A 42,996-nucleotide genomic window follows, 5' to 3' on the forward strand; every position below is an offset into this window, starting at 1 on the left:
GATACAGATGATGTGCTCTTTGTGCTCTCTGTTGAGATAGGAGCTGTGCTCTCTGTACTCTTTGTTGAAACAGGCTCTGTGCCTGCCTTGGTTGTGCTTGTTGTTGTTGATGTTGACTGGTTAGGAGCAAGTGTAGTTGTTATGTGATCAACAACCTCAATGTAACCCTTGCGTCCTTCTACGAGCTTAGAAAGATCAAAGCCGTCTTCATCAAATACCTTCAGTGTACCGTCTGCGAAGTTGACATAATATTTGCCAAGAGCGCAGTCAGTAGGAACCTTGAATGTAAGAGTTGCTACAACATTACCGTTGCTTGCTGCTATACCCTTACCGTTTTCGCTCTTGAATAACGACTTCTTTATAGCATCGTTAGTTGAAAGCTCAGACTTATAAGCATCTGATCCCTTTATTGTGCTATAATTTACGCCATTGTCATTCTCGATAACGAACTGAGCACCGCCGATAGCGAGCTTAGAATTTTCTGTATCTACAACAGTGATATCGAGTGTTACTGTCTGACCTCTCTCAGCCTGTGTTGAGCCGATCTGCCAAGCAATACCGCCCTTTGGTGCAGGAACAACTGTAGTTGTAGTAGTTGTTACTGTTGGATTTGTTGTAGTTGTAGTTGTTGTTGTTGTCTCAACAGGGATTGGTGTATTGATGTAAATAGCACCGTCCTTGAATTCGACATTCTTTGTGATATCGAAGCCGTCCTTATCGCTGACAAACTGCTTAGCCCACTTTACAGGGTATACGCCGTCAGCTATATCCTCAGGAACAGTGAATGTAAGAGCAAAGAGGTTGTCGCCAGCCTTAGCTGTCTTACCGTTACCGCTGCCTGTGAAGAACTCGAACTTCTGCTTGTCGTTTGATCTGAGGGTCTCGCCGTATGGCTTACCGTCAGCAGACTTGAAAGGTGTAGCTGCTTCGTTAGTGATCTCGAACTGAGCACCTGCTACAGGGAGATCGCCCTTGCCGTCAACCTTTACCTGAAGAGTAACTTCCTTACCCTTCTCGCCGACAACGTTAGGAATAACCCACTTTACTGAGCCATCTGTGTTAACGTCGCCAACTGTGATAGAACCGTCCTTGAAGATTACGTTCTTTGTGAGATCGTAACCGTCTGTATCACTTACAAAGCCGTCAGCCCATGATACAGGATATACGCCTGCAGGGCAGTTTGCCGGGATATCATATGTGATAGTAAGGATAGTTGAACCGTTTGCAGCTGATACAGCCTTACCGCTGTTTGTTCTGAACATGAAGCTGCTCTTTGTTTCATTAGCAGACATATCAGAAGGATATGCAGTACCTGCTGTAAAGCTGTTGTACTTAATGTTATCGCTGTCAGTCTTTACCTTGAACTGAGCACCTGCAACTGCCAGTGCGCTGCTCTTGGTATCGCTTACTACAGCCTTGACCTTTACCTGCTCGCCGGGGTTAGCCTTTACATTATCAAGTATCCATGCTACCTGACCGTCTTCAGGTTCACCGTTCTTAACAGTGATCATACCGTCAACGAAGTTTACTCTTGAAGTAAGATCAAAACCGTCTGTATCACTTACGAACTTCTTAGACCAAGTTACAGGATATTCGCCTGGTTTGCAGTCCTCAGGAATTGTGTAAGTGAGAGTCATAATTGTTGCATTGTTAGCTGCAACAACGCCTAAACCGGCTGTCTGATGGAATAAGAACGATGTCTTAGACTCATTGTTGCCGATATCTGTTACATATGCTCCGCCGCTCTTGAACGACTTGTACTTGATCGGTGACTCAGCGTCGATCTTGTACTGTGCGCCTGCTACAGCGACAGCTACATTGTCCTTATTATTTACGTATGCCTTTACAGTTACTGTCTCTCCCGGGTAACCTGTTACCTTGTCGAGAACCCAGTCTATCTTTCCTTCGCCGTTATCCTTAACGACCTTGATAGCACCGTCTGTAAATTTAACCTTGCTTGTAATGTCATATCCGTCAGTGTCACTAACGCTTGCGTTAGCCCACTTAACGTCATATGTACCTTCTTTACAATCTGCAGGGATTGTGTATGCAATAGTGAATACTGTTGCACCCTCAGCAGCTACCTTCTCAATTCCTTTATTGTCATCGAAAAGGAACTTGGTTCCCTTGCCATTGTCGCCGATAGATGATGTATAAGCATCGCCGCCTGTTACGGACTTATATTTAATAGGTGATGCAGCATCAACATTGAACTGTGCGCCTGCAACCGCAAGTGAGGAATTCTTTGCCACAACGGGTAATGTTACCGTCTGACCTGGTGCTGCAGTTACTGTCGGAATCAGCCATTCAACTGATCCGTCAGAAGCGGTTTTATTAGCAGAAACATCCAATACTTCGCCCATACTAAAGTTAGGCTGCGAGACAGATAAACTGCCCGCAGCACTAACTGGTAACGAAGCAAATGCACTTGTAATGGCTGAACCAGCCATTACAGCGGATGTAACTGCTGAAAGCAGTTTTTTCATCAGTGCATTTCCTTTCCGAGCATTATTGCTCTATTAACTTAGTGGGTTTAAAGGGATCAGTCTGTAGGAATTGAACCCTTTTCGAGGATGTACATTGCGATTGCTTCTGAATCAGCAGCTGTAAGCTTAACTGTTGCAGGATCAATGCCCTTGCCGTCCTTGCTCTGTGGAGCAACTACGTCTGCATTAACCTTACCCTGAGCTGTTACGTCAGCCTTTGTTACAGGGTGCTTAACAATGTATGTAGGATCGTTAAGGAGTCTGTTGAGAACTACTACGTCAGCTACGTTAACTTCGCCGTTGCAGTTTGTATCGCCCCAGAGAGTTACATCAAGCTTTGTGCCAGGTGTAACAACTGTTGTAGTTGTAGGCTCAGTTACAACAGTTGTTATAGTTGTAACCTTTGTAGTTGTTGTTGTTGTTTCCTTAGTTGTAACATCTGGTGTAGTTACAGGCTTACCAACAACGATTGTAAGAGGAGTTACGCCAACTGCGTAGTTGAACTTTGTATTGTCCTTGAAGATCTTGCACTGTGCGAAGTCTACTGTGTATGTACCATCAGGTGTACCAGCAGGAACGTCAACAGTGATCATGAATGCTGACTTACCGTTATCAGCTGTAAGAGGTGTATCACCCTTAAGTGTAGCGTAGTTAGCACGGAGTTCTGTCATGTTTGTAGAAACTGTCTTGCCAGGGAATGCGTTTGCGCTGTCAAGGATCTCAGAGATCTTGATGCCGTTTGAAGTCTTGAACTGAACGTCGAGAGCTGAGATCGGATTTGTGCCAGCTTCGATGTTTACGTCAACTTCGATTGAAGCAGCCTTGCCGGACTCTACCTCTACTGTGCTGTTGCCGTTTGCATCAGCGAACTTGAAGTTTACATCGCCAACTGTAGGAGCAGATGTAACAACAGGAGTTGTTGTAGGCTGAGTTACAGGAGGCTTTGTTGTTGTTGTTGTACTGATAGGAGCATCACCAACAACGATTGTGTAAGGTGTAACGCCTACTTCGTAATTGAACTTTGTATTGTCCTTGAAGATCTTGCACTGTGCAAAATCAACTGTGTATGTACCCTGTGCTAATGTAGCAGGAACATCGATTGTGAGCATGAATGCTGACTTACCGTTATCAGCTGTAAGAGGTGTATCACCCTTAAGTGTAGCGTAGTTAGCACGGAGCTCAGCCATGTTTGTAGAAACTGTCTTGCCAGGGAATGCGTTTGCGCTGTCAAGGATCTCAGAGATCTTGATGCCGTTTGAAGCCTTGAACTGAACGTCGAGAGCTGAGATCGGATTTGTGCCAGCTTCGATGTTTACGTCAACTTCGATTGTAGCAGCCTTGCCGGACTCTACATTTACTGTGCTGTTGCCGCTTGCATCAGCGAACTTGAAGTTTACATCACCGCTTGTAATCGGAACGTCAGTAACAACAGGCTGTGTCTGAACAGGCTGTGTTGTTGTAACTACAGGAGCTGTAGTAGTAGTTGGTGTAGTAACTACATCGCCATCCTTAACTACGATTGTGAATTCTTCAAGCTTGAGCTGCTTGTCGCCGTTCTTAGCAGCCTTTGTGTATCTTGAACCGCCGCCTTCAACCATCGGGCATGGGTTGTCGTTTACGCCTGAAGCATCTGTGTTATAATCACAGTATGTTACCTTGTATGTACCAGCCTCGATGTTCTGTGGAACGATCGTATCAAATACATAGAATGGATAAGAATCTGAAGCTTCTCCAGCCCAAGCATAATCAACACCCTTGTTCATCCATGAGCAGCCGAGGAAGTAGTTGTTTGTACCAGCAGCTGTCTGTGAAGAGTCAAGACCGAACTGATACTCACCAGCAGGCTTGTAACCAGCTCTTGCGCTCTTGCAGAAACCAGCCCATGAAATGTAACGGTCTGTCTTGAAGTCTACGCCTGTGAGGTTGTAAGACTGAGCTTCATCGAAGTAAGCATCGCTGCCTGGATCGTAATACTTAAAGGAGATGTCCTTTGAGTCTGTTGTAAGAGAAACGAGGAGTGAATCTGTTGTATTAACAGTACCCTCTGAATAGTATACAGCAGAAGGAATTACGTATCCGCCTGCAGGAATGTCCTTCTTGTCGATTGTGATTGTATTCTTTGCTGAAGCAGCAGAAGGATTCTTAGGATCATATGTTTTAATCGAAAATCCCTTGGTAGTGTCTGCAGCGTTTACAGCTACTGGAACTGCTGCAGCTACCATTGTTGCAGCCATAACTAACGATGTGACTGCAGAAAGTAACTTTTTCATTTGTAATAATTCCTTTCTCGTAGGCTTTTATGCCTATTAATAAAACATAAATTGGGTTTTTATTCCTTTGTAAGGGGGACAAATCAGATAATCTCGGATCAGAGTTCAGAAATGCTCTTGAGGAGCCACTTCTGGATCTTAGCAGCATCACCGTTAGTAATGCCCTTTGAGCTAGAATCTACATCGCCATTAGCTTCGCCCTGTGCTGTGATGTGGTGTGCATCACTACCATTTACGCCATACTTATTTGGATTAGCAAGGCTCTGCATAATGAGAACGATATCCGACATATCAACTTCGCCATCACAGTTTGCGTCGCCGCGAACTGTAGCGGTAGGACCCTGTGTTGTAACAGGAGTTGTTGTAGTTGTTACTGGTGCACCAACTGAAACAGCACCGTTTGATGTCTTAACTTCAAGCTTTACAGGCTTGCCGTTTGACTCATATCCGCAGCCGATTGTAGCATTGGACTTCTTTGAACCGTAAAATGTTTCACGTTCAATTGGGGTGATCTTGAGGTCGTATGTAGTGCCGTTCTTAGCACCGCTTGCAACGGTACCGTTGATCGTGCAATATACGCCGTTACCCTTGAGCCAATAAGAAGCATCATCAGTAGCAGTTGACCAGATCAGGCTTACATAGCCCTCTGACTTATTGATCGCACTTTCAAAGCATGGTGAAAGAGAAGCTGAGAGATCAGCCTTGTCTACGCCCTTATTGATAAGAGCTCCTGCTTCTACGGAATCAATTGTGAGAGCACTGCTATCATAAGAAATAGCAAAATCGAGTGCCTGAATGCCGGACGATGGGATATCAGCTAATGATACGTCCACTGAGAATTTGCTACCCACCTCTGCGCTTGTTTTGCCAACGGATATCTGCACTGTTTCGCCGGCAGCTGCAACAGGTGCAAGTGAGCAGACTGAAAGTGAAAGCATCGTAGCAGCGATAGCTCCGACGACTACCTTTTTTGTCTTCATTATTTTTTCCTCCTTCTTCGAAAATGTTATATAACAAAGGAACGGGGTGCCCCTTTAATTATATCTTGTCTTGATAATGCAGCGGATACATCGTTCCGCCTCTCTGCAAAACCGTATCACCGATATACGAATGAGACCTGAGTGCAAAGCGGTCGGCTCACTGCCGCTGCTCAGTCATACAGACGAGGCTCAAGCTGTCCGAGCTGCGGTTTTCGGCGGACCTCTGTCCGGCGTATGTACACGCCTCTCAAAAGCTCCCCTATGCCGTCAGCCTGCGACTGAAATCCTTGCTCTGCAAGCAGTGGTTTTGTCGTAAGACGCATCACACTGCCGTGATGAGATAGTTAATCCCAAATCTATATTTATTCATGATTTCATTATATATCAGGTCTAAAAAAAAGTAAATAGGTTCATACTGTTTTTGGTATTTTACCTAATCAGTAAGACTGATTTTTGCACGGTTTGCACAATGATATTTTTCTCAAAAATCGACTGTTAAAGCCTGTTTTTGAACAAGAAATGAATTTTTCAAATTATTTGTCAAGTTTGCGAAATTCAACTGGAATTTGCTCTTCGATTATGCGGTTAATAACGTCCCAGCCAAACTCTGTATAAGTACCCTGAGGCACTGCATACGGAAGACCATGTCTCTCCGCAAGCTCTTCAGAATATTTGCTGTATGGGTAAATTTTCATATTTGAAAATTCACTTTCATAGTGGATTATCGTCGGTATGCATCCGACATTTTCAAGCGAGACCTCATTTGTCTCACCGTCTACAACGATATCAAAATCAGGGAGCTCTCCGACCACATTGAAGTTATCGGTCTGAGCGCAGATGAAATTACCCATTGAGTAATAAACAAAGCCCTTTGTACCGTCGTCGCGCTCTATCCATTCCATAGTCTCTGCGGTATGTGTGTGACATCCAAGTATCACATCAGCTCCCCAGTTGACCATTTTGTTTGCGAGCTCGATCCTGTCTTCAGTAACGACTGTGGTATCGTCCTCGCCCCAGTGAGCGGAAACGATGACAACATCTGCCAACTGTTTTGCTTCCTTGATCTGACGCTCGATAACGTCCTCCTCATCGTTCTTTACAACTCTGAGCGGGACCTCATTGAGCAGCTCGTCAAAGCCGTTGATATGGTGCGCATAGGCAAGGAAAGCGATCTTTACACCGTTTACCTCGCGGACTCTTATATTGTTTGCGTCCTCCTCGTTAAGGTAAGCACCGAGAACGGTAAGGTTATTTTCCTTAGCCTTTCTGTTCCAGAAGTTTATAGACTCTTCAAGTCCGTCGGTACCCATATCGAGCAGGTGATTGTTTGCCATAGTTATAACGTCAAAGCCCAGATCTATAACAGCATCTGCGACCTCGGGAGGAGAATTGAACAGAAGCAGTCCGCCCTCCGCACCTCTTACGTCATTACTTTCCGATATAACAGTTTCCTGATTGAGCACAGCCACATCTGCATCTTCGATAAGATATTTCACCTCAGAATACATAGGCTTGAAATCGTATCCGTTACCGCCTGCAAGCTTCTCTGCATTCTTGAATACAGAGTAATGTATGAGATTATCGCCTGCTGCGATAACGTGGACCACCTTATCAGGCGGAAGAGTAGTCGGCTCTTCTGTTGTTTCAGCAGGAAGAGCAGTCGTGCTCTCCTCAGAAGAAGTTATTGCTCCGGGATCTGATTTCCCGACAACGTGACTTCCGGCACAGCTCACTCCGCAGCCTATTATCGCTGCAAATAAAGCCACCGCACCAAAGGCACGTCCTTTTCTTAATTTCATAAAGCTCTCCTTTATAGCAGTACGAACCATAGCGGCATAATACTGCTGTCTCACATATTATATCACATAATTTTTTATTTGGCAATTACAAATTGTATCAAACTTAAATGAATTTACCACGGGTTTTATTGCCGGCGAGATTAAATCGCAGCTTAGAACAACGTATTTTCGGCAAATTCAAGAGCACAACTTTATTCTTAGCCGAAATTTGTTCATTCATACGAAGTTTTTAGTGTAAAATTGTGCATTTTGTCAATAAATCTATTTTTTGTCCACTATGTATACAAAAAATTACTTTAAGTTAATTTCACGGGATCTCTGCAATTCTATAAATTCCTCTGCCAGCGCTTCGGCTTCCGCATAGGACGAAAGCTGATAACAGCGCCCGCGGAATTTTGCAGATCCATAATATCCATTCATATACCATGCCGCGTGTTTGCGGGCTTCATGCATGGCAAGCTCCTCGCATTTTTCGCTGAGTTCAAGTATCAGCCGTATATGTTCGAGCATTACCTGCATTTTTTCTTCAAGTGCAGGCGGTACATACGCTGTCCCCTTTGATCCCGCTTCGATCTCACGGAACAAAAACGGGTTTCCGTAGCTTCCTCGTCCTATCATAACGAGATCGCAGCCCGTCTGCTCATACATCTCCCTGCACGTTTTAAGATCAGTGACATCTCCGTTGCCTATTACGGGTATGCTCACCGCATTTTTGACAGCCTTGATAACGCTGTTGTCAGACCGTCCGCTGTAATACATATCTCTTGTACGCCCGTGTACAGCTACAGCCGCAGTTCCCACTGCCTCCAGCGCCATTGCCAGATACGGAGCATTGATGCTGTCATTGCTCCAGCCGCTGCGTATCTTCACAGTTACAGGAGTATTCCCTGCTGCCTTTACAGCAGCCTCTGCCACCGACGCAGCAAGCTTTATATCCTTCATAAGCGCAGAGCCTGCTCCAGTACCCACTACCTTAGGGACAGGACAGCCCATATTGATATCAATGATATCGGGGTGATAATCAAGAACTATCTTTACAGCCTCAGCCATGAACTCAGGCTCGCTGCCGAAAAGCTGTATCGCCATAGGACGCTCCTCGTCCGTGACAGTACACAGCTCTGCTGTTTTGCGGTCGCTGTAGCATATGCCCTTTGCGGACACCATTTCGCTGACCACATAGGCTGCTCCGTATTTCTTGCACATAAGTCTGTAGGCGCGGTCGGCAACTCCTGCCATAGGGGCAAGGGCAGCAGTTCGCGCTATCTCCACATTACCTATTTTTAATGTATCATTCATGCGCACTCTCCGAAGCAGTCTTGTCCTTTTCCTTGAAAACAAAGACCTTGCTAAGTATATAATTTGCAATAAATATCAGTATCTGACTGAGGAATGTGATAAGTGTCTTGCCCATGCCGAGCCAGTCACAGCATACAAGGAATATTACCTCCTCCATTCCAAGCGTGGCAAGTCTCGCGCCGTAAAACGAAGCGAATACCTTCCAGAATTCCTTCGATGTTTTAGTCTCGTTCTTGAAAACATACTTCTTGTTGGTGAAGAACGCAAAAGTCACCGCACATATCCATGAGAATACAACGCCTGCTGTGCTCTCCCATTTCGGCTCGCCCGGGACGAGATAAAAAAGCAGCAGCTTTGTAACTATGGATACTACCGTAGTAAGTCCACCGAAAACAAGATAAAGCCATTTCTCTTCATATTTATAATAAATATTCTGGAGCGGCTTCGGCAATATTGAAACGCACCACTTTATGAATTTCTCCATATCGATTATCCTTTCAAAAAAACAATGCTTATATATAATAGCAGTTTATGAAGGTAATTGCAAGTCATTTCATGTGATTTTTTGCAGAATTCTGACATTTTCGTGCAAACTGTATCACCTCCTCCACATTATACAAACGAACAAGCAGCCAAAATTGTGACAAAAATTTTTTCCCGTTCACTCCTGGCTTCATAATAAAAAATGCCCGAAAGCCGTCTGTATAAACCGCCTTCGGACATTTTCGATTCAAGTATGTCTATATTTTATTTGCCCCAACACTTATTTTACTTTACCGCAGTTTCCTTCTTCTTTCTGCAAGCCAGCACCATGCATATGCTTCCGCAAACGATTATCATCGGGAATACGGATATTATCATCATCCAGAACTGGTTTGTTTTCAGCTCGAACGGTGTCTCATCTGCTTTTACCAAGAAGCTGCTTAATACGCTTGTAAGCACGGTATCAATGAGAATGTGGCACAATGCCGCAGGATACACCGAGTTTGTGCGCTTTGTCAGCCATGTGAGTATAGCAGACCAGAATATGCACATAACTATCATAGCGATAAATCCGCCGTATGGGAAGAAGTCGTAGTCTCTGCCGAAATCGTATCCGTAAGCCAGCAGAGGTCCGTGCCACAGCGCCCATATGCTTCCTGTAACGACTACAGCCAAAGGCGTTGGCATAAATTCCTCAAGCTTTGGCGTAAGATAGGCTCTCCAGCCTAATTCCTCGCCTACTCCGTTTACGAATATGGCAATACCTGTGGTTATGGAGATAAACACATTCGCCGCAGCCATAGTGCTGTCGTTTGCAAAATAGCTTTCGGAAATACTTCCGTTCTTCACGATGAACAGATGAAGTATTACCGCACTCACAAAAGGCAGAGCTATGGGATAAAGTGCAGCAAGAATGTAGTATTTGCCGCTGCCTCTTTTTCCGAAACCGAGATATGCGTCACGAAAGCCCTCTTTAGTGACCAATCTTGTGATAATAACGGCTATCATAGGAAACAGCATAAGGCTGAAGCCTGCTATGCGGCTCGTAAGACTGCCCTTTCCGTCAGAGAATACAAAGCCTAAAATATACACGGGTACATACGTCAGCACCAGATAAATAAATATGCGGAGCAGAGTTTTCTTCTTATTTTGCATAATTCTCAACTCCCTTCAGATACCACCTTACGGAAAGCCTGTATGACAGGTAGTAAAGCGGCAGAACTGCCATTGCTCCCACGCCCAGCCAGAAAGCTTCCTTTTTAATAAATTCGGGGTCATTAAGCTTTTTGAACACGTTATCCCAGAATGTCTCCATATTTGCAAACATGGACGTATCGCCAAACAGAAAATACACAAATAGCACTATACATAAAAATACAACGATACATGACTTTACCATATATCCTACCTTAGAGCTGAAACGGAATATCAGCGGAAATTCTATGGCTCGCATGAAAATCTGCATATAGAATGCGCCAACGATAATAGTAGTTGCGTCAACTTTCAGAGCGTCCATATCAGCAGCAAGGCTCTGTATGAAAATAAGTATTGTAACTGTGACCATTCCTATAAATAATGAGCAAAGATACTTTACGCCAACAAAGCCTTTTATGCCTGTAGGCGTAGATGTGACATAATACGCCCATTTCTTGCGCTCGTCCTGTGGGATAAGTCCGTTCTGTATTACGGCTGTGAAAAAATATGCAATACAGCAGGCTGATAGCCATATTATGCTCATAACATTTGTCAGCATCTGCTGATTAATTTCATCATCGAACCCCTTCTTTGCATCTGCATCGCAAACCTTGATAACAAATATAATAAGCAGCGGATATATCATTGCGCCCAACAGGTTTAATATGAGCTTCCTTGAGTTGAGCTTCAGTTCCTTATAAAGCAGACCTGTCATCAGTAACGCCTCCTTTCCAGTTCCTTCACGGTACGGAAATAGCACAGCACAAGACTGCCAACTATAATAAACGGCGCAGCTATGGCAGCTATCTCCACAAGCTTCTCCTGATAAGGCTCAGATACCTTTCTTATTGCTTCCTCACCCTTTAAGTAGGGATAGCGTACCTCTGCTTCCTTGATGCAATATATGATAAACTTTACAATTCCGAATACCAAAGCTGCAAAAGGGATAATTCCGTATGCGATATATGTTGTTATTGTCTTTGAAACTTCTTTGTGTCGCAATGCTGAGGGCAGAGTAATAAATGTGACCGATACGATCGCCGCCATAACAGCTAAATTCTTTATATGCTCCAGGCTTACGCCCTTTTTGGCAGCAAAGCCCAGTACCACTTCTCCCACAACAGCAAATAAAAAGCCGACAACAAGCAGTATGATGCGTGATACAAGCATAGAAGAAGCCATTTTCTTTTCGTCAACGGGAAGTGTATATGTGTATAGTCTCCAGCGTGACTTGTAATCGTCATACACAACGCCGTTCTGAGCTGCTGAAAAGCCTAATAAAGCCATTGCGCCTGTATAGAGGTAAGCCTGCGGATAAAATGAAGCTATCATCTGATTATTTTCTTCGTCCTTTGCAAGATTGCCTGCATAGGTGCTTATGAATACAAGAGATATCATAAACAGAAATCCCAAAAACACCGCCAAAGTCAGAGCAAAATTCTTTCTCATAAGATAAAATTCACGGTAAACAAGCCCTTTCATTCATCTCCACTCCTTTTTGCTGCGGTTGACATAGTAAAGCATTATGTCCTCAAGGGACGCATTATCTATGACCGCACCAGAGTATTTGCGGCTGCAAGCCGCCTTGTCGGACACCATTACCTCTGCACCGAAATCGGATAATCTCGCACTTACGATGTCCTCGGGAGCTATGTCCTTATAGTCGTCCTTAGTGCATTTGAGTATGCCGTGACTGTCGAGGATATCGTCCTTGTAGCCGCTTATAAGCACCTTTCCCTTGTCGATGAAGGTAACGCTGTCGGCTATTTTGTCAAGGTCTGAGGTAATGTGTGAGGACATGAGTATGGAATGTTCCTCGTTCTGTAAATATTCAAGGAAAATATCCAGTATCTCGTTTCTTACAACAGGGTCAAGTCCAGTTGTAGCTTCGTCCATAATGAGAAGCTTAGCATTGTGTGAAAGTGCGGAGGCTATCTGCAATTTCATCTTCATGCCCTTCGAGAACTTGCCGAATTTCTTCTTTTTCGGCAGCGCAAAGCGGTCAAGATAGCCGAAAAACGTGTCTGTGCTCCACTCCTCGAATATCTCGCGGAGTATCTTGTCTAAAGCTATGGCATTGAGTCTGTCGTCAAAGGGCAGCTCGTCAAATACCGCAGCTATCTGCTTTTTCGCCTCGTATTCGTCATTTACACTGTCATAGCCGAGAAGCTTTATCTCGCCCCCGTCCTTTTTAACGATGTTGAGCAGCGCATTTATAGTAGTAGTCTTGCCTGCGCCGTTCTGTCCGATAAATCCCATGATACTGCCCTTTGGTACGTTGAAGCTCACTTTGTCGAGGGTGAAGCCGTCGTATTTTTTGGTCAGGTCTTTAATTTCAATAGCATTTTCATATTCATTCATTTTCTGCCCCTCCGTATATCAGTTCGAGCATTTCTTTAAGTTCGTCAAGTCCTATCTCGCACTGTCTTGCCTTATCGCAGACCTGTGTGAGGAGAGCCTCTGTCTGACGAAGATATTCCTCGCGGAGAAGCTCTGTATTCTGTCCCTTGACGAAGCTGCCCTTACCCGTGTACGACTCGATAAAGCCGTCACGCTCCAAGTCCTCATAAGCGCGTTTCGTAGTTATAACGCTTATGCGGAGCTGCTGTGCAAGTGTACGCATAGAAGGCAGAGCGTCCCCTGCTTTCAGTGTACCGTTGAGGATAAGCCCCTTTATCTGGTCTGAGATCTGCTGATATATGGGCTCACCCGATGAATTGCTGATAATAATATCCATAGTCCACCTCAATATTGTATATATACGTTATACACATTATATCATTTATATACACACTTGTCAAGTGGCTTTTGAAAAAAGTTGAGAATTGAGAGTTGAGAGTTATTTTTTCAGCGGGCGAGTTTGAGGCTGGCGGGCGGCGGAACGCCGTCCCTACACTGTGTCATTTATGGTCTTTTCGGGACTTGCGGGCGCACACTGTGCGCCCCTACTATGAGCTCATGTGATTTTATCGGGACTGGCGGACGACCAATGGTCGTCCCTACAGGCTAACGGCTCGCGGGCTGATGTGGGCATCAGCCCCTACATATTAACACCTTTCACTATAGGACTGAAAAACCATGAAATTCAATGGGAAACCATTGATTATTGAAATAAAAATTTTTCGGTTCTATGTTTTTCACAAAGTTTGCCGCCTGTATTTGTGTGCTTTTCACAGTGCAGACGTTTTTTAGTTAAGAGTTACGGAGTCGCCTGCGGCGATATTATTCAATAATGTGAACGTAGCGAACACGTCAATTCCTAATTCCGCATTCCGAATTGATAATTGCGTATTATCGGGACGTCGAGAACACCGTCCCATACTAATCTCTCAAAGATGTATATGATACACAAATAAAAACAACGTTTTTTAGTCAAAATCGCCTATTTTGAAAAAATAATATAGACAAGTAGCAAAAAATAATATATAATAAGATGTATATATAATTCGGTATCCGTATGCCGTAAATGCGGAAACCGCAGTTTCACCGCTGCGGCTTCGGAGCACTAAAACATGAGAGTTATCACAGGCATTGCAAGAGGCCGTAAGCTTGTCGCTCCAGAAGGTCTTGACGTAAGACCTACAGCCGACAAGGTAAAGGAAGGAATTTTTTCCGCTGTTCAGTTCGAGCTTGAAGGCGCAAGGATACTCGATCTCTTCGCTGGAAGCGGTCAAATGGGTATCGAAGCACTCAGCCGCGGAGCTGACCACGCTGTATTTATCGACAGCTCACTCCGCTCTATAAGATGCGTAAACGAAAATCTGCGCAATACAGGCTTTGAACGACAGTCAGAGGTCATTAACCGCGACAGCTACGATTACATCAAGCTCACCGCTCAGACCTTCGATATCATTATCCTCGATCCGCCCTACAGACACAGCCACATAGCAAATATACTCCCCTTTGCGGCAAAAAAACTCCGCGACGGTGGACTTATAATATGTGAGTATGAATGTGAAGCTGAGGAGCCTGCGGCTCCCGAGGGAATGACACTGAGAAAGACCTACCGCTACGGCAAGATCAATGTCTCTATTTTCTGCAAACCGTCCGAGGAGGTGGCTGAAGAATGAGAAGAATAGCCGTTTGTCCCGGAAGCTTCGACCCTGTTACACTGGGTCATCTGGACATAATAACAAGAGCTTCCAAGCTTTTTGACAAGGTAATAGTCCTCATATCGCGCAATGCAGGCAAGGCTCAGCCAAGCTTCACGGCTACGGAGCGTATGCTGATGATAGAACAGGTCACACGCGACCTTGATAACGTAGTAATAGATATACTTGACGGACTTCTTGCGGACTACGTAAGAAACGTAGGTGCAGTAGCTATCGTAAAGGGTCTGCGAGCTGTCAGCGACTTTGAATACGAATTCCAGATGGCTCTTGCCAATAAAAAGCTTTATGCAGGAGCTGAAACTGTCTTTCTGACCACAGCTACCGAGAATATGTATCTCAGTTCAAGCTTAGTAAAGCAAATAGCGTATTTCGGCGGCGATATCAGCCACTTTGTTCCCGAAGATATTCTTGATGATATAAAACAAAGACTTATTAAGGAGAGGTAATCATTATGAGCATTGATGAGATTTTAGAAGAAATGGACGAACTTCTTGACAAGGCGTCCTCTGTCCCATTCGTATCCCATAAGAAAGTCATAGACGGCGAGCGTATGCGCGAGCTTATCAACGATGTCCGTCTTAATATGCCTCACGAGCTCAAGGAGGCAAAGAAGATAGAATTCGACTGCCAGCGTATCCTCAACGAGGCTAAGCTCAATGCAGAGTCTATTATCCGCAAGGCTGAGGAACGTGCAGCTCAGATAGTTTCACGCGAGGCTATCGTTACAGAGGCTAAGAAAAAGGCTCTGGATATGCTCACAAAGGCTCAGACAGCTGCCAAGAACCTCCAGCAGAACGCTGCTGCTTCAGTTGCAAAAATGCTCAATGATACCGAGAATTACTACACAAGAAATCTCCAGAGCATAAAGACTGTAAAGAGCAAGCTCAGCAGCACAGTTTCAGCAGGTCTCAGCATGAACAGCATGGATAAAAAGAACGGCTTACAGTAAGAAAAGAAAAAAATACAGCCATAGCATTTTATATGCTATGGCTTTTTTGTTTATCCTATCCATTCACGGTCATATCAGCATACTCTGATTGTGCAGACTTACAATATTTAAAGCAATACTTTAAATTCTTATTGACAGGCTTTAATTGTTATGATATAATGTCATCACAGAACAGCACAGAAACTTTAAATAATTAAACTTACACTTTAAAAAGGAGATGTTTTTATGAACAACACAATTTCCAACAGCCTTAAAAGCCGCACCTTTGCCGATACTATTATTTCATGTTTATTATGCTTTGTAGAACTGGGATTTGCCGTGTATCACATCATAGAATATATATGCGGAGGCTCACCCGAGTGCATAAGCAACGCCGTATACAGCTTTATCATTGCTGTCGAGCTGGGACTCCTAAGCCTTATATTGCTCGAAATAAAGAAAACAGGAAAGCCCTTCTCAAAGAAGATAATAATAAAGCTCCGTGCAATGGCGTTAGTGCTTATAATTGGCGGTCTTATGCCAAGAATTGATGAAATAACAAGCGAAGGCGGCAACGAAGCATTATCATTTACATTAAATTCAACGAATATGCTGATAATATTCATAGGTATTATGATCGGCATTTTATCTGAGATATTCGTATACGGTCACAGTCTACAGCAGGACAACGACCTTATTGCGTAAGAGGTGCGGAATGGCTATAATAATCAGACTTGACAGAATAATGGCTGACCGCAAGATGTCCCTGAATGAGCTTGCGGAAAGAGTGGGCATGACCAATGTCAATCTCTCCAACCTGAAAACAGGCAAAATGAAGGGCATACGCTTCGAGACCATGAATGCTATATGCGAGGTGCTCCAATGCCAACCGGGCGACCTGTTTGAACACGTTTCCAAGCCCGAAGATATTTTGGAACATATCAAGAAATGAAAAAGCTCCCCTTTCGGGGAGCTTTCTTTATGCTATTATTACTTTATCAGCATTACGATCAAATCCCATATCAGGTCAAAACCCGTTTTGCATATAATTAATATAAATGCTCCCAGTTCTTTCCTTGCTGATATACCATTCTCACGCTTCTTTTTATATTCCTTTGTTCGAGGATAAACAATAAGACCTGCTATAGAAAACAAAAAGAAAACTATATGCATGACAAAATCGAATCGTTCTTTCTGTATTCTCGTAAACCCAAGTGTCGAAGGCATGGTCATTATAAAAACTACCACCCATACCACAAAGAGTATTATCGAGCCGATCATATAATTCCGCCAAACGAGCTGAGGCTCTTTATCGCCTTTAACATATGAATTACGCGGCTTATTCTTATCATACAGAACTGTCACAGACAGTCCTTCCTGAAAGCTTTCTCCTTCTTCGCTTGTGCACATCGAAGCTTTATATTGCCTGCCGCCAACAGAATAAGCGACCTTCAAAGTATAAACAGTCTTTTTATCTCCGCTGTCAGGCTCTTTATAATCCTGCTTCGTGACCTTAACTATCTCCCCGTCCGCCTCAGATGTAAGTGACGATATATCCTTTTTCTTCATATACCAGCGTATCACATACAACATAAAAAATACCATAACAATGGTTATACACAAAAATAAAATGAACATGATTTCCCCTCCATATCCCCGTTTCTATAAAACAAAAGGCTGCCGCAAAGCGACAGCCCTTATATTTACAAGTTACTTTTATCGGAAATTACTTGTTGAGATTTGCTTCGATCATGTCGAGCTCATCGTAAAGTGCCTGTGGGATATTACCGCCCTTAGCCTTGATGTCCTCGTCATAGTATCTTCTCATCTCAGCGATCTCCTTCTTCCACTCTTCCTTATCTACTGTGAGGAGCTTCTGGAGAGCAGATGCAGGAACTTCGTCCTCGATGCCCTTGAGGTTGATATCCTCAGCTTTAGGAAGGAATCCGATAGGAGTCTCAACAGCGTCAACCTCGCCCTCAACTCTCTTGATGATCCAGTCGAGAACTCTCATGTTGTCGCCGAAACCTGGCCAGAGGAAGTTACCCTCTTCGTCTGTTCTGAACCAGTTAACGTTGAAGATCTTAGGAGCCTTGCTGCCGAGTCTTGCGCCCATTTCGAGCCAGTGTGCCCAGTAGTCACCAACATTGTAGCCGATGAATGGCTTCATAGCCATAGGATCGTGACGGAGAACACCTACAGCACCTGTAGCAGCAGCTGTTGTCTCAGAAGATACAGCTGATCCGAGGTATGTACCATGTGTCCAGTCGAATGACTGATATACGAGAGGAGCTGTTGTTGCACGTCTGCCGCCGAAGATGATAGCGGAGATCGGAACGCCCTCTGGATTGTTGAATTCAGGAGAAATGCATGGGCAGTTCTTTGCAGGAGCTGTAAATCTTGAGTTTGGATGAGCAAGCTTCTTGCCCTCAGCTACCCAAGCTTCACCGTCGCACTTGATACCTGTCCACTCTGTTGCGTCCTTAGGCGGATTTTCGTTGAGCTTCTCCCACCAAACTGTGTTGTCGCTGTTGTCGAGAGCAACGTTTGTGAAGATAGCGCCGTTCTTTGTACAAGCAAGAGCATTGTAGTTTGACTTAGCGTTTGTACCGGGAGCAACGCCGAAGAAGCCGTTCTCAGGGTTGATAGCGTAGAGTCTGCCGTCCTTGCCGGGCTTCATCCAAGCGATATCGTCACCAACTGTGAATACTTCATAGCCGTCCTTCTTGTATCCCTCTGGTGGGATAAGCATAGCCAGGTTGGTCTTACCGCAAGCTGATGGGAATGCAGCTGTGATGTACTTAACATCGCCGTTAGGCTTCTTAACGCCGAGGATAAGCATATGCTCAGCCATCCAAGCCTCGTTCTTACCCTGGAATGAAGCGATACGGAGTGCGAAGCACTTCTTGCCGAGGAGAACGTTTCCGCCGTATGCAGAGTTGATAGACCAGATTGTGTTCTCTTCTGGGAACTGAACGATATATCTCTTCTCAGGATCAACGTCAGCCTTTGAGTGGAGACCTCTTACGAAATCGTCGGAAGTATCACCGAGGTTCTCAAATGCCTGCTTACCCATTCTTGTCATGATGTTCATGTTGAGAACAACGTAGATAGAGTCAGTAACCTCAACACCTACCTTAGCAAGAGGAGAACCGATAGGACCCATTGAATAAGGAATAACGTACATTGTTCTGCCCTTCATAACACCATTGTACATAGGTGTGAGGAGAGCCTTCATCTCATCAGGAGCCATCCAGTTGTTTGTAGGACCTGCACCCTTCTTTTCCTTTGAGCAGATGAATGTTCTGTCCTCTACACGAGCAACGTCGTTAGCGCGTGTTCTGTGGTAAAGGCAGTTAGGGTACTTCTCAGGATTGAGCTTGTACATTTTGTCCCAGCTGTCATCAGGAAGTGAAGTAACCTCTTCGATGAGAGCGTCGATCTGCTCCTTTGAGCCGTCGATCCAAACAACCTTATCAGGCTGACAGAGAGCAACCATCTCGTCGACCCACTTTAATACGTTGGGATTTTTTGTCAATGACATTGTATAATACCTCCTAAAAATTTATCATAAATATGCAGTGTATTAACCGCAGAAATGAAACGATTGACAAAAGTCAAACATTCCTCTGATACTATTATATCTGTTTTTTGTCAATGTGTCAATAGCGATAAGCCACATTTTGACCGTATTTTTTAAGAATAGCAATATTGACCTAAAGTTATTGCATTTATTGCTGTCAGAACCGGAATCAGCGGTAAACCGTTCCTGTGATATATAAAAAAAGGAACGTTGTTATATTTTTATCAATGTTCTCATATACTCTGCGCGGTAATAATATGATATTTCACATACTGCCGCACTTTTACAAGAACGTATCTGCGTGCTTTTCCGATTTTTCGCAAAAAATTGCAAAATCTTTCTGCTTAGTCATTGATTTAATTATAAATATGTGATATAATAAAGAGTGCTATATGTTCAGAACTGTCAGCCCCGTGAAAACGGCTGAAAAGACCGCTGCTGACAGCTAAAAAAGGAGCCTGCCATGAAACTTCTCGCTATAGACGGAAACAGCATACTTAACCGTGCATTTTACGGTATAAAGCTGCTTTCAAACAAAAAGGGTGAATTCACCAACGCCATTTTCGGCTTTATGAATATATATATGCGCAATGTCAGCGATGTAAGACCTGACGCAGTCGCTGTTGCTTTTGACCTGCGCACTCCCACCTTCCGCCACAAGGCTGTGTCCTACTACAAGGCTAACCGCAAGGGTATGCCGCCCGAGCTTGCACAGCAGCTCCCGAAAGTAAAGGAGCTCCTCGGATATATGGGCGTAAAAGTAGTGGAATGTGAGGGCTATGAGGCAGACGACGTACTTGGTACTCTCTCAAAGCTCTGCTCCGACAGCGGAAACGAATGTTATGTACTCACAGGCGACCGCGACAGCTTGCAGCTCATAGATGACAAGGTAACTGTCATACTTGCCACAAACAAGGAGAATATATACTATACTCCCGATAAATTCACCGAGGATTACGGCTTCGAGCCTACAAAGCTCATAGACCTTAAAGCTCTCATGGGCGACAGCTCCGACAATATCCCCGGAGTTGCAGGCATAGGTGAAAAGACAGCCTCCTCACTCATAAAGGAATACGGCTGTATCGAGACTCTCTACGAAAAATATGAGGACTCCTCACTTACAAAGGGCGTAAAGGCAAAGCTTGCCGCAGGAGTCGAGTCCGCAAAGGAGAGCAAATGGCTGGCAACTATAGTCCGCAATGCTCCCATAGATATGGACCTTGACAGCTACAAGCTGGGCGAGACCGATACTGCGTCTGTAAGCCGTCTGCTTTCCGACCTTGAAATGTTCAAGCTCCTTGATAAGCTTGGCATAAGCGCCACAGAGGGAACAAATTCCGCTCCCGAGGTAAAGGCTGAGGAAGCTCCCGTCATAAATGCTCAGGTAAGCGACCTTACTGCTGATATCATAGCAAAGCTTACCGAATGTGAATACCTTTTCCGCGATGAAAAGCTTTCTGTACGCAGCGGCGATAATGTCTATACCACCGTGGACGAAAAGCTCATTGCAGCTTTCTTTGCTTCGGACTGCAACAAATCTACTGATGACGCAAAGGCTCATTACCGCTGGGCTATGGCTCACGGCGGCGAACTCAAAAATATAAAGAACGACGCAGCTATCTGCGGATATCTGCTGAACACATCTGCTTCCGATTACGCTGTCGACAAGCTCTGCGCCGAGTACGGCGTTCACTACTACAGTGAAAACGGAGACCTTGCCGAGCTCCTATCCCTCAGCGGACTAATAAAAAAGCTCCGCACAGAGATTGAAAAAGAAGGCATGACAGAGCTGCTCGAAAAGGTGGAGCTGCCCCTTACGGAAGTTCTCGCATCTATGGAGGACTGCGGCATACTCATCGACCAGCAGGGCGTTAAAGAATTCGGAGTTTATCTCTCGGAAATGATAGAGGAAACTCAGCAGATGATATACGATGAGGCAGGTCACGAGTTCAATATCTCCTCACCTAAGCAGCTGGGAACAGTTCTTTTCGAGGAAATGGGACTGCCTGCCAAGAAAAAGACAAAGAGCGGTTACTCCACCAATGCGGAGGTACTTGAAGAGCTCCGCAACCACGCTCCTATCGTTGACAATGTGCTGAAATACCGCCAGTACACCAAGCTCAACTCCACATACGTAGCAGGGCTTCTTGACAAGGTGGCTGACGACGGACGCATACACACATGGTTCAGACAGACCGAGACCCGTACAGGACGTATCAGCTCCACCGAGCCGAATATGCAGAATATCCCTGTCCGCACGGAGCTTGGTGCGAAAATGAGAAAATTCTTCACAGCCGCCGAGGGCAGGACTCTCATAGATGCCGACTACAGCCAGATCGAGCTGCGAGTAATGGCGCATCTCTGCGGCGATGAAAACATGACCGAGGCTTTCACCTCGGGCGAGGATATCCACACATCTACTGCGGCACAGGTATTCGATATGCCGCTGTTCATGGTCACCCCCGAAATGAGAAGTGCCGCAAAGGCTGTAAACTTCGGTATAATCTACGGCATAGGCGCATTTTCACTTGCAAAGGATATCGGCACCTCCGTTGCAAAGGCAAAGAAGTACATCAACGATTATCTTGCTAAATACCCAAAGGTAAATCAGTTCATGGAGACTACCGTTGACGACGCCTTCAAGAACGGCTATGTAACCACAATGTTCGGCAGAAAACGCCGTATTCCCGAGCTTTCCTCGTCAAACAAGATGTTACAGGCAGCAGGCAAGCGTATCGCTATGAATACTCCCGTGCAGGGTACTGCCGCTGACCTTATCAAGATAGCCATGATAAACGTGTACAACCGCCTCAAAGCTGAAAAGCTTGACGCGAAGCTCATATTGCAGGTACACGATGAACTTATCATCGAGTCCGATATCTCCTGCGCAGACAAGTGCGCGGAGCTTCTCAAAGTGGAGATGCAGGGCGTTTACGATATGAAAGTCCCCCTTGCAGTTGATGTTCACACAGGACATTCATGGTACGACGCTAAAGGCTGATAAGAATCGAGGCTGATGATTTGATAGTTAACAAAACCAAATATACAGAAAAGGACTTTGACTTTGTATACAGCCGCGGAAAGCACAGTACAAAATACTATTTCAAGCTTTCCACTTCTCTGATTTTTGATTTTTTCGCGCTGATCTACAGCTTATACCTGCTAAGGCGCGTCTTAAAATTCAAAGCTCATTTAGTGCTGACACCGCTTTCCTTTCTACTGATAGGATTGGTCGTTTATTCCGCTGTGCGCACCATTTACAGGACGTTAACGCGAAAAAAGAGCACCATAGCCGCATGGGTAAAGCAAGAAGAAATATGTACCGACAGAACAATGACCTTCGTTAAGGACGGCATAATAGTCAGCTCTGTGAAAAATGGTCTCCTGACTGATACAAAATACGGCTTCGACCTTGTAAAAGGCTATATCTCCACCGATGGCTGTCTCTATATAAGAACTGTTCTTACAGACAACAGTGAGATATACATGATACTGCACGACAACTGCTATACTGAAGGCTCAAAGGCTGAAGCAATCGAGCGGTTAAAGGCTGTGGGAGCTGCCGAGGAGAGTGTATAATGGAAATAAAAAGACTCACTTCATGTTCGCCTTCCGAAACTTTCGAGGCGTTGTCCGCTCTTGACAAGCTCTGCGTCGGTGCAGACGGCTGGTCGGCGGAGTCCTTCCGCGAGGAAGCGCAGAGAGACGGCAGTATTATCCTTGCCGCTTACGACGGTGAAAAGCTTGCAGGTCTGCTCACAGGCTTCACTGCCGCAGATACAGGCGAGATACTGTCGGTCGCAGTTTCCCCCGAATACCGCCGCAAGGGCATTGCCCGAATGTTGATGAACGAATTTTTTGCAGCTTTACCGAAAGAGGCGGAAAATATCGCCCTTGAGGTAAGATGCTCAAATACAGCCGCTATCGCTCTTTACGAAAGCTTCGGCTTTGTAAAGGCAGGCGTAAGAAAGAGATTTTACCGCGATCCCATTGAGGACGCGGATATAATGGTCTGTTATATGACCGATAAATATAAAGAAGGAAGATAAGTATGCTTATACTTGGAATTGAAAGCTCCTGCGACGAGACCGCCGCAAGCGTGGTAAAGGACTGCCGTGAGATACTCTCCTCAGTCATATCCACCCAGATAGAGGAGCACAAGAAGTACGGCGGCGTTGTCCCCGAAATAGCTTCACGCAGACACTGCGAGAATATCCTCGGAGTTGTACGCAAGGCTCTCGATGACGCAAATGTTGCTCTTGACGACCTTGACGGCATAGCAGTTACCTACGCCCCCGGACTTATAGGCGCACTCCTTGTGGGAGTCAGCTTTGCAAAGGCTCTGGCTATGTCCTGCGGAAAGCCGCTCATACCCGTGCACCACATCGCAGGTCATATCGCCACCAACTACCTGACATTCCCCGACCTTGAACCGCCATACCTCTGCCTTGTGGCAAGCGGCGGTCACAGCCACATCATCGAAGTGCTTAGCTACACGAAATTCCGTGTAGTAGGCAGGACTCACGACGATGCTGCCGGAGAATGTTTCGACAAGTGCGCAAGAGCTATGGGATTTCCTTATCCCGGCGGAGTTCATATAGACAATGCCGCTAAAAACGGCGACTCTGCCTCATTCAAGCTCCCACACCCTGCTGTTGCGGGAAGTGAGTTTGATTTCAGTTTTTCGGGACTTAAAACCAACGTGATAAACCTGCTCCACAATGCAGAGCAGAAAGGCACGGAAATAAACCGCGACGACCTTGCGGCAAGTCTGCAAAAGACTATTTCCGAAATACTCACAGACAAGACTATCCGTGCTGCCGAAGCACTTGGATATAAAAAAGTAGCTCTTGCAGGCGGAGTTTCCGCCAATACAGGAGTCCGTGCAGCCCTTTCGCAAGCCTGTGCAGAGCATGGCTTTGAGTTCTTTATGCCCGAGAAGAAGCTCTGCGGCGACAACGGCGCTATGATAGCCTGTCAGGGCAGCTACAATCTCCTTGCAGGCATAACCGCAGACGAAAGCCTTAATGCCATAGCTACCCTCTCTATGGAGGATATCTGACACATGGATAAGAAGAAAAGAGCTACAAACTGCGAGACCTGTACCAATTACGTCTACGACGATGACTACGACTGCTATGTGTGTATGATAAATCTCGACGAGGACGAAATGTACCGTTTCTTGCAGGGTACCAACTATTCATGCCCCTACTACCGTCTGGACGACGAATACGGCGTAGTAAGGCATCAGAACTAATATATAATATGACTGCCTGCTGTACCGTCGGCGTACAGCTCGGCAATTTCCGCAGTGTGCCCGATGCAGAGCTTTCCAAGCACCGTGATAACATCACATTCCGGAGCTATCCCCTGCTCCACAGCCTGTTTCGCTGCACCGATAAGCTTTTCCGTATCCCACTCTTTCAGCAGTGTTCCCCCATTCCCACAATATATGACCATACATGACGGCGATACCTTCCAGTCAGTCAGCATATGCACAAGACGCTCCCTGCAATCTGTGCCGTCAATTATTATCAGCTCGGTATATCCCGTAAAAACAGGCTTTCCGTTTTTCAGTTCGGCAGCCCTCTGTGCGGCATCTGTATCCTCACCCGATGCCTCGACAGCTGTATCATCATCAAAAAAGGCAAGCACAAGCTCTCCGCCTCTTTCTCCCGATACGGCAGCAGCCCTCAGGTAGCTGCGCTGATGTATCTTTCCTGATGCACAGCCTGTAAAAAGCATAAATATCAACGCTGATATAAATAAGATAGGTCTCTTCATTTTCTCTCCTTTTTCATAGATTGTTCACATAATCAATCTAAAATATCAACACTGTCTCTGCTGAAATATGATACTATTATAATGAGAAATTGTAGGAGGTGAGCCAATGAAACTCACTGACACCTCAGGAAATACCATAATAAGTGTTGTCGATCAATTTGACTATTCCACACAGAACCAGACCTACAACGATAATTTTAAAAAATGGCGAAAAGATAAAGAAAATCCGTATGCCTTCAATTTTGAACTTGACCGCAGGGAAAGTGTATTCGTTGAAGGAAAGGGATTTGAAAACAGATCCGCTTCCAAGGCAGAACGCGACTGCATAGGCAAAGTAATGAATATAATAGGCATTGCTATGCTCATGTGGATACTCATAGATAATATCATAAGCAAGCTTGTCATCTCTGTTTTTGATTTTATCGGCTTTGACCTGCATACTTCCTTTTTCAGCACAGGTCTTTACGGCGGAAGCCTTCAGGTAATCACCGCTCTTCTCGCCACTTCATTCATCAAAGTCCTTGTCCCCGCAGTATATCTTCACAAAAAGCTCAGAATGCCGCCCAGACTGGAATACATGAGCACTCTTAATCACGCTTCCGATATGCTGGGTACTATCTGTATGACAATGGCAGTCAGCACCGTTACCTGCCTGCCGAATATATACACCAACCGAACAATGCTGGTATTCAACTATTTCCGCTCAATAAATGCCGATGCGAACGTATGGAACCAGGAGCAGTTCGTAGTGTATACTATCTGCGATATCGTCATCATATCAACACTGCATGAGCTTTTCTTCCACGGAGCTATTTTCAATGCCCTCAGGCAATTCGGCGACGTATTCGCTATTATAATTACAACAGCTATGTCGGGACTTCTTGTACAGGATTTCCGCGAGCTTCCAGCTGCCCTGCTTATCTCGGCAATTGCATCTATAGGTATGCTCCGCAGCGGAACTATCGTAACGGCTATATTCGTACAGATATGCTTCAAGATGTACAGGCTTGCTCTTGTCCTGCTCGAAGACAGCTCTCCTGATAAGATATTCCTCAAGCGAAACACCTTCATGCTTGTAATATTCATAATAGGAGCAGCAGGCGTTATGATGCTATATATCTTCAAACGCAGGAAGCCTGAAAAACATATTGCTGAATTCAACTCCAAATACTCTGTATCTCAGCGCCTTGAAATTGCCTGCAAAAGCTTCCCTGTACCTGCCGTTATATGCCTTTGTCTGCTGGCAGCTTTTATCAAAGTATTCTTTTAGGTGAAGTAAATGGAAAAATATATGCACCGCGCACTTGAACTGGCGCGTATGGCTTTTGACGAGGGCGAAGTCCCCGTAGGAGCAGTTGTAGTAAAAAAGACTACGGGAGAGATCGTCGGAGAGGGCAGAAATATGCGCGAAACAGCAAAGAATGCCCTTGCTCATGCCGAGATAATAGCTATTGACGCAGCCTGCAAAAAGCTCGGCGGCTGGCGGCTGCCCGAATGTGCGATATACGTTACCTTAGAGCCCTGTCCAATGTGCTGCGGAGCTATCATCAATTCGAGGATAGACAATGTTTACTTCGGCGCATACGACATAAAGAGCGGCTCTGCGGTATCTGTGCAGAAGATGTTCGAACTGCCCTACAATTACCGCCCAGAGGTAACAGGCGGCATCATGGAAAAGGAATGTGCAGATATCCTATCGGAGTTCTTCCGACAGCTCAGAATAAAAAAATCACATAACTGAAATCTTATCCGCTGCTTTTTGCAGCGGATCTTTTTGTGCTCAGGGGCGCAATGATAAGCGCGGCAGCCGCCGCGCAGGCACGTATGAGAAGCAACTCCCTGCCCGATATCAGCAGCGCAGCCCCTATAGTCACAGCTATTACCGTGCTGCTCCTCCAGCGCACGAATTGAGGGAATATCCGCTTAATAAGATAAGCCCCCGTCATCACCTGCAAAGCCGCCGAAAATACCGCAAACACTGCAAATATCACCAGAAACAGCGAATCTATGCGCTGAGCGTCAAAGGGCTGGGAGAGCTGAGCTGCGGTGATAACGGGAAAATCGGTTATTTCCATTATGCCGCCTGTCACCGCAAGCACTGTCAGTATCAGTACAGCCGAAACTGCTGCCTTTGCAGCGAAATACCACACAAAAGCTTTCTGCCGACCTTCTCTGACCTCTCCTGACAGCACCACCATACTGCCGAGACCTCCGCTGAGAGCCCCTCCCCTTACGACCTCGTAAAAGAATCCTTTCCTTTCGGGAACCGTGATATTGCTCCAGTCAGCATTTAATACCGCACTTGCAAAATCTATCCCCAGACAGAATATCCCTGCCGCAGCCGCTATAACTGCCGCCCGTGCAACAGGCTTTATCCCCGTGGACGAGCTGTAAAGGCAAACAAGTGCGATAAGACCTGCTGTCAGGAGCTGTCCCCATATCCCTTTGCCGCTTTCCGAGGGTATATACACAGCGCCGCTTGTCCGCCACAGCGCAGAAAAAAGCGTACCTCCGCAGAATACCGCATACACGAGATAGAACACAGCCGCCTGTTTTTTTAGCTCTCCGCCTTTTGCAGCAAAGACAAGTGCCGCCAACAGCTGCAATGCAATACCTGCAAGGACTCCGTATAAAGTCTCAAGAGACATACTCCCGCCGAAACAGAAAAGCTCAAACATATCCGTAATGAGCAGAAGCGCCGCAAGCTGCCTTTTTGAGATACTATTCATGGTACTCCTCCACCGTAAAGCTTCGGCTCTGCATTTCCCTTATGCCTATCCGCAACGCCGTATCCCCCATTCCCTTTCTCTTGAAAGGCGAAAGCGGAGCTGTGTACGGAAAGCCGTAATCCTCGGTCGCGCATATATTCACAAGAACTGCGCAGGCAAGGAGACTTATGCCGAAAAGTCCGAACACTCCGCCTGCTATGATAAATACAAATCTCAGCACCGTCACCTGCGGATTAAGCTCGGGCACGACCAGTCCGCCAAGTACGGAAAGTGCGGTCATAGTCAGCAGAGGCGTACTTACCAGCCCCGAATTTACTGCCGCGTCGCCGATGATAAGTCCGCTGATTATGCTGACTGCTCCGCCCACAGGCTTTGGCAGCCGCACACCTGCCTCACGTATTATCTCATACATGAGCAGCACGAAAAGCGACTCGGTAACTATAGACAGCGGAGCTTTCTTCTCAGCCTCCACAAGGAGCATGAACAGCGTACTGTTGAGCAGCTCGGGGTGATACATGACTATCGCCACATAAAATGACGGCAGAAGCACAGCCGCTAAAAAAGCTGCGTATTTCAGCCACCGTATAAACACTGCATAATATGGCTTGTAAGCATAATCATCGAGAGTCTGAAAGCTTTCGCAGAACAGTCTCGGTATCACTATAGCATAGGGAACTCCGTCCACAAGGAGAGCCGCACGCCCCTCGATAAGCTTCGAGCACAGCACATCGGGACGCTCTGTAGTGCCGGTTGAGTCAAACAGCTCAAAGCTGCCGTTTTCCACGAAAGGACGCAGATGTCCCGTAGTCAGTATGGCTTCAAGCTCCACATCGTCAAGAGAGCGTCTTATCCTTTCCATAAGAGACTTCGGCACACGGTCCTTCATGTAACAGAGACACAGGTCGGTATGACTCTTTTTGCCCTTAGCGAACAGCTCCATTACAAGCTCTGGACTTTTCAGCCTCCTGCGTATCTGCGACATATTAGTGCGGATAGTCTCCGTGAAGCCCTCATGCGCTCCCATAACGTTTCCCTCGCCCGAGGGCTCCTGCACTCCTCGGGAGCTATAGCCCTGCACACCGAATGCAAGCCCGAAGGATATGCCCTCGGCGATAAGCACTGCAAATCCCGAATTAATCAGGCGGAACAGGGTATCATAGTCCCTGACCGCAGGACGGTCGGTAGACAGCAGGAGCTGCTCGTTTATATAGTGGAACAGTCCGTGGGAGTCCTTTTGCTGCGGTATATCGGTAATAGGCTCGAATATCAGCTCGGTTATGACCGATGTGGAAACCATGCCCTCGCAGCACAGCAGTGCGCAGTGTATCCCCCCTGTAACGAAACGATTTATGAGCAAGTCCGACGAACCGCCAGAAATACGGCGTATCTCCTTGATGCTGTCATCAAGTGACGGCAGCAGTCCTCCTTTTTCCATACATCTCACCTCAGCGGTATTATGTGCAAAGCTTACATGAATATGCACATTTAGCCGTTAGCCTTTTGTAGGGAACGCTGCCCAACAGGCACCGCGCCCTTTGTCGTATTGCGACATCTCCCCACACTGTGGGGAGTTACCCTCGGCGTTCCGCAAAGCGGCTGCGCCGCTTGTAGGGGCGGATAGTATCCGCCCCGAAATATCGAACGACTAAATGTGGCGATGTACGCGCACCTACAACAAAACCGCCTGCACTGTGAATATCCACAAGTGCAGGCGGCTGCTTTTATTTACGTTTATATTTGGAATAAATCTTCCGATAAGCAAGGTACAGCAAAGGTATTCCTGCAACTGAACCTACAATGATAACTATCCCTGCCGCCTCTGAGTTCAGAGCTCCCAGAACAGCAGCCAGCCAGAAAATTGCAGAAAAACAAAGCCACATGATACCGTTTGCTCTGTTGTAGGCAGGGATATCCGAGATCTCACTTTCTTTGACCTCTTTCCCCGACCAGAACCACATTGGCTTTTTACGTTTCCACGCGTATATTCCAAAACAGATGAAAAATATGCCTATGGGTATCGTAAGCATGAGCCAGACCACTCTATCCATTATAAAACGCTCCTTTCTAAGCTAAAACATTCTTTTCAAGCCAAAGTGCAACTCCGTCCTCGTCATTTGAAGCCGTTACTTCATCGGCAATTTCAAGGACTTCCCGAACCGCATTAGCGACTGCAACTCCCGTACCGCACATTTTCAGCATATCAATATCGTTCCTGTCGTCGCCGAAAGAAACGATATCACTGATAGCAATGCCGCACTTCTCGACAAGCGCATTTATAGCCGCTGTCTTTCCTGCACCCTGCGGCAGAAATCCGTACCAGTTCTCGCCGCGGTAGCATTGCAGCTTACAGCCGAATTTATCCGCGCTATTCTCTCATCAGGCAGCTCTGCTACTATCTTGTTTGCCCCACATTCAAGAGGACGGTCGTACTCGAAATATACAGCCTTGTGGAGCTTTTCCGACTCCGCGATAGGCTTGCTGTTCCAGTAGACCGTCTTTCCGTTTGCAACGGTTATCTCCGCCCCAGAAGCAGATTTCAGAAGCTCCCTTACGACACCGTTTGCTGCCTCCGCCGTAAATTCGCAGCTGTAGATACAACGGTCAGCCGCGTGTATGAGAGTGCCGTCTGTGGTTATCTCGCAGTCAGGCTTCAAAAGCTCTATATATCGCTCCGCGCCTATCCAGTATCTTGCCGTGGCTATTGCAAAAGGGGATCCTTTTTCTCTGCACTTTTCAGCACATCGAGAGTTCTGTCGGAAACGTTCCCGTCGGTTCTCAGTAGAGTATGGTCAAGGTCGGTAAGTATAAGCTTTTTCATAGTTCCTCCTAATAAAAAGTAGGGGGCGATGCCAACATCGCCCCGAATAATTCAATCGGGCTGATGTAAGCATCAGTCCCTACATTATTTCTTTATCTTCATGGAAATATCGAAGCACTTAACAGAATGAGTAAGCGCACCCAGTGAGATTATATCCACGCCTGTTTCAGCTACGGAGCGGATATTCTCGGCAGTAACATTGCCCGAAGCTTCAAGGAGAGCCTTGCCGCCTGCTATCTCAACAGCCTGCTTCATCTCGTCACAGCTCATATTGTCCAGCATGATTATCTCAACACCTGTAGCAAGAGCCTCGCGGAGCTCGTCAAGTGTGCGGACTTCTACCTCTATCTTTACTGTGTGACCGATCTTCTCGCGGAGAGCATTTACAGCCGCAGTTATACCGCCGTAAGCATCAATATGATTGTCCTTGAGCATAGCCGCGTCGGAGAGATTGAAGCGGTGATTTTTGCCGCCGCCCACAGTTACCGCATACTTCTGAAGCGCACGGAGTCCCGGGAGAGTCTTTCTCGTGTCTGTAACAGCAGCCTTAGTGCCCTTTACAAGCTCAACACACTTATTTGTAGCAGTTGCTATACCCGACATATGCTGCAAGAGGTTAAGAGCAGTTCTCTCACCTTTGAGGAGAGTAAGCGTACTTCCTTCAAGCTCTGCAATTATGTCGCCCTTCTGAACCTTAGTGCCGTCCTGAAGGAGTATCTTGAAGTCCACATCGCCGCCTGCAAGGTCAAAAACGCGCTTAGCCACCTCGATACCGCAGACAACTCCCGAATCCTTGGCAACATAATAAGCGGAGCTTCTGTGCTCGGGCGGAATAAGATTATCCGCAGCCGCGTCGATATAGTTGATGTCCTCCATAAGAGCGGTAGTGATTATATTGTCAACATAGCATTGTAAAAGCTTCATGTTAAACGTCCTTTCCATACAATTATATTTCCGGATTATTTGTAGGGGGCGATGCCAACATCGCCACGTAAGCTGCAATCATTTATATCGGGCTGATGTAGGCATCAGCCCCTACAATCTAAAAGCTAACGGCTCTCACGATTTGTATTTCGAGTCTATACACAGGAATTCCTCTAAAGTAAGTCCCGAATCATATACCTCTTTAGCAAGCTGTTTGCCGAGATAGCGAACGTGCCACGACTCGTACATATAACCTGTGATATTTTCCTTGCCCTGAGGATAACGGATAATAAAGCCGTACTTCCAGCAGTTTGCGGCTATCCATTTAGCTTCGGCAGTACCGTTGAAGGAGGTGCTTGCATTGTTTATATCCATGCCCAGACCCGTCTGATGCTCGGAATGACCGGGCCTTGCGGAATATGTATCAGCAGCAGCCTTTCCGTCACGGGCTACATAGTTGTTGTACAATGTACTCTGATAGGAATATGAACGGAAACCCGAAACTATTTTCAGCTTGTAGCCTGCCTTCTCCGCATCGACTCTCATTGACTCAAAGGCTGATTTAGCCTCGGGAAGAATGTCCCCGGGACTGTAGGTAGAGGGCAGAGCATAGGTCTTATTTGCGATAAGTATGCCGTTTACATAGGTTATGCCATCCTTTACGACTATCTCACGCTTGGTAAAGGTCTCCTTTGTACCGTCAACCCATGTTACTGTAAAGTGCATGGAATCCGTATGTACTATAGTTCCCTCGGTATTGTTATCGGTGCTGCCCATATGGAACACGATATTATTTCCGTCGGGAGCATATTCAAAACGGCTTATATTGCCGCTTTTATCGGTCACCTTTCCGCTGAGACCGCTTATCTCAAATGTCCTGCCCGCACTTGTTATCCATTTGCCGCTGAGCATTTCATTTGCGTTTATCTTATTATAGCTGAAAAACCTGAATGTCTCGGCAGTACCGTCGTCCCATTTGAGGACGAAATCATTGTCATCCCGCCATGTGATAAAGGCGTTATCCTCTTTGCCCGACTTCTTCATAGTCATGGCGAGGATATCCTCCTCCGAGCCTATGGTGAAATTCTCACTGCTGCCATTAGGATAAAAAACAGTGCCCTCACCGTCGCCGAAGCTGAAATAACGCTTTGCACCTTCGCGATCACCTATCCATGTTCCCTTTGGGAGCAGTGTCTTATTTGAAAGAATGATATCCTGAATTGCTGAAATGTCCAGAGAATCCACAACAAAATCTCCGTTTATATCCGCTGCAATCCGCTGATTTTCATTAAGTCCGTACCGTCCGAGGATATGATTTTTCAGTATGACCATATCTCCGACAGATACCCTGTCATCGCGGTTAAGATCGCCTGCTATAAGCGTAGTGGCTGCGTTCGTATGCATTGCCGCAGCACTTGCCGCTATTACAGCCGCAGAAACTGCCGCAGCTTCAAAACTTCTCAGTTTTTTCATGATATCACCCCCATTGTTGTCCTTTTCTCTGTGTTTTTTACTGCATTACCTCACCGAGGATAATGTATGCTACAGTAACTATAGACTTAGCGAGAACATAGTCAGCGTCCACATAGTAGCCGCCGTTGACAAGGTCCTCACGTATCTCCTTTACGCGCTTGAAGCCCTCTGCCGCAGCCTTTTTATCAGGAATAACGAAATAGCAGTTCTGAAGTATCTTTCTTGTCTCTGTACGAACTCCCTTAGGTATGCGCGGACTTCCAAGATGCGGATCAAATTCAGCCTCTTCAAAATCCTTAGGCGCATCTGCAACTCTTGAAGCTATGCTGTTTGCAGCATGGCGTGAGAATACAAGTGCTTCGAGAAGGGAATTGCTTGCGAGTCTGTTGCTTCCGTGGACTCCAGTATGCGAGCATTCGCCGCAGGCATACAGATTTGGAAGGCTTGTTTCGGAATTATTGTCAACATCTATACCGCCCATAAGGTAGTGCTGACAAGGGAATATGGGAACAGGCTCCTTTGTAAGGTCGTAGCCCTGCTCCAGCAGGTTCTTGTATATCATCGGGAACCTGTTTTTAAGGAACTCGCTGTCCTTATAGCTTATATCAAGGTAGAAATCCGTTGAATTCTGCTTGCGTGATTCAAGTATGATAGCGTGAGAAACAACATCTCTCGGAGCAAGTTCCAGACGCTCATCATAGTTGTGCATAAAGCGCTCCTTATGGCAGTTCAGCAGGTATGCACCCTCACCGCGTACAGCCTCTGAGATAAGGAAGCATTCACGGGTAGCGCGGTTATTGAAGGCTGTTGGGTGGAACTGAACATAGCTCAGGTTCTTTATCTTCGCACCCATTTCATATGCAAAGGTTATGCCGTCGCCTGTTGCGATAGCGGAATTTGTGGTAAACTGGTAAACTCTGCCGATACCGCCTGTTGCAAGTATCATAAAGTGGCAGTTGCAGGTCTCATAAGAATCATCGGACAGTCTGAGAAAAGCTGAGTAGCCTGTTTTTGTCTGCTTTACGCCGCACATAATGGTATTTTCCATTATGGTAACATTGCTGAGCTTCTGAACATTTTCCAGAAGAGTTGAAGTTATCTCCTTGCCTGTAGCGTCGGCATGGTGGAAAATCCTGTGGTGGCTGTGACCGCCCTCAAGTGTGCGGTGGTATGTGCCGTCTGGATTTTTGTCAAACTCAACGCCGAGCTTGATGATATGCTCGATATCCTGCGCAGCCTCGCTTACAAGAGTATGAACAGCGTCCACATTGTTCTTGAAGCTTCCTGCGATAAGAGTATCATTCTGGTGATACTGTATATTATCCGTAGGAGAATTATAAACGCCTGCTATACCGCCCTGTGCCAGTGAAGAATTGCACAGCGGCAGATCGCGCTTGCAGAGTATGAGAATATTCAGTTCCTTAGGCAGATTGATAGCCGCGTAGAGACCTGCTGCTCCGCAGCCTGCTATAATAACATCATAATTTTTTGACATGATACAAGACCGTCCTTTATCAGAAAATCTTTACACCTACATTATACCATACCGCAAGCAATAAATCAATGTAAATATGCAAAGAATTACCTTACATTTCACATTGAGCAATTAGTGATTAGTGCATATGAGCGGCGCTGTCATTCTGCCGATCCTGAATTGATCCGTGTTACATATATAATAATCGTTTTTCACCTGCCATTACTGACAAAAAAAGCTCCCGAAACGGGAGCTTTGATATCATTCGACCGAGATTATGTAGTAGTAAACAGGCTGACCGCCGTTTACCAGCATTACCTCTATCTTGTCGCTGAGCTTGGACTGTATGAACTTCTGGAGCTCTTCTGCATTCTCCTCTGGCACATCTGCACCGTGGATAAGCGTAACATAGCTAACATCGCCCTTTGAGAGCTTCTTGACGAGCTTGTAGGTAGCCTTGTTGATATCGCGTTCTGTGAACGACAGCTTGCCGTTATCCAGTGCGAGTATCTCGCCCTCCTTTATCTGGTGACCCTCGAACTCGGAGTTTCTTGCAGCAAAGGTGATAAGACCTGTCGACACCTTCTCGAAAGCCTTTGTCATATCAATGCGGTTCTCGTTGAGGGTGCGGCTGTCGTCAAACGCAAGCATAGCAGCAATACCCTGCGGTATAGTTCTTGTCTGGAGCACGCAGACCTTTCTGTCTGTGAGCTTTACAGCCTGCTCTGCTGCCATGATTATATTCTTATTGTTTGGCAGTACGAATACTGTATTTGCAGGAGTTTTCAGTATAGCGCGGAGAATATCGTCCGTAGAAGGATTCATGGTCTGTCCGCCCTTTACGACTACATCTGCACCCAAATCGGTGAACATAGCCTCAAGACCGTGACCTGCCGCAACTGCAACGAAGCCGAATTCCTTTTCGGGCTCGGCAGGAGTAAGTCCCTCCTGTGCAGCCTGTGCGTCCTTGACCTTATTCTCATGCTGTATACGCATATTCTCTATCTTTGGACGTGGGTCATTGATGAAATATCCGAATTCCAGTCCCTTCTGGAGAGCGTTTCCGGGGTTATCGGTGTGAACGTGTACCTTTATTATCTTCTCGTCGTCAACAACAACTACACAGTCGCCGATAGTTTCAAGATAAGCACGGAGCTTTGATACATCGGGACAATTGTCGTTCTTTTCCAGCATGAACTCTGTACAGTATGTGTATGTTATATCGTCATCATATTCGCTTACAGCTGTTCTGAATGAGTCGTTTGAGCTGTCCTGTGCAGACTGAGTCTCAGCAGGCTCGGCTATCTTGCCCCCTGCGAATACATCTGTCATAGCTCTGAAAATAATGCAGAGTCCCTTGCCGCCAGCGTCTACGACTCCTGCCTTTTTGAGCTGCGGGAGCATATCCGTGGTCTTTTCCAGCATAGCCTCTGATTCCTTGCATACCTCCTGCCAGAATGTGACCTCGTCGTTTGTCTCTGCGGCTATCTCTCTTGCCTTTGCGGCAGCAGCCTTAACGACAGTAAGGATAGTGCCCTCAACAGGCTTCATTACAGCCTTGTATGCAGCCTCAACGCCGAATTGCAGAGCGTCTGCGAAGTTCTCGCAGCCTGCCTCCGTGCAGCCTGCAAGTCCCTTTGAAAAGCCTCTGAATATAAGTGAAAGTATTACGCCCGAGTTTCCTCTTGCGCCTCTCAGAAATGCTGAAGCTGCTGTGGAAGCTACCTCAGATACGGTAGCCTTTGAGTCGAGTCTCCTGAGCTCGGCAACGGAATTGCCTATGGTCATTGACATATTTGTACCTGTATCGCCGTCGGGAACGGGATAAACATTAAGCTCATCGACTTCGCGCTTCCTGTTATTGATAGTAATAGCAGCGGAGATAACAGCGTCCCTGAGTAAAGAACCGTGTATCACAGTAAAGTCCTCCAATTCTATAACGCTTATGCGTTCATATCGTCAACGAATACGTTGACCTTGTGTACATCTATACCGGCAGCTTCTTCAACTGCGAAGCTGACCTTATGAGTGATGCTCTTTACGGCAGCATTGATGTTAGTGCCGTAGGTCACCTTGATATGGAGATCTATGATAAGTCCGCCTTCCTTGTCAGTACGGAGAAGGATACCCTTGTTCTTTCTGAACGCCTTGCCTGCTGTAAGTGCGGAAACTGCCGAGCGGAACGTAGTTACGCTGCAAACATCAGCAACTCCGAAGCAGTCAACAACTGCGTGTTTAACGATCTCAATGAGATAATTCTCAGAAATAGTGATCTTTCCGATATGATTTTCAAAGCCTACCATGGATCATCACTCCTTTTGTTAAAATGCGTCTGCGGCGTCCGAAAACGACCGCTATCTTATTGATTATAACACACTTTTTCGCTTTTTACAATACCTATAAAGAATAATATTGCGAAAAATACTTATCATATTAAAAAAATATCGGATTTTCTATTGATTATAAGTCTTTTTTGTGGTATTATAATATAGACGTAATGCGAATTATCGGGCAGCGATAAAGTAACGGCGGCGGAACGCCACCCCTACATAGTAAAATGGCGTTTTCACAATAATTCCGAATTCCGAATTTATAATTATGCATTATGCATTGGCGGAACGTCGAGGACGCCGTCCCCTACAGGCTAACGGCTAAGGGCTAACGGCTAAAAAAGGAGGTATTATCATGGGATTTCATTTCAGAAAAAGCTTCAAGATATTCAGCTTTTTAAAGTTCAACAAAAACAAGAAGGGCGGCAGCATATCTGTTGACGGTCCTACAATAGCAGGCAAAAAGGTAAAAGTCACTGTCAACAACAAGAAAAAGGCTACCGTAAGCCTTCAGGGTACGGGCATATCCTATGATACCGACTTAGGCGGCAAAAAGAAAACAGGCAAGAAGTAATTGGAGGAATATGAAGAAACTACTCTTTATCGGCGATGTCGTCGGAAAATCGGGCTGCGAATTTCTTTCGGCAAAGCTGAGCGGCATAAAACACGAGCATAATATAGATATAACCATTGTCAACGGCGAAAATTCCGCACAGGGCAATGGTATAACCCGTGCATCTGCGGAAATGATAATAAGAGCGGGCGCGGATATAATAACTACCGGAAACCACGCATTCAAACGCAAAGAAGCCCTTGAACTCTTTGATGAGGAGTACATGGTGCGTCCTGCCAATTACCCCGAGGGGGGCTGCGTGGGAAGCGGCTATCGCATACTCGATATGGGAGCTTATTCCGTAGCTGTCATAAACATGATGGGTACTGCCTTTATGGATCCGCTGGACAATCCTTTCACTAAGATCGACGAGATCCTTAGTAAAATAGATACCCCTAACATATTTGTGGACTTCCACGCCGAGACTACCTCGGAGAAAAAGGCTATGGGTCATTATCTTACCGAAAGAGTAAGCGGCGTTTTCGGCACTCATACCCACGTTCAGACCGCAGATGAGTGTATATTGGGCGGTCATACCGCATATATTACCGATGTGGGCATGACAGGTCCCGAAAACTCCTGCCTGGGCATTGATACAGGCGCAGTTATCAATATGTTCCGTTTTCGTATGCCTGTACGCTTCTTTGAAGCGGACGGAGCCTGCTTTCTTTGTGGAACAATAACCGAATTTGATGAAAAAAATGGCAAATCGCACAAAACAGAAAGAATAATTATAAGATAGTCTACAAACTTTGTGATAAGTACTTGCTTTTTTACCATTTATAGGGTATAATACAATTGTACAATAGAATAGCCTTAAGGCATATAAGACATAGTTATCGTACAAATATTTTTAACAGGAGGGTTATTTTGCAATGGAAATTCTGAAAGTATCATCACACTCATCACCTAATTCTGTTGCCGGAGCTATTGCCGGCGTTATCAGAGAACAGAAGGCTGTTGAAGTTCAGGCAGTAGGTGCGGGTGCAGCAAATCAGGCGATCAAGGCTATAGCTATAGCAAGGGGATATCTTGCACCAATTGGTATTGATCTAATTTGTATTCCTGCATTTGCCAATATCCAGATCGACGGCGAGGAGAGAACCGCTATCAAGCTTATCTGTGAGCAGAGATAATTGGTTTGGATCATCGGGCGGACTTTATGTCCGCCCTTTCTGTTTTTATTAATTTACCTTTAAGGAGCAACTTATGCCCACTACTCTTTTCAGCGAAATCGAATACCTAAAGGGCGTCGGAAAGGCTCGCGGTGAGAAATACCGCAAGCTCGGCATAAATTCGCCCTATGAGCTTATATATCATATCCCCCGCGACTACCTCGACTTCCGCACCCATGTGCCCGTACAGCAGGCAGTCCTCGGGGACTACAATGTACTTAAACTGACGGTATACAGAAAAATGCCGCCCCAGCGCATAAAAGGCGGACTTGTCATCTGCAAGGCTGCTGCCTCCGACGGCATGGACGATATACTGATAGTTGTATACAACAACGTGTATTATTTTCAGGCTCTCAAAGAGAACGAGACCTACTATATGTACGGCAAGGTCACGGGCAGCTTCCTGCGCAAGGAGATAAGCTCTCCCGTCTATATCCGCGCCGATGAAAAGGTGCTCATTCAGCCCAAATACCACCTTACCCAAGGACTTTCCGTCACTATGGTAAGGAACAATATGCGTCAGGCTCTGGAGCTCATGCGCAACGAGCCCTTCGAGACTCTCTCCGACGATATTCTGCGAAAATACGACCTCTGTCCCCTTATGTGGGCACTGGAGAATATCCACTTTCCCGAAAGTGAGCTTGCTGCCGAGACTGCAAGACGCAGACTTGCCTTCGACGAGCTTTTGAAGCTACAGATAGGTATGTCCGTTATGAAGTCACGCAGCCGCAGGAACACGGCATTTCAAATGGACAGCAGCGTTGAGGTGAGCAAATTCACAGATGGGCTGCCCTTTGAACTCACCGACGACCAGAAAAAGGCTGTCACCGAGGTCGTTGCCGACCTTTGCAGGAATGTCCCCATGAACAGGCTTTTGCAGGGCGATGTGGGAAGCGGAAAGACTGCCGTTGCTGCCGCAGCCTGCTATTTTTCGGCACAGAATGGAGTGCAGTCCGCACTTATGGCTCCTACGGAGATACTTGCGTCTCAGCATTTCAACACTCTCAGCAGCTTTCTTAAACCCTTCGGCGTGAAGGTCTGCCTGCTGACAGGCTCGATGACGGCTAAGAAAAAAGCCGCTGTCCGTGAGCAGATAGCCGCAGGAGAAATAGACGTTATCGTAGGAACTCACGCTATAATACAGAAAGATGTGGAATACAAGGCTCTTGGACTGGTCATCACCGACGAGCAGCACCGCTTCGGTGTCGCTCAGCGAGCAGCACTTGCCGAAAAGGGCGATGCTCCTCACAAGCTGGTAATGTCCGCCACACCTATTCCCCGCACCCTTGCTCTCATAATCTACGGAGACCTTGATATATCTGCCATAACTCAGCTCCCAAAGGGCAGAAAGCCCGTAAAGACCTATGCAGTCACAGGAAAGCTCCGCAGCCGTGCATTCGGCTTTGTACGCGAAAGGCTGGACGAGGGACGGCAGGCTTATGTTGTATGCCCCATGATAGAGGACAGCGAAAGCGAGCTTTTCGCCGTCAAGACATACGCCGAGGAGGCTGCAAAGGGCGACCTTAAAGGCTATACCACTGCGCTTCTCCACGGAAAGATGAGAGCTGCCGAAAAGGACAAGGTAATGGAGAAATTCCGCAGCGGAGAGATACAGGTGCTTATATGTACTACTGTCGTTGAAGTCGGAGTGGACGTTCCTAATGCAGCGGTAATGGTCATCGAAAATGCAGAACGCTTCGGACTTTCCCAGCTTCACCAGCTCCGCGGACGAGTGGGCAGAGGAAGCTTCGAGAGCAGCTGTATACTTATCACCGACAACACTGCCGAGGACTGCGTAAAGCGTATGAAGATAATGTCCTCGACTACAGACGGCTTCAAAATATCAGAGGAGGACCTTAAAATGCGCGGTCCGGGAGACTTCTTCGGCAATGCCCAGCATGGACTCCCACCGCTAAAAATAGCGGATATAGCCTGCAATATGGAGCTTATGAACCGTGCACAGACCTGTGCAAAGGAGCTCCTTGCGGACGACCCACTCCTTGAAAAGCCGCAGAACCGTGCATTGAAGCTCGATGTTATGCGACTGTTCAGCAGAGATATAATCGGCTGAGCGTATAAATGGGTTTCCAAAGGGGTCACCACCCCTTTGGTCAGGTCAAGGGCGGACAGCCCTTGTAGGGCTTGGGGCAACGCCCCAAATACGTAAGGCGCATCGCAAGGGGTGAATTCAAAAACAGTCCGGCGGACTGTTTTTGAAGAGGGGACGCCTTGTAAGAGAAGGCGTCCCCTTGAACAGATATAAAAGCAGAAAAGCCATGAACGGAATACCGTTCATGGCTTATTTTTATTTCTTCTTCCATTTTAACAGCACAAAAGCCGTTATACCTGTCAGCAAAGCCGTAAGTGATATGGCAAACCACGTATACGGCATGGGCAGATCCTTCGTATTGATACCGTAGAATGCAAACATGATATTAGGTATCTCAAGGATAATGGTACCTATGGTCAACCGCCACATTACTATATTCTGGTTATTGGAGATTATAGACGAGAAACCGTCCATCATACTTGACAAAATGCCCGTATAGATGCTTGACATCTCGATCGCCTGCTTCATCTCGATGAGAACATCTTCAAGAAGATCCTGATCCTCGTCATAGAGCTTTATGACTCTGCCGCGGAATATCTTTTCGATAGTAGCCTCATTGGCTTTCAGTGAAGTTGAAAAATATACGAGAGACTTTTCAAGAGCAAGCAGCTGCATGAGGAGCTCGTTCTTCATAGCGTCGTGAAGCTCCTGCTCGGCAGCAGATGATATCTTATCTATCTGTTTCAGGTAGGTAAGGAACAGTGCCGATATCCTCAGAAGTATCTGTAACACGAACCTTGTCTTGAAATCAGGTCTGAGATTTCTTATACCGCCTCTTGTAGCCTCATTGATGATCTGCGTCTCTCTAATAGAGATAGTAAAAACATATTCGTCTGTAACGATTATACCCATTGGCAGAGTATAGAAGTTCTTGGTCTTGTCATCGTCTATAGCAGATACAGGAGTATCTATGATAACAAGAGTCTGGTCGTCCTCACGCTCGATACGTGATGACTCCTCCTCATCCAATGCGGACTTTACAAATCCGCTGTCAAGACCGTATTCCTCTATAAGCTCCCTTACCTCCTGCGGAGTAGGGTCTACCACCGATACCCAGCTGCCTGCTTTAGGAGCATCGCACTGTTTCAGGATACCGTTTTCATAGCAATAAAAGTTTATCATTTCATTTCGGCTGCACCGCATATACAGCAGCAGCCTTGCTCCTTTCGCCGAAATTAACTTCGGCAGAAAGGACGAGAGCATTATTATCGTCTGCCGAAGTCTGGAATATTATTCAAATTCCCATAAGGGTCAGAACTCATAATGCACCTCCATACTCAAAATACGATAGTCCCGCAGGGACTTTCATTGATATAATTCGTCTAACGAATATTATACCAAATTTTAACCTCAATTACAAGTGTTTTTTCAAAAAAAGAGCTGTCGGACGATGATCCGACAGCTCTTAGTGACTCCGCTCACTTATTTACCTTTGAAAGTACTTACTGATCGTCCTTTTTCTTTGAACGAGCTGCGAAAGCGCAGGCTGCTGCGATTGCGAGGACCGCAAATGCTGCTCCCACTCCCTCGACGCCTGTATTAGGAGAATTAGTTACCTTCTTGGTAGTTGTGCTCTTTGCCTTTGTAGTTGTTTTTGCTGTTGTCTTACCTGTTACAGCAGCAGTTGTAGTTGTTGTAGTAGTTGTCTCTTCTGCTGTTGTAGTTGTGGTAACGTCTGTTGTGGTAGTAGTTGTAGTAGTTGTTGCGGTCGATGTAGTAGTCGATGTGGTAGTAGTTGTTGAAGTTGTTAATGATAACTCCATACCCTCCTGAGTTACAAGAGTTGTATTTGTTACCTCCTGACCCATTACATCGGTCACATTTGTGGTAGTAGTTGTTGTGCTTGTTGTAGTTGTAGTGGTCGTTGTAGTTGTTGTAGTAACTATCTTCTTGTCGATCATTACAACTGTATCGGAATCTGTTTCAACTCCGTCAACAGATACGAGCTTTCCGTCAGTAACAGTAAACTTCATATCGGTTGCTACCTCGTAGCCTGTAGGAGCAGCCACTTCGTGAAGGATATACTGACCGTCCTCAAGTGTTACCTTTGTAGCTGTCTGTCCCGAGATCCATACAAGTGAATCGCCGTGAGTCTTTTCAGCCTTGGCACCCTGTCCGATAGTCATTGCGCCCTCATCAAATATTACCTTATGACCGTCCTTGTCAACACCTGTAAGTGTAAGCTCAGCGCCCTCGACTTCTTCACCGTAGATATCCTTCTTGTCGATCATTACAACAGCAGTTGTTACAACTGTTGTAGTTGTCGATGTAGTAGTTGATGTTGTTGTCGTGGTTGTCTTGCTTGTTGTAGATGTTGTAGTTGTAGTCGAGGTAGTTGTTGTAGTGGTGGTAGTCGTTGTAGTAGTTGTTGTTGTCGTTGTAGTTGTAGTAGTTGTTGTAACTATTCTCTCATCGACCATTTCAACTGTATCTGC

General features: G+C 46.0%; 43 protein-coding genes. 16 read left to right on the forward strand and 27 right to left on the reverse strand.

What is annotated here, in order from left to right:
- The 11 genes from BUB28_RS13995 to BUB28_RS14045 all read right to left on the reverse strand — a co-directional run.
- Positions 1 to 2,486, reverse strand: a 2,486-nt coding sequence (locus BUB28_RS13995; RefSeq protein ID WP_081373541.1) for a cohesin domain-containing protein, incomplete at its 3' end; no start/stop codon positions are given.
- A gap of 56 nt (positions 2,487 to 2,542) precedes the next feature.
- Positions 2,543 to 4,756, reverse strand: coding sequence for a dockerin type I domain-containing protein (locus BUB28_RS14000; RefSeq protein WP_072952165.1), 2,214 nt, complete (start codon positions 4,754 to 4,756; stop codon positions 2,543 to 2,545).
- 98 nt (positions 4,757 to 4,854) lie between these two features.
- Positions 4,855 to 5,736, reverse strand: a complete 882-nt coding sequence (locus BUB28_RS14005) for a cohesin domain-containing protein (protein WP_072952166.1) — start codon at positions 5,734 to 5,736, stop codon at positions 4,855 to 4,857.
- 533 nt (positions 5,737 to 6,269) lie between these two features.
- On the reverse strand, positions 6,270 to 7,535 hold the full coding sequence (locus tag BUB28_RS14010; protein ID WP_072952167.1) for a CapA family protein: 1,266 nt from the start codon (positions 7,533 to 7,535) through the stop codon (positions 6,270 to 6,272).
- A gap of 291 nt (positions 7,536 to 7,826) precedes the next feature.
- Positions 7,827 to 8,831 carry a tRNA dihydrouridine synthase DusB gene (dusB, locus tag BUB28_RS14015; RefSeq protein ID WP_072952168.1) on the reverse strand — a complete coding sequence of 335 codons (1,005 nt, stop codon included), beginning with the start codon at positions 8,829 to 8,831 and terminating at the stop codon, positions 7,827 to 7,829.
- A complete protein-coding gene (locus BUB28_RS14020; protein WP_072952169.1) occupies positions 8,824 to 9,315 on the reverse strand; it encodes a GtrA family protein in 492 nt (163 codons plus the stop codon). Before BUB28_RS14020 ends, dusB begins: the two co-directional genes overlap by 8 nt.
- 284 nt (positions 9,316 to 9,599) lie before the next feature.
- Positions 9,600 to 10,469, reverse strand: coding sequence for a CPBP family intramembrane glutamic endopeptidase (locus tag BUB28_RS14025; protein ID WP_072952170.1), 870 nt, complete (start codon positions 10,467 to 10,469; stop codon positions 9,600 to 9,602).
- Positions 10,459 to 11,223, reverse strand: a complete 765-nt coding sequence (locus BUB28_RS14030; protein ID WP_072952171.1) for an ABC-2 transporter permease — start codon at positions 11,221 to 11,223, stop codon at positions 10,459 to 10,461. The genes BUB28_RS14025 and BUB28_RS14030 overlap by 11 nt, the downstream gene beginning before the upstream one ends.
- On the reverse strand, positions 11,223 to 11,990 hold the full coding sequence (locus BUB28_RS14035; protein ID WP_072952172.1) for an ABC-2 transporter permease: 768 nt from the start codon (positions 11,988 to 11,990) through the stop codon (positions 11,223 to 11,225). Before BUB28_RS14035 ends, BUB28_RS14030 begins: the two co-directional genes overlap by 1 nt.
- Positions 11,991 to 12,869: an ABC transporter ATP-binding protein gene (locus tag BUB28_RS14040; protein ID WP_072952173.1), complete on the reverse strand. Its 879-nt coding sequence runs from the start codon at positions 12,867 to 12,869 to the stop codon at positions 11,991 to 11,993.
- Positions 12,862 to 13,245: a GntR family transcriptional regulator gene (locus tag BUB28_RS14045; protein WP_072952174.1), complete on the reverse strand. Its 384-nt coding sequence runs from the start codon at positions 13,243 to 13,245 to the stop codon at positions 12,862 to 12,864. Before BUB28_RS14045 ends, BUB28_RS14040 begins: the two co-directional genes overlap by 8 nt.
- A 775-nt stretch (positions 13,246 to 14,020) precedes the next feature.
- Between BUB28_RS14045 and rsmD the strand changes: the two genes are divergently transcribed.
- From rsmD to BUB28_RS14070, 5 genes are all read left to right on the forward strand, one after another.
- Positions 14,021 to 14,578: a 16S rRNA (guanine(966)-N(2))-methyltransferase RsmD gene (gene rsmD / locus BUB28_RS14050; protein ID WP_072952175.1), complete on the forward strand. Its 558-nt coding sequence runs from the start codon at positions 14,021 to 14,023 to the stop codon at positions 14,576 to 14,578.
- On the forward strand, positions 14,575 to 15,066 hold the full coding sequence (gene coaD, locus BUB28_RS14055) for a pantetheine-phosphate adenylyltransferase (protein ID WP_072952176.1): 492 nt from the start codon (positions 14,575 to 14,577) through the stop codon (positions 15,064 to 15,066). Before rsmD ends, coaD begins: the two co-directional genes overlap by 4 nt.
- 5 nt (positions 15,067 to 15,071) lie before the next feature.
- Positions 15,072 to 15,569 (forward strand): ATP synthase subunit B family protein, encoded by a 498-nt coding sequence (locus BUB28_RS14060; RefSeq protein ID WP_072952177.1) that lies wholly within the window; start codon positions 15,072 to 15,074, stop codon positions 15,567 to 15,569.
- Positions 15,570 to 15,794: 225 nt separating this feature from the next.
- Positions 15,795 to 16,253: a hypothetical protein gene (locus BUB28_RS14065; protein WP_072952178.1), complete on the forward strand. Its 459-nt coding sequence runs from the start codon at positions 15,795 to 15,797 to the stop codon at positions 16,251 to 16,253.
- 10 nt (positions 16,254 to 16,263) lie between these two features.
- Positions 16,264 to 16,500 (forward strand): helix-turn-helix domain-containing protein, encoded by a 237-nt coding sequence (locus BUB28_RS14070; RefSeq protein WP_072952179.1) that lies wholly within the window; start codon positions 16,264 to 16,266, stop codon positions 16,498 to 16,500.
- A gap of 38 nt (positions 16,501 to 16,538) precedes the next feature.
- Here the strand turns inward: BUB28_RS14070 and BUB28_RS14075 are convergent, their stop codons facing one another.
- On the reverse strand, positions 16,539 to 17,117 hold the full coding sequence (locus BUB28_RS14075) for a DUF3592 domain-containing protein (protein WP_242940001.1): 579 nt from the start codon (positions 17,115 to 17,117) through the stop codon (positions 16,539 to 16,541).
- A gap of 157 nt (positions 17,118 to 17,274) precedes the next feature.
- Positions 17,275 to 19,092 (reverse strand): phosphoenolpyruvate carboxykinase (GTP), encoded by a 1,818-nt coding sequence (locus tag BUB28_RS14080; RefSeq protein ID WP_175547863.1) that lies wholly within the window; start codon positions 19,090 to 19,092, stop codon positions 17,275 to 17,277.
- A 502-nt stretch (positions 19,093 to 19,594) separates the two neighbouring features.
- On the opposite strand from BUB28_RS14080, the gene polA reads away from it, so the two are divergent.
- From polA to BUB28_RS14105, 5 genes are all read left to right on the forward strand, one after another.
- Positions 19,595 to 22,132: a DNA polymerase I gene (gene polA, locus BUB28_RS14085; RefSeq protein ID WP_072952181.1), complete on the forward strand. Its 2,538-nt coding sequence runs from the start codon at positions 19,595 to 19,597 to the stop codon at positions 22,130 to 22,132.
- Positions 22,133 to 22,359: 227 nt separating this feature from the next.
- On the forward strand, positions 22,360 to 22,710 hold the full coding sequence (locus tag BUB28_RS17305) for a hypothetical protein (RefSeq protein ID WP_207647113.1): 351 nt from the start codon (positions 22,360 to 22,362) through the stop codon (positions 22,708 to 22,710).
- Positions 22,710 to 23,180, forward strand: a complete 471-nt coding sequence (gene rimI, locus BUB28_RS14095; RefSeq protein WP_072952183.1) for a ribosomal protein S18-alanine N-acetyltransferase — start codon at positions 22,710 to 22,712, stop codon at positions 23,178 to 23,180. The genes BUB28_RS17305 and rimI overlap by 1 nt, the downstream gene beginning before the upstream one ends.
- Before the next feature lie 2 nt (positions 23,181 to 23,182).
- Positions 23,183 to 24,193 (forward strand): tRNA (adenosine(37)-N6)-threonylcarbamoyltransferase complex transferase subunit TsaD, encoded by a 1,011-nt coding sequence (gene tsaD / locus BUB28_RS14100; protein ID WP_072952184.1) that lies wholly within the window; start codon positions 23,183 to 23,185, stop codon positions 24,191 to 24,193.
- Positions 24,194 to 24,196: 3 nt separating this feature from the next.
- Complete coding sequence (locus BUB28_RS14105; RefSeq protein WP_072952185.1) at positions 24,197 to 24,388, forward strand: DUF6472 family protein; 192 nt, start codon at positions 24,197 to 24,199, stop codon at positions 24,386 to 24,388.
- Here the strand turns inward: BUB28_RS14105 and BUB28_RS14110 are convergent.
- Positions 24,385 to 24,915: a hypothetical protein gene (locus tag BUB28_RS14110; RefSeq protein WP_072952186.1), complete on the reverse strand. Its 531-nt coding sequence runs from the start codon at positions 24,913 to 24,915 to the stop codon at positions 24,385 to 24,387. The genes BUB28_RS14105 and BUB28_RS14110 overlap by 4 nt on opposite strands.
- Positions 24,916 to 25,021: 106 nt before the next feature.
- Between BUB28_RS14110 and BUB28_RS14115 the strand changes: the two genes are divergently transcribed.
- Both BUB28_RS14115 and BUB28_RS14120 read left to right on the forward strand, forming a co-directional pair.
- Positions 25,022 to 26,185 carry a CPBP family glutamic-type intramembrane protease gene (locus tag BUB28_RS14115; protein WP_072952187.1) on the forward strand — a complete coding sequence of 388 codons (1,164 nt, stop codon included), beginning with the start codon at positions 25,022 to 25,024 and terminating at the stop codon, positions 26,183 to 26,185.
- Positions 26,186 to 26,194: 9 nt separating this feature from the next.
- Positions 26,195 to 26,656, forward strand: coding sequence for a nucleoside deaminase (locus tag BUB28_RS14120; RefSeq protein ID WP_072952188.1), 462 nt, complete (start codon positions 26,195 to 26,197; stop codon positions 26,654 to 26,656).
- Between the two features lie 4 nt (positions 26,657 to 26,660).
- On the opposite strand, the gene BUB28_RS14125 is transcribed toward BUB28_RS14120, so the two are convergent.
- The 11 genes from BUB28_RS14125 to BUB28_RS14170 form a co-directional block, all read right to left on the reverse strand.
- Positions 26,661 to 27,644, reverse strand: coding sequence for a hypothetical protein (locus tag BUB28_RS14125; protein ID WP_072952189.1), 984 nt, complete (start codon positions 27,642 to 27,644; stop codon positions 26,661 to 26,663).
- The gene (locus BUB28_RS14130; protein WP_072952190.1) at positions 27,637 to 29,079 is read right to left on the reverse strand and encodes a spore germination protein; all 1,443 of its coding nucleotides are present in this window, start codon (positions 29,077 to 29,079) and stop codon (positions 27,637 to 27,639) included. The genes BUB28_RS14125 and BUB28_RS14130 overlap by 8 nt, the downstream gene beginning before the upstream one ends.
- A 286-nt stretch (positions 29,080 to 29,365) precedes the next feature.
- Positions 29,366 to 29,692 carry a hypothetical protein gene (locus BUB28_RS14135; RefSeq protein ID WP_072952191.1) on the reverse strand — a complete coding sequence of 109 codons (327 nt, stop codon included), beginning with the start codon at positions 29,690 to 29,692 and terminating at the stop codon, positions 29,366 to 29,368.
- Positions 29,693 to 29,708: 16 nt separating this feature from the next.
- Positions 29,709 to 29,987 (reverse strand): HAD-IIB family hydrolase, encoded by a 279-nt coding sequence (locus BUB28_RS17520; protein ID WP_081373542.1) that lies wholly within the window; start codon positions 29,985 to 29,987, stop codon positions 29,709 to 29,711.
- Positions 29,918 to 30,346, reverse strand: coding sequence for an HAD hydrolase family protein (locus tag BUB28_RS17440; RefSeq protein WP_278291372.1), 429 nt, complete (start codon positions 30,344 to 30,346; stop codon positions 29,918 to 29,920). Before BUB28_RS17440 ends, BUB28_RS17520 begins: the two co-directional genes overlap by 70 nt.
- Positions 30,343 to 30,462, reverse strand: coding sequence for an HAD hydrolase family protein (locus tag BUB28_RS16820; RefSeq protein ID WP_139277565.1), 120 nt, complete (start codon positions 30,460 to 30,462; stop codon positions 30,343 to 30,345). Before BUB28_RS16820 ends, BUB28_RS17440 begins: the two co-directional genes overlap by 4 nt.
- 84 nt (positions 30,463 to 30,546) lie before the next feature.
- Positions 30,547 to 31,386 (reverse strand): carboxylating nicotinate-nucleotide diphosphorylase, encoded by an 840-nt coding sequence (gene nadC, locus BUB28_RS14150; protein WP_072952193.1) that lies wholly within the window; start codon positions 31,384 to 31,386, stop codon positions 30,547 to 30,549.
- A gap of 135 nt (positions 31,387 to 31,521) precedes the next feature.
- Positions 31,522 to 32,859 (reverse strand): D-alanyl-D-alanine carboxypeptidase family protein, encoded by a 1,338-nt coding sequence (locus BUB28_RS17130; RefSeq protein ID WP_072952194.1) that lies wholly within the window; start codon positions 32,857 to 32,859, stop codon positions 31,522 to 31,524.
- A gap of 37 nt (positions 32,860 to 32,896) precedes the next feature.
- On the reverse strand, positions 32,897 to 34,354 hold the full coding sequence (locus tag BUB28_RS14160) for an L-aspartate oxidase (protein WP_072952195.1): 1,458 nt from the start codon (positions 34,352 to 34,354) through the stop codon (positions 32,897 to 32,899).
- A 240-nt stretch (positions 34,355 to 34,594) separates the two neighbouring features.
- Positions 34,595 to 36,250 carry a DAK2 domain-containing protein gene (locus tag BUB28_RS14165; RefSeq protein ID WP_072952196.1) on the reverse strand — a complete coding sequence of 552 codons (1,656 nt, stop codon included), beginning with the start codon at positions 36,248 to 36,250 and terminating at the stop codon, positions 34,595 to 34,597.
- A gap of 26 nt (positions 36,251 to 36,276) precedes the next feature.
- On the reverse strand, positions 36,277 to 36,636 hold the full coding sequence (locus BUB28_RS14170; protein ID WP_072952197.1) for an Asp23/Gls24 family envelope stress response protein: 360 nt from the start codon (positions 36,634 to 36,636) through the stop codon (positions 36,277 to 36,279).
- A gap of 382 nt (positions 36,637 to 37,018) precedes the next feature.
- Between BUB28_RS14170 and BUB28_RS14175 the strand changes: the two genes are divergently transcribed.
- The 4 genes from BUB28_RS14175 to recG all read left to right on the forward strand — a co-directional run bounded on the left by BUB28_RS14175 (position 37,019) and on the right by recG (position 40,522).
- A complete protein-coding gene (locus BUB28_RS14175; protein WP_072952198.1) occupies positions 37,019 to 37,237 on the forward strand; it encodes a DUF4236 domain-containing protein in 219 nt (72 codons plus the stop codon).
- Between the two features lie 10 nt (positions 37,238 to 37,247).
- Positions 37,248 to 38,018: a TIGR00282 family metallophosphoesterase gene (locus tag BUB28_RS14180; RefSeq protein WP_072952199.1), complete on the forward strand. Its 771-nt coding sequence runs from the start codon at positions 37,248 to 37,250 to the stop codon at positions 38,016 to 38,018.
- A 133-nt stretch (positions 38,019 to 38,151) separates the two neighbouring features.
- Positions 38,152 to 38,412 carry a stage V sporulation protein S gene (locus BUB28_RS14185; protein ID WP_009984312.1) on the forward strand — a complete coding sequence of 87 codons (261 nt, stop codon included), beginning with the start codon at positions 38,152 to 38,154 and terminating at the stop codon, positions 38,410 to 38,412.
- A 73-nt stretch (positions 38,413 to 38,485) separates the two neighbouring features.
- Positions 38,486 to 40,522, forward strand: coding sequence for an ATP-dependent DNA helicase RecG (gene recG / locus BUB28_RS14190; protein ID WP_072952200.1), 2,037 nt, complete (start codon positions 38,486 to 38,488; stop codon positions 40,520 to 40,522).
- Positions 40,523 to 40,756: 234 nt separating this feature from the next.
- On the opposite strand, the gene BUB28_RS14195 is transcribed toward recG, so the two are convergent.
- Together BUB28_RS14195 and BUB28_RS16825 are read right to left on the reverse strand one after the other, a co-directional pair.
- Positions 40,757 to 41,683, reverse strand: a complete 927-nt coding sequence (locus tag BUB28_RS14195) for a magnesium transporter CorA family protein (RefSeq protein ID WP_072952202.1) — start codon at positions 41,681 to 41,683, stop codon at positions 40,757 to 40,759.
- A gap of 320 nt (positions 41,684 to 42,003) precedes the next feature.
- A partial coding sequence (locus BUB28_RS16825) for an NPXTG-anchored protein (protein WP_175547864.1) occupies positions 42,004 to 42,996 on the reverse strand: 993 nt, incomplete at its 5' end.

The sequence above is a fragment of the Ruminococcus flavefaciens genome (assembly GCF_900143025.1).
Lineage (GTDB): Bacteria > Bacillota > Clostridia > Oscillospirales > Ruminococcaceae > Ruminococcus > Ruminococcus flavefaciens_I.

Coding starts and splice junctions, on each gene's coding strand:
- BUB28_RS14180 (WP_072952199.1), top strand. CDS start 37,248: ATGAAGAAACTACTCTTTATCGGCGATGTCGTCGGAAAATCGGGCTGC.
- BUB28_RS14060 (WP_072952177.1), top strand. CDS start 15,072: ATGAGCATTGATGAGATTTTAGAAGAAATGGACGAACTTCTTGACAAG.
- BUB28_RS14135 (WP_072952191.1), bottom strand. CDS start 29,692: ATGGATAGAGTGGTCTGGCTCATGCTTACGATACCCATAGGCATATTT.
- BUB28_RS14130 (WP_072952190.1), bottom strand. CDS start 29,079: ATGGAAAAAGGAGGACTGCTGCCGTCACTTGATGACAGCATCAAGGAG.
- BUB28_RS14065 (WP_072952178.1), top strand. CDS start 15,795: ATGAACAACACAATTTCCAACAGCCTTAAAAGCCGCACCTTTGCCGAT.
- BUB28_RS14185 (WP_009984312.1), top strand. CDS start 38,152: ATGGAAATTCTGAAAGTATCATCACACTCATCACCTAATTCTGTTGCC.
- tsaD (WP_072952184.1), top strand. CDS start 23,183: ATGCTTATACTTGGAATTGAAAGCTCCTGCGACGAGACCGCCGCAAGC.
- BUB28_RS17130 (WP_072952194.1), bottom strand. CDS start 32,859: ATGAAAAAACTGAGAAGTTTTGAAGCTGCGGCAGTTTCTGCGGCTGTA.
- rsmD (WP_072952175.1), top strand. CDS start 14,021: ATGAGAGTTATCACAGGCATTGCAAGAGGCCGTAAGCTTGTCGCTCCA.
- BUB28_RS14080 (WP_175547863.1), bottom strand. CDS start 19,092: ATGTCATTGACAAAAAATCCCAACGTATTAAAGTGGGTCGACGAGATG.
- BUB28_RS14195 (WP_072952202.1), bottom strand. CDS start 41,683: ATGATAAACTTTTATTGCTATGAAAACGGTATCCTGAAACAGTGCGAT.
- BUB28_RS14025 (WP_072952170.1), bottom strand. CDS start 10,469: ATGCAAAATAAGAAGAAAACTCTGCTCCGCATATTTATTTATCTGGTG.
- BUB28_RS14075 (WP_242940001.1), bottom strand. CDS start 17,117: ATGAAGAAAAAGGATATATCGTCACTTACATCTGAGGCGGACGGGGAG.
- recG (WP_072952200.1), top strand. CDS start 38,486: ATGCCCACTACTCTTTTCAGCGAAATCGAATACCTAAAGGGCGTCGGA.
- nadC (WP_072952193.1), bottom strand. CDS start 31,386: ATGAAGCTTTTACAATGCTATGTTGACAATATAATCACTACCGCTCTT.
- BUB28_RS14120 (WP_072952188.1), top strand. CDS start 26,195: ATGGAAAAATATATGCACCGCGCACTTGAACTGGCGCGTATGGCTTTT.
- BUB28_RS16820 (WP_139277565.1), bottom strand. CDS start 30,462: ATGAAAAAGCTTATACTTACCGACCTTGACCATACTCTACTGAGAACC.
- BUB28_RS14005 (WP_072952166.1), bottom strand. CDS start 5,736: ATGAAGACAAAAAAGGTAGTCGTCGGAGCTATCGCTGCTACGATGCTT.
- BUB28_RS14110 (WP_072952186.1), bottom strand. CDS start 24,915: ATGAAGAGACCTATCTTATTTATATCAGCGTTGATATTTATGCTTTTT.
- BUB28_RS14030 (WP_072952171.1), bottom strand. CDS start 11,223: ATGACAGGTCTGCTTTATAAGGAACTGAAGCTCAACTCAAGGAAGCTC.
- BUB28_RS14045 (WP_072952174.1), bottom strand. CDS start 13,245: ATGGATATTATTATCAGCAATTCATCGGGTGAGCCCATATATCAGCAG.
- BUB28_RS14000 (WP_072952165.1), bottom strand. CDS start 4,756: ATGAAAAAGTTACTTTCTGCAGTCACATCGTTAGTTATGGCTGCAACA.
- BUB28_RS14170 (WP_072952197.1), bottom strand. CDS start 36,636: ATGGTAGGCTTTGAAAATCATATCGGAAAGATCACTATTTCTGAGAAT.
- dusB (WP_072952168.1), bottom strand. CDS start 8,831: ATGAATGATACATTAAAAATAGGTAATGTGGAGATAGCGCGAACTGCT.
- BUB28_RS14035 (WP_072952172.1), bottom strand. CDS start 11,990: ATGAAAGGGCTTGTTTACCGTGAATTTTATCTTATGAGAAAGAATTTT.
- rimI (WP_072952183.1), top strand. CDS start 22,710: ATGGAAATAAAAAGACTCACTTCATGTTCGCCTTCCGAAACTTTCGAG.
- BUB28_RS14105 (WP_072952185.1), top strand. CDS start 24,197: ATGGATAAGAAGAAAAGAGCTACAAACTGCGAGACCTGTACCAATTAC.
- BUB28_RS14175 (WP_072952198.1), top strand. CDS start 37,019: ATGGGATTTCATTTCAGAAAAAGCTTCAAGATATTCAGCTTTTTAAAG.
- BUB28_RS14070 (WP_072952179.1), top strand. CDS start 16,264: ATGGCTATAATAATCAGACTTGACAGAATAATGGCTGACCGCAAGATG.
- BUB28_RS14115 (WP_072952187.1), top strand. CDS start 25,022: ATGAAACTCACTGACACCTCAGGAAATACCATAATAAGTGTTGTCGAT.
- BUB28_RS14020 (WP_072952169.1), bottom strand. CDS start 9,315: ATGGAGAAATTCATAAAGTGGTGCGTTTCAATATTGCCGAAGCCGCTC.
- BUB28_RS14040 (WP_072952173.1), bottom strand. CDS start 12,869: ATGAATGAATATGAAAATGCTATTGAAATTAAAGACCTGACCAAAAAA.
- coaD (WP_072952176.1), top strand. CDS start 14,575: ATGAGAAGAATAGCCGTTTGTCCCGGAAGCTTCGACCCTGTTACACTG.
- BUB28_RS14160 (WP_072952195.1), bottom strand. CDS start 34,354: ATGTCAAAAAATTATGATGTTATTATAGCAGGCTGCGGAGCAGCAGGT.
- polA (WP_072952181.1), top strand. CDS start 19,595: ATGAAACTTCTCGCTATAGACGGAAACAGCATACTTAACCGTGCATTT.
- BUB28_RS14010 (WP_072952167.1), bottom strand. CDS start 7,535: ATGAAATTAAGAAAAGGACGTGCCTTTGGTGCGGTGGCTTTATTTGCA.
- BUB28_RS14125 (WP_072952189.1), bottom strand. CDS start 27,644: ATGAATAGTATCTCAAAAAGGCAGCTTGCGGCGCTTCTGCTCATTACG.